The sequence below is a fragment of the Mucilaginibacter sp. OK098 genome (genome assembly GCF_900142915.1).
GTDB lineage: Bacteria > Bacteroidota > Bacteroidia > Sphingobacteriales > Sphingobacteriaceae > Mucilaginibacter.
The window spans coordinates 115,343-173,013 of record NZ_FRCM01000010.1 but is presented as its reverse complement, the minus strand read 5'-3'; the positions used below and the strand labels follow the sequence as shown (position 1 = coordinate 173,013).

General features: G+C 41.5%; 30 protein-coding genes (2 of these 30 running past the window's edge). 12 read left to right on the top strand and 18 right to left on the bottom strand.

What is annotated here, in order from left to right:
• Together BUE31_RS28070 and BUE31_RS31220 are read right to left on the bottom strand one after the other, a co-directional pair.
• Nucleotides 1-4,266 carry the 5' portion of a non-ribosomal peptide synthetase gene (locus tag BUE31_RS28070; protein ID WP_073407194.1) on the bottom strand. It extends 2,175 nt beyond the left edge of the window, so the window shows 4,266 of its 6,441 coding nt (coding positions 1-4,266); it begins with the start codon at nt 4,264-4,266; its stop codon lies beyond the left edge, outside the window.
• A gap of 806 nt (nt 4,267-5,072) precedes the next feature.
• Nucleotides 5,073-5,243 carry a hypothetical protein gene (locus BUE31_RS31220; protein ID WP_159440760.1) on the bottom strand — a complete coding sequence of 57 codons (171 nt, stop codon included), beginning with the start codon at nt 5,241-5,243 and terminating at the stop codon, nt 5,073-5,075.
• Nucleotides 5,244-5,373: 130 nt separating this feature from the next.
• Between BUE31_RS31220 and BUE31_RS28065 the strand changes: the two genes are divergently transcribed.
• The 5 genes from BUE31_RS28065 to BUE31_RS28045 all read left to right on the top strand — a co-directional run bounded on the left by BUE31_RS28065 (nt 5,374) and on the right by BUE31_RS28045 (nt 13,517).
• Nucleotides 5,374-6,471, top strand: coding sequence for a sensor histidine kinase (locus BUE31_RS28065; RefSeq protein WP_073407193.1), 1,098 nt, complete (start codon nt 5,374-5,376; stop codon nt 6,469-6,471).
• A complete protein-coding gene (locus tag BUE31_RS28060; RefSeq protein ID WP_073407192.1) occupies nt 6,449-7,162 on the top strand; it encodes a LytR/AlgR family response regulator transcription factor in 714 nt (237 codons plus the stop codon). The genes BUE31_RS28065 and BUE31_RS28060 overlap by 23 nt, the downstream gene beginning before the upstream one ends.
• Before the next feature lie 47 nt (nt 7,163-7,209).
• On the top strand, nt 7,210-10,290 hold the full coding sequence (locus BUE31_RS28055) for a lantibiotic dehydratase (protein WP_073407191.1): 3,081 nt from the start codon (nt 7,210-7,212) through the stop codon (nt 10,288-10,290).
• Nucleotides 10,291-10,593: 303 nt separating this feature from the next.
• Nucleotides 10,594-11,115 (top strand): transcription termination/antitermination protein NusG, encoded by a 522-nt coding sequence (locus BUE31_RS28050; RefSeq protein WP_159440759.1) that lies wholly within the window; start codon nt 10,594-10,596, stop codon nt 11,113-11,115.
• A 32-nt stretch (nt 11,116-11,147) separates the two neighbouring features.
• The gene (locus BUE31_RS28045; protein ID WP_073407189.1) at nt 11,148-13,517 is read left to right on the top strand and encodes an ABC transporter permease; all 2,370 of its coding nucleotides are present in this window, start codon (nt 11,148-11,150) and stop codon (nt 13,515-13,517) included.
• Between the two features lie 467 nt (nt 13,518-13,984).
• On the opposite strand, the gene BUE31_RS28040 is transcribed toward BUE31_RS28045, so the two are convergent.
• From BUE31_RS28040 to BUE31_RS28020, 5 genes are all read right to left on the bottom strand, one after another.
• Complete coding sequence (locus BUE31_RS28040; protein WP_200801997.1) at nt 13,985-14,740, bottom strand: glycosyltransferase family 2 protein; 756 nt, start codon at nt 14,738-14,740, stop codon at nt 13,985-13,987.
• 298 nt (nt 14,741-15,038) lie between these two features.
• Entirely contained in the window at nt 15,039-18,155 is a 3,117-nt protein-coding gene (locus BUE31_RS28035; RefSeq protein ID WP_083620458.1) for a cyclic peptide export ABC transporter, read from the bottom strand.
• Between the two features lie 33 nt (nt 18,156-18,188).
• On the bottom strand, nt 18,189-19,751 hold the full coding sequence (locus tag BUE31_RS28030) for a thioesterase domain-containing protein (protein ID WP_073407188.1): 1,563 nt from the start codon (nt 19,749-19,751) through the stop codon (nt 18,189-18,191).
• Between the two features lie 32 nt (nt 19,752-19,783).
• On the bottom strand, nt 19,784-20,734 hold the full coding sequence (locus tag BUE31_RS28025; protein ID WP_073407187.1) for a hypothetical protein: 951 nt from the start codon (nt 20,732-20,734) through the stop codon (nt 19,784-19,786).
• A gap of 114 nt (nt 20,735-20,848) precedes the next feature.
• Nucleotides 20,849-26,293: a glucoamylase family protein gene (locus BUE31_RS28020; protein WP_234997926.1), complete on the bottom strand. Its 5,445-nt coding sequence runs from the start codon at nt 26,291-26,293 to the stop codon at nt 20,849-20,851.
• 1,121 nt (nt 26,294-27,414) lie between these two features.
• Between BUE31_RS28020 and BUE31_RS28015 the strand changes: the two genes are divergently transcribed.
• The 6 genes from BUE31_RS28015 to BUE31_RS27995 all read left to right on the top strand — a co-directional run bounded on the left by BUE31_RS28015 (nt 27,415) and on the right by BUE31_RS27995 (nt 33,504).
• Complete coding sequence (locus BUE31_RS28015) at nt 27,415-28,068, top strand: 4'-phosphopantetheinyl transferase family protein (RefSeq protein WP_073407185.1); 654 nt, start codon at nt 27,415-27,417, stop codon at nt 28,066-28,068.
• A 188-nt stretch (nt 28,069-28,256) separates the two neighbouring features.
• Nucleotides 28,257-30,884, top strand: a complete 2,628-nt coding sequence (locus tag BUE31_RS28010) for a sigma 54-interacting transcriptional regulator (protein ID WP_073407184.1) — start codon at nt 28,257-28,259, stop codon at nt 30,882-30,884.
• A 177-nt stretch (nt 30,885-31,061) separates the two neighbouring features.
• Nucleotides 31,062-31,817 (top strand): SDR family oxidoreductase, encoded by a 756-nt coding sequence (locus BUE31_RS28005; RefSeq protein WP_073407183.1) that lies wholly within the window; start codon nt 31,062-31,064, stop codon nt 31,815-31,817.
• Nucleotides 31,818-31,853: 36 nt separating this feature from the next.
• On the top strand, nt 31,854-32,228 hold the full coding sequence (locus BUE31_RS28000; protein ID WP_073407182.1) for a hypothetical protein: 375 nt from the start codon (nt 31,854-31,856) through the stop codon (nt 32,226-32,228).
• 20 nt (nt 32,229-32,248) lie between these two features.
• The gene (locus tag BUE31_RS31215) at nt 32,249-32,413 is read left to right on the top strand and encodes a hypothetical protein (protein WP_159440758.1); all 165 of its coding nucleotides are present in this window, start codon (nt 32,249-32,251) and stop codon (nt 32,411-32,413) included.
• A gap of 95 nt (nt 32,414-32,508) precedes the next feature.
• On the top strand, nt 32,509-33,504 hold the full coding sequence (locus BUE31_RS27995) for a hypothetical protein (RefSeq protein ID WP_073407181.1): 996 nt from the start codon (nt 32,509-32,511) through the stop codon (nt 33,502-33,504).
• A 555-nt stretch (nt 33,505-34,059) separates the two neighbouring features.
• On the opposite strand, the gene BUE31_RS27985 is transcribed toward BUE31_RS27995, so the two are convergent.
• Both BUE31_RS27985 and BUE31_RS27980 read right to left on the bottom strand, forming a co-directional pair.
• A complete protein-coding gene (locus BUE31_RS27985) occupies nt 34,060-34,647 on the bottom strand; it encodes a DUF4986 domain-containing protein (protein WP_073407179.1) in 588 nt (195 codons plus the stop codon).
• The gene (locus BUE31_RS27980; RefSeq protein ID WP_234997925.1) at nt 34,644-35,147 is read right to left on the bottom strand and encodes a class I SAM-dependent methyltransferase; all 504 of its coding nucleotides are present in this window, start codon (nt 35,145-35,147) and stop codon (nt 34,644-34,646) included. Before BUE31_RS27980 ends, BUE31_RS27985 begins: the two co-directional genes overlap by 4 nt.
• Before the next feature lie 152 nt (nt 35,148-35,299).
• Here BUE31_RS27980 and BUE31_RS27975 point away from each other — a divergent pair, with 152 nt between their 5' ends.
• Complete coding sequence (locus BUE31_RS27975) at nt 35,300-36,181, top strand: helix-turn-helix domain-containing protein (RefSeq protein ID WP_073407178.1); 882 nt, start codon at nt 35,300-35,302, stop codon at nt 36,179-36,181.
• Nucleotides 36,182-36,378: 197 nt separating this feature from the next.
• Here BUE31_RS27975 and BUE31_RS27970 read toward each other — a convergent pair whose 3' ends face one another.
• From BUE31_RS27970 to BUE31_RS27925, 9 genes are all read right to left on the bottom strand, one after another.
• Nucleotides 36,379-38,523 carry a tetratricopeptide repeat-containing sensor histidine kinase gene (locus BUE31_RS27970; RefSeq protein ID WP_234997924.1) on the bottom strand — a complete coding sequence of 715 codons (2,145 nt, stop codon included), beginning with the start codon at nt 38,521-38,523 and terminating at the stop codon, nt 36,379-36,381.
• Nucleotides 38,524-38,568: 45 nt separating this feature from the next.
• Entirely contained in the window at nt 38,569-39,282 is a 714-nt protein-coding gene (locus BUE31_RS27965; protein ID WP_073407176.1) for a LytR/AlgR family response regulator transcription factor, read from the bottom strand.
• A gap of 184 nt (nt 39,283-39,466) precedes the next feature.
• Nucleotides 39,467-41,497, bottom strand: a complete 2,031-nt coding sequence (locus BUE31_RS27960) for a fibronectin type III domain-containing protein (protein WP_073407175.1) — start codon at nt 41,495-41,497, stop codon at nt 39,467-39,469.
• Nucleotides 41,498-41,506: 9 nt separating this feature from the next.
• Nucleotides 41,507-48,892, bottom strand: coding sequence for a hypothetical protein (locus BUE31_RS27955; RefSeq protein WP_143167290.1), 7,386 nt, complete (start codon nt 48,890-48,892; stop codon nt 41,507-41,509).
• 4 nt (nt 48,893-48,896) lie between these two features.
• On the bottom strand, nt 48,897-50,579 hold the full coding sequence (locus BUE31_RS27950) for a hypothetical protein (RefSeq protein WP_083620448.1): 1,683 nt from the start codon (nt 50,577-50,579) through the stop codon (nt 48,897-48,899).
• A gap of 68 nt (nt 50,580-50,647) precedes the next feature.
• Nucleotides 50,648-52,717 carry a collagen-like domain-containing protein gene (locus BUE31_RS27945; protein WP_073407173.1) on the bottom strand — a complete coding sequence of 690 codons (2,070 nt, stop codon included), beginning with the start codon at nt 52,715-52,717 and terminating at the stop codon, nt 50,648-50,650.
• 825 nt (nt 52,718-53,542) lie between these two features.
• Nucleotides 53,543-54,937: a S41 family peptidase gene (locus BUE31_RS27935; protein WP_083620442.1), complete on the bottom strand. Its 1,395-nt coding sequence runs from the start codon at nt 54,935-54,937 to the stop codon at nt 53,543-53,545.
• A gap of 81 nt (nt 54,938-55,018) precedes the next feature.
• The gene (locus BUE31_RS27930; RefSeq protein ID WP_073407170.1) at nt 55,019-57,433 is read right to left on the bottom strand and encodes a M1 family aminopeptidase; all 2,415 of its coding nucleotides are present in this window, start codon (nt 57,431-57,433) and stop codon (nt 55,019-55,021) included.
• A 94-nt stretch (nt 57,434-57,527) separates the two neighbouring features.
• On the bottom strand, nt 57,528-57,671 hold the final stretch of the coding sequence (locus BUE31_RS27925) for a hypothetical protein (protein ID WP_073407169.1). The gene runs 291 nt beyond the window's last position; the window shows 144 of its 435 coding nt (coding positions 292-435); the start codon falls outside the window, past its right edge; its stop codon occupies nt 57,528-57,530.

Sequence of the window (57,671 nt, the reverse complement as noted above, 5' to 3'; positions counted from 1 at the left end):
CCTGCCAATCGGCACAGTTATGGTGGCATCTTCCGGTTTGAATTTATAGATCATGCAACCAACCGTAGCTTCAGTAGGGCCATACTCGTTAAAAATTTCAACCCTTCCCTGCATCTGTTCATAAATGTCTGTTGCAAGCTGCGTATCCAATGCCTCTCCTCCTACGATCATCTTTTTAATCCTGGATGATGAAGATAACAGATTATTCTCCCTTATGAGCCGAAGGTGCGATGGCGTTAATTTGATAAAATCAACCAAATTATCACGAATTACACTATTAATGGAAATCGCTGCATCATCATCTCCATATATAACTATTTTATTACCGGTAGTAAGCGGCATGTAAATAGATGTTACCGTAAGATCGAAAGATATTGATGAATAAAAAGCAAATGAGTAACTCTCCCCATTGCTGTATTCATCCGATGCCCATAAAATATAATTTACCAAGCTACCATGTTCAATCATCACTCCCTTGGGTAAACCAGTAGTGCCTGAGGTATATATAACATAGGCTAGATCTGCTGGTTGATTTTTTTGAGTGATGAACCTACTGCCAGGATTATCAAATAATGACCTGAGCGTTAAAACTTCCGGCTGTGGTAAGTTTGCAAAATCAGCGTGTGCCTGCTCTAAATCACTTATCAAAAATGTACAGCCACTATTTTGTACAATAAATTTCACCCGCTCTAAGGGCGTACCCTGCTCAAGTGGTAAATAAGCTGCTCCAGTCTTTAAAATGCCAAGCAGAGTTGCTATCATTTCTGGTGATCTTTTCAGATGCAAGCCAATAATGTCTCCCCTGCCAACGGCTTTATCTTTTAGAGCGCTTGCAACCTGGTTAGCTTTAGCATCTAACTCTCTATAGGAAAGTTGCTGCCCCAGGTATTCTGTTGCAACCGCATCAGGATTATTCTCAACCTGTTTTTCAAACAGGTCTAAAACTGTAACCGATGGTTCTATTTCTTTCCGGGTTGCATTGTAGCTGACATAAAAATCCTGAAATTCTCTTTTTCCCAATGGAGATAGATCTTCAATTAAAACACCCGGATTTTGTAAAACCTGGTCGATAATATTTTCAAAACCTCTGGAGAATTCTATAATTGTTTTGTCCTTAAACAATTGGGTGGAATATTCAAAAGCATAGTTGATTTGATCGCCATCTTCTATTTCCATCGTGATGTCGAATTTTGAAAAGCCGGGATCAAAAGAATATTTTTTGAACTTAATATCAGCAGCCTGCCCGTCAGACATTTCCAAACTTTGATACAAGAACATTGTATCAAAAATAGGCGCTCTACCGGGCCGAGACGGAATGTTCAAGAAATTTATAAGATCGTCAAATGCCAGATCCTGATGGTCAATAGCATTATTAATAAGCTTAGAAGCGTGTTTTAACAGATCTGCGAAATACTGATTTCTTACAACAACACTTCTGATGGAAAGATTATTAGCGAACATGCCCTGTACTTGTTGCAGATCAGGGTGTGTTCTTCCACGTGAAGCTATCCCTATAACAACATCTTCCTGGCCAGAATATTTACCTAAAAAAATGCGGTAAAGTGTAAAAAGCAACGCATGTTTTGTTACCTGGTACGCTGTTGAAAGTTCCTTCAACTTTGCTGAAACAGACTCGGTCAAGCTGAAGGTTTGCCTTTTCCCGATCATGCTTGTAATTACCGGACGAGGGAAATCACGGGCTATTTCAAGAACCGGTAATTCGCCAGATAATTGCTCAGCCCAATATTGCTTTGCAAATTCTTTTGTTCCGGGGTCCTGCGCCTGCTCCCAAGTGGTAAAATCACTGAATGACGCATTAAGCGTTGGTAGCACATTGCCTTGATAAGCTTGCAACAACTCATTAATAAATAAATAGGCAGACTGACCATCAGAAATTATATGGTTAAAATCTAACAGCAACAACTGTTTCCTGTCATCAATATTCTCATTATCAAGCAAAAAGAATTTGAATAAAGGCCCGTTAGCCAGATCAAACGGTGAGATTAAATCCTTTAATTTATCGTCCCATTCACTTTTTTCACATTTGATAATGTTAAGCTGAACATTAATGCTCTCCTTTACCCGGAATCGGGGTTCTTCAGATAGGAAGAAAGTCATCCTCAAAGCATCATGCCGGGCTATTAATTTTGTAAGGCAGTCAGTGAGCTTTTCAGTATCTACTTTGCCTTCCAATTCAATTGCTACAGGCATATTATATGCAATGGAATCCGGATCCATTTTCCAGGCATAATAAATTCTTTTTTGCACTGCAGACACCGGATAAGAGTCCGTTAAGGCAGCTTTGGGTATCGCTTCGTAAGTTTTGTGCTTCAGATTTATAATCTCTGCGGCTAACTTTCTAACGGTTTGAAGTTCAAATAATTTTATTATCGGCAGCTCTACCTGAAACGCCAGTTGAAGTTTATTTATCAGTTCGGCTGCTTTCAGCGAATTGCCCCCCACCTCTATGAATTTTCCTTCGACCCCGATATTATTACTTTGTAAAACATCTTCCCAAATTCTTAATATCTTTTCTTCCACATCGTTAGCCGGGGGTACTGCGGTATTATCATTAAAAGGATTAAACAACAGCGTAAATTCCTGTTCAACCTGCTGAAACTCGCCTTCTTTATACAATTTTTGCAGTTCAAAACGCTGAAGTTTGCCACTCGTGGTTCTCGGTATATTTTTTACAGGAATTATTTTGGTAAGATCAAACCCGAATTTCTCATTGATACACATTTTCAATGACCTTGCAACCGGTACAAGTTTCTCAAGAGATCCGCGATGTAGTAAAAAAGCTATAACTTCTTCTGATTCAGATTCGGGAACGAAAGAACTAATAACAACTATTTTATTTAGTTCTATACCTTCAATAGACTCTGCTGCTTTTTCGATATCGTGTGAATAATAGTTTTGCCCATTGATGAAAATCACATCTTTAGCCCTACCGGTAATATACAGATCGCCGTCTTTGATAAAACCGAGATCTCCGGTGTTAAGCCAGCCGTTCATGTCGATTATCTCATCGTATGCGCTACTATTATTGTAGTACCCATTGGTAACATTTGTACCTTTAATTTTAACCCTTCCTACTCTTCCATCGGCCAGGGTTTGGTTATTTTCATCTGCAATCTGAACTAAACAACCAGGAACAGATTTTCCAACATTTACAAATGTACTGCTTCCTAACAGCGGATCTATTTCCTGTACCTCGTCGCCCGGGTTAAGCTTTTGTGTGTTAAGTACCAGCGCTTGTACTTTATTTTCAATAACAGACATAGATACCGCTACAGAAGCTTCCGCTAAGCCATAAACCGGGCACATCGCTGTGTCTTTTAAACCAAACCCGGCTAACTTTTCATTAAACTCAATGCAAAGTTTCTCAGAAATAGGTTCCGCCCCGTTGTAAATGATCCTTAGACTTGAAAGGTCCCAATTTTCGGCACCCTCATTTAAATATTTTAATAAGTACCGATACCCAAAATTAGGTGAGGATGTAACGGTTATCTTATGCTCACATATTTTATCCAGCCACAACCGGGGGTTCCGAACAAACAGGTTTGTGGGCATTAGGTATTGGTTAACTCCGCTAAACAGCGGGTTGATATGAAAACCGATCATTCCCATATCATGAGTTAGCGGCATCCAGCTTAACAAGCTATCTTTTTCAGTATAGGCCGCCGCCGATGCAATCCCGCTTACATTAGCAATCAGATTGGCATGAGTAAGCATAACACCTTTAGGGTTACCGGTTGATCCGGATGAGAATTGGATAAATGCAATATCATCCTCTTCTACACTGTGAATAACGCCCATTTCATCAGATGAAAAAATGTCCTCAACAAATAAAAGATTACTATTGATCTGCTGTAGCTGGTTGTTTAAACCCTGTTCTTCTAAATATTCTTCTAATTGTTTTACAGCGTTTTGAGAAATTATCAAACTTGGCCTGGATAGTGTTGCCCAAACCTGTGAAAGTTTTTTATTGTGATCGTCTCTTTTAGCAATTGACAATGGTACAGGTATGATGCCCCCAAGGATGCATGCCCAAAAAACGACCAGGAAGTTTTTATTATCATCAATCTGAAGCACCAATTCGCTTTTAGGTTGTATTCCTTTTTTTTGAAGAAAGGACAACACCTTTAATGCGGAATTGTACAAAGAATAGTAAGAAAGAAAATCTTCCTGAGTGCTACTTTCTATGAAAGTAATACCAAGCGACTTCTGTTCACTCCTTTTGGATAAAACATCTACAAGATTCATGTGAATGGTTGGAATTAGGATTTAAGCTAAATATTATCCGGCATTATCTAAACAGATAATACCTCGATACTCGGTAGGTTACAGGATATTTATAATTTAAGGATCACACTCTTTTATAAGAATAATTTCAACGCAGAAACTCCGCCTGTTGTGGTCTTACTTCACGGCTGCAAATATGTTTTAGCCTTAAGGTCCGATCTGGTATTGAAAAAGCAAATGTGATTTGGGTTTACAAAAAGCCGCTAAACATATATTAAGAAAGATGATTAAGATACAGAGCTTCGCTGAGGCCCCTCACATTTCGCGGGATATAAATGAAGTATCAAAATAAGACAACCAGTTTTAACGCGAAACCTATATTGGCCCGCAGTAACAACCAGAAGTTGTTATAAAAGTAACATTGAACTATATATTAAATAAATTAAAAGAACTTATTTAATAAACTATTCATCAGATAATACACAATATAATACTTACAATCAGCAACATACATACAAATATGTTTTATACCGCTTGCAATTTTGCTTTTTAATATTTGCCGGCATAATATACCGGTTTTCTAATTTTCCCCGAACGCATTTCAACCATTAAAGTAATGGCTGCAGGGTTTCATAAATAGCGAATTGCTTTATACAAAACCCCGAAGCCCTGATTGCGAAGGGGCATTATTACACATTTTAAATTAACCGATGGCGATTGTTGAATGCCACAACAGATGTTGCACACAAAGAACGGGAAACCGCAGTTTAATATTTAAAAACAAACCTATTATGTTATTAAACAACGGTTTCCGTAGCCATCACTAATCAATACATTAAGATGCTAGCGCCAGTAACTGTTGGCGGAAACGTAGTAGTTGTAGTAGTTTCAGTAGGATAGGGTAAATTCCTTCCAGACTTGTTGTTTCGCCTTCCGTTAAACTGCATAATAGTTTTCACTTTCAACTTTGGCATGCGGGTAATTTGTACTGGTTCCATACGATGATTATTATTTTTTGAGCACATTTATTTCTGTAATATTTTCAATAACTTGCGATGAAAAAAAAAAAAATACACCAGTGGGCCCTTTTGTTACACAAAAGCCCCTAAACCTTCTACTAACCCAATAATGAACCGAAAGATAAATCACGAATTAAAGGAAGTTTTAATTCATATTTCTATATGGGTTTTATATTTTTTGTATGAAAACGGGGCGGTGTGGCTTATCTATCCGGATAGTGTATTTCTGTTAAGTTCAGGGCTTTATTTCTTATTAAACGCCCTTGTATTTTATGGCAACTTTCATTTCATAAGATCCATCGGGAATAGCAGGTTTAAATATGAGCTGCGTTTGTTAACTGTAACTTGCCTGGGCCTGTTTTATCTCGCCAGCAATTATTATTTAATGAAGCTAATTCACAACATTCACTTGCCTACAACCATGTATACATCATCGGTAAAGCAATTTGTGATACTCAGGATATTCCGCTATTTGTATATTATGTCTGTAAGCTATACGTATTGGTTAATTACCGACAAATTACGGGTAGAACGGAATTTATCGGAAACGCAAAAAAACAGGCTTATCGAACAACAAAAATCTGCTGAGCTTGAAAAAGAAAAGATCAATACCGAATTAAATTATCTGAGGCTGCAAATCAACCCTCATTTTTTATTCAACACGTTGAGTTTTATATATACCGAAGTTATAAAGTATTCAGAAAAAGCCTCCAATGGGGTTATGCTTCTATCACAAATATTGAGGAATATTCTTGCGGAGCCCGATCCGCAAGGGAAGATCTCTCTTAAAGAGGAGATTGGGCATATGGTCAATCTTATTGAGCTTCACCAGCTTAGGTTCAATCAAAAACTTGCCATTGACCTTTCTGTCAACGCACTTGATCAATCTTCTGATAAAAAGATAATTCCATTTATTTTGATAACATCTTTGGAAAACGCATTTAAGCACGGCGATTTGCAAGACAAAAAGAACCCTACCATTATCAATTTAATTGTAGTTAATGATTACTTATATTTCTCTCTCCGTAATAAAAAGAAAAGCAGTCAATCCAAAACCGAAAGCATGGGGATAGGAATTAAGAATATCGAAAAGCGGCTTAACCTTGCTTATCCGGATAATCACACTTTAAAGATAAAAAATGAAAGCTATTTCTATTCTTTTAATTTAAAAATCCCTTTGACCGATGATAAACTGCGTAATAATTGATGACGAACAACATGCCATTGATCTGATAAAGATCCATGTTGAAAAAATTGACTATTTAAGAGTACTGGAAACTTTTAATAATCCGGTAAATGCAATTGAGTTTTTAGAAAACAATGATGTGGATGTTCTTTTTTTAGATATTGAAATGCCCGACATTTCCGGACTCTCATTTATCAAGCTCCTGAAAAAGAAGATCCCGGTTGTTGTAATTTCGGCCTATAAAGAATATGCCTTAGAGGGATTTGAAAACGAAGTACTGGATTATATCGTAAAACCCGTCTCTTTCGAAAGGCTTTTGCAAGCCACTCAACGAGTGCTGGCACTTTCTAACAGTAAAAGTGTTGCTGCTCCGAATGCTTTTATCATTCTGAAAACAGACTCCAAAAACAAGCTATTGAAAATAGATCTTGATGACATCATTTACATAGAAGGACTTAAAAATTACATCTCGGTGTTTACTACGCAGCAAAGGGTGATATCCTTATTAAACATTAAATCGTTGGAGGAAAAGCTTCCGGCCGATAGATTTATACGAACCCATAAATCCTATATTATCTCTATCAATAAGGTAAAAATGGTTAATGGGAATCAAGTGTTTTTGAAGGGGCTGGAGCAGGGGATCCCAATCAGCGATAGTTACAAAAAACAATTCTTTGAGATATTCAGAAAAAATCTAATAGATAACAAGTAGTCGCAGGCAAAACGCCACCCATGTCCTTAAAATTGTAATAATAGCATATGCCCGCTGATTTTTTTTCAGAATTGGTTCTTAGAACCCCTGCGTTTCCGATAAACAAGTACGCGGCAAGCGTGGATAAAATTGATGACCTTTTGCTGGACGAATTATTCATGGATGCCGTAGCCATCGCCTCGCCAGACCTTTTCGAGAGCTGCGAAAAGCTAAAAAATGGGCAGATAACCGATTCAAAGAAAGCGCTGAAGATTAAGGTGACCTTATTGAAATACCTTAACAGGATATGTTACCGGCCAACACCTTTTGGAGCGTTTGCATCATGTAGTACGCTGCATTGGGGCGGATCAAAAGACATTGTGATTGACGAGCTGAATATGTCTTTTCACATCAGCCTGGACACCCTATTTTTATGCCAATTAATTGAAAAACTGGAACTTGAATTTAAACCTTTACTAAGTTACAGACTTAACTCGTCTATTTACAAAGCTGGAAATGAATACCGTTTTTATTACCAGGCACTTGCACAGGGCAGCAAAAAGTATAAGGTAAATGCTATTGACGCCACTAACGAATTAGATAAGGTGTATGAATTGTGTCTGAAAGATCCCATACCATACGAAGTAATTATCGGGCATATATGTGAACAAAGCGACTATGCCAATGCCGATGTGGTAGAATTTGTTAATGATTTAATAGATGCCCAGGTACTGGTGAGTGCGCTGGAACCAAGGCTTAGTGATAGTGACCCGCTACTGCAGCTTATTAATGTGCTGGTACAATGCGATAACACCAATTCGTCAAAAGAATTAAGCCAGACAATTTCCAAGCTTAAAAACTTTAATAGCGGGTTTTCATATTCAAAATCGGAAGGTCCGATAAGCCGGTTCCTTTTCCAAAAAGAAATGGAGCTTCATAATTTGTTTAACTTAGAAAAGCAGGGAATGGTTTTTCAGGTAAGCAGTTATAAACCTTTGTCAAAAGGTGTTTTAGATGAAACGAAACAGCTATCCCTTAATGCCGCCATTCATGCCTGTCATATTTTAAGTAATGCTGTTGACCCCTGGCTTGATGCTGTAAAGGAAAAAATCAGGCAAAAACTTGATAGCAAGCCAATAGCTCTGGCACATTTATTTGATCCTGACCTTGGTATAACAGATCCCACATCAAAAATAACAGTAAACTTTGAAGATGATATATTAGATGAGCTAAACCCTTTTGCTTCGCCGGCAATTAACTACGAGAACAACACTGCCGCCCGCAGGCTCATAGTGCAATTCTTCAATTCCAAGTTTAATTCGAATAAGGATACGAACTTGCTAACCATTCATATTTCTCCTGACGAATTGGCTAAACTTGCAAAAAAAGTTACTCCATATCCTTTGCCTGCAACTTTTCCGGTAATGTTTAAATTAATTAAAGACGAATATGCTCAGCTTCTTATAGAGAGTGCCGGTGGTCACAGCGGGACTACTCTTTTAGGCCGGTTTGGAAATGAAAACGATGTGATATTGCAGTTGTTAAAAGATATCACTCAATTTGAAAAGGCCGCCAATACCGAAGTGCAAATGGCATCGGTAACTCACCTGCCCGAAACAAGGACCGGTAACGTGCTGAAGAATCCAAACCTCAGGGAACTGGAAATCCCTTATCTATCAGGGCCGGCAGCAAACGCCGAAAAGCAATTAAGGATAAATGACCTAATCATATCTTACCGCAATAACAAGCTGGTGCTTTATTCTCAAAAAAGCGGGAAGCAAGTAATACCCAAAATTGATAATGCACATAATTTCATGACAGGGAGCCTTCCTGTTTACAGGCTGCTGGCAGCGCTCCAAAATCAATTTAATGTTGGAGGGTTGAACCCGGTTTTTAAGACATCCTTCAGGGGGCTCACGTTTTTTCCCCGAATACAGTATGATAACGTAATTCTCCAGTCGGCACAATTGCAGTTAAATGAAAACGACCTGGATGAATTTAGACAGGCGGGTACACTGCAGCAGCAAATTGAAGCTTTTGATGACAAATGTAAGTTATTCGGCCTATCCGGAAATCTATTGTGGGTGGAAGGTGATCAAACCATTTTTTTAAAACGTGATGATATATTTTCATTTGAATTATTTTTCAAAGAAATGCTCAAAAAAAAGGAAGTCATTCTTCGCGAATTCTTTGAGCCTGATGAAACTGTTAAGGATTCAAACGGATTAACCTACAACCATCAATTTATTACAGTTGTAAAAAACAATATAGTCCGACCAGGGCAAACAACAAGCAACATTATAACCAGGCCTAACGCCCAACGGAATTTTTATCCCGGTTCGGAATGGTGTTATGTCAAGATTTATTGTTCTGTTTTTTTTAGCAATGATTTCTTAGTAAAGTTACTTTCGCCGCTTTTAAAAACATGGATAGATGAGGGGAAAATAGACACTTGGTTTTTTATAAGATATAAAGATCCTGAAGATCATATCAGGCTCAGGTTTCACCTGGCAGAACCGGATTTCTTTAATACTTTATTCAACAAGCTAAATTCCGTACTTGACACATATCAGCAGCAGGGATTCATATCAAGGATTACAATAGACACTTACGAAAGAGAGTTAGAAAGATATAATTTGCCAGACTACTTTACAGTTGAAAAACTTTTCAGGATAAGCAGTGATCTCTGTATCCAGATACTGGCTTGCGGCGAATTCCAAACGCAGGGAGTTTTACCCTTACTTGGTATTAAAAGCATAGATGATATGTACAATAATTTTTCACTTTCGGCAGAGAAAAAGTACGACCTGGCTTTAAAAAGCAGCCTGAGTTTTCAAAATGAAATAGTGCTGGATGAAGAGGAAAAAAAAATACAACTTGATTACTATCATAGCAATTTGAAACAGATCAGAATGCTTATTGAAAATGCTGAAGAAGTTTCTGCAATTCGTCCGTACCTGCCTTATTTTCTTGAATCTGAAAAAATGTATAAAAAATTAAAGCTTTCGGAAGAAATACATGCATCTGATGAGATTATTTCAAGCCTGGTGCACATGCATTTTAATAGATTATACAATGATAACCAACGAATTTTCGAGATGATCTGCTACTCGGTGATAGCCAAATATTACAAATCAAAACTGCGATGATCATCTTTGATCCAACCCTGATTTAACAGGCAACGTTAGGTTATTTTTAATTATCAAACCGGCTTGATTAAATCATCCCAGGTTAAGCATAACGATCAATTTTAATTTTCTGTTGAAACAGGAAAAAACAATCGCTTTGGAATTGATTGATTTACCTTATTGGCATTCAATATTATAACGTTCCATTTCATTCTTGAACCTTTCGTGTATCAAAACTGCCGTTTAGTGTATTCTTTTTTTCGGCGAGGTTTATTTTTTGCTATTTCATTCATCATTCAAATGAACAAAGTAAAAAATCAAGTTATGAAAGTCGACGAATCAACGCCAAACATTGGCTGGCATGTGCTATGCACCTACCCTAATTACGAGAAAAGAGTATATGAAATTTTGCTAACTAAAAAAATTGAAACCTATCTTCCGTTAGTAAATGTTGAAAAAAAATGGAGTGACCGGATAAAGATTCTGGAAAAACCTTTATTTCCAAACTACATTTTCATAAGGCCGGATAAAAATAGATTCAATTACACTTCCCTTACTATTAAGGGGGCAATTAACTTTATAAAAATTTCCGGCAAACCATGTCTTGTTCACGACAATGAGATTAGAATCATTCAAAAGTTATTATCCATTACGAAGGATATCACAAATGAATGTGTGTATAAATCCGGCGATATGGTTGAGGTTCTGGATGGTCCCTTTGAAGGCTTGCACGGTTCGGTAAGAGAAGTTAGAGGGGCAAATAAGTTATATATTTATCTGCAGTTACTTAACCAGATAATTTCCGTGGAAATTTCTAACGCCCATACAAAAAAACTATCTGCTTAACAGCAACTATTACTTACAAAATCAGCATAATCATGTTCAAAACATATTTTAAACTTGCTTACCGGAATATTATAAATGATAAGCTATACTCTATTATGAATATAGCAGGTTTAGCCATAGGCCTGTCATCCAGTATCCTTATCTTACTTTGGGTTCAAAATGAACTAAGCTATGACGGGTTCCATAAAAGCGCCGAACAGATCTATCGCATAACATGCGATCTTGGCGATTCAAAAAGCGTAGGAACCCCCGCAGGTATGCCTGCGGGCTTAAAGGCAGAAATGCCCGTTATAAAAAATACAGTTCGCATTGCTCCCGTTTTTCCCTCGGTCTTACTTGAGATCGGCAATAAAAAATTTGAAGAGAAACGTGTTTTTTATGCCGATCCGAGTTTTTTGGACATATTTTCCTTCCCCTTGATCAAAGGCGACAGGACTACCGCCCTGACACAGACAGATGCCATTTTGATAACGGAGGAAATGGCAATAAAATACTTTGGGGACGAAAATCCTGTTGGCAAATTCTTAAGAAAAGATAATCATGAGAATGTGGTAGTAACAGGCGTTTTGGCCAATATTCCGCCTAATTCAGACCTGCAATTTGACTTCATTATGCCGATGGCTTCATTAGCCAGAACTAATAAAGAAATACAAAACAATTTATGGGGCGATTTCAGTTTTTATAACTATGTTCAATTAGAAAAGGGAGTTACCACTTCGCCATCTGATTTATCCCGCTTAGAAACACAAATAAACCAAATTTTCAAAAAATACAGTCCGGAAATGAAGGCCGTGTTTCAATTACAGCCTTTAACTAAAATTCACCTTGGCCCCGATAGACTTGGTGATTTCCCGGGGCATGGAAACGCACAATATGTAAGCATCTTCTTTATCATCGCGATTTTGATCCTCATAGTTGCCTGCATAAATTTTATGAATTTGGCTACAGCACGTTCGGCCCGCAGAGCCAAGGAGATTGGCTTACGCAAAGTATCGGGCGCAATACGCGGTCAATTAATTTTCCAGTTTCTGAGCGAGTCGGTTTTTATATCGTTTGTGTCTTTATTTATCGCACTGATTATTGTTTGGTTATTCCTTCCTGTTTTTAATAATCTGGCTAACAGGCAACTCGCCATCCATGTGTTAGATATTAAACTTTGGTTAAGCCTTTTTGGTATTGCCTTATTAACCGGGCTCATCTCCGGCAGCTATCCTGCCCTATTTCTCTCCAGTTTAAACCCCGTTAAGGTGCTTAAGGGTAATGTAAAATCAATGGGCGGCAATTTACTATTCCGCAATGCGTTGGTGGTAACCCAATTTATGGTTTCTATTATTTTATTGGTTGGCACAGCAGTTATCTATAACCAGCTTAAATTTATCAGAGACCGTGACCCCGGTTTTGAGAAAGCCAATCTTTTATATATGCCGATGTCAGGAGATATGTGGGGTAAGCAGCAGGCGTTAAATAATAAATTAAAAGGCAACCCGCTTACCAGCAACTTTACCGTTATCTCTGACCTCCCCACCAATCTTGGGGGATGGACCACTGATGCAACCTGGGATGGAAAGGAACTTCATTCGCAAACAGTTATCCCGGTAATGGCAGTTAATGAGGGCTTTCTTCACGTATTTAAAATTGATTTACTGGCCGGCCGGAGTTTTTCGGAATCATTTTCGACAGATTCAACCAGCTACATGGTTAATGAAAAAATGCTGAAGATTATGGGTTTAGCCCCCAATCAGGCAATTGGTAAATCATTAACGGTTTGGGGCAACAAGGGAAAAATAGTAGGTGTTGTAAAAAATTTTAACTTTAAGCCTGTTCAGCAGGCTATTGAACCATTGGTAATGCCTTTCAATAAGTTGGGTGGTTTTGTGGTGGTTAGAACACCAGCCGGTAGAACCTACGCAACCATACAAGCTTTGTCAACAATAAACCAGGATTTAAACCCAGCCTATCCGTTCAAATTTGACTTTCTTGATCAGGACCTGGCCAATCTTTATAAGGGCGAACAACAAATGGGCAATATATTCAATCTGTTTGCCATTTTGGGTCTTTTTATTTCTTGCCTCGGTTTGTACGGATTATCTGCCTTCATAGCAGAGCGGCGTACCAAAGAGATCGGTGTTCGTAAAGTATTAGGTGCATCTACCTTTGAACTCGTTTATTTATTAGCAGCCGGTATTACCAAACTTATATTGATTGCTATAGTTATAGCGATACCCCTTTCCTGGTATATGGTAAATGAGTGGCTGGCAGGCTTTGCTTACCATATTCATGTAACCTGGTTGTTATTCTTTGCCGCGTCGCTGGCGGCGTTGTGTATAGCCTGGCTAACGGTGAGCTATGAATCAATAAAAGCCGCTGTTGTGAATCCAATAAAAAGCTTAAGAAATGATTGATCTGCCCCGTTGCCGATAAGGTATTATCGGTAGACGTGTCAGATTCAAAAATTCCAAATGTATTACGATCATCTTTCAATTAAAAAATGATCGCAAGCTAATGCTAACGAAGATTATAAAACATACTGAGCTGTAGTTTTTTCTACGGCTTTTTTCATTTAATCAAAATTCAGGAAAACGCTTATTTGGAAAATATTGCTCACTACCTGATAAATAGATATATTGAGCGCTAGGCCGTTTTGTTCTTGCTAAACGGTTTTAAATAAAATAGCGGGGTTATCAGAGAATAATAATTCTCTGATAACCCCGCTATTAAATGATAAAATTTTCTGTAAAAATATAGATATTGAAGTTGCCTGGGTAAAATTTAATGTATTTAAGGAATACTCTACCCGTCCTTCCAATTATTACAGGTAAAATTTTTACCTCAGATTCTTTTTATTGATCATATATATAACGCAAGTTGGCTATTTTACAACATTTAAAAGATAATACGATAACTCGTACATTTCGTTTATATGATTCTGACCCAATTCATACTCAACAGCGTATTTGTTCTGTTTATTTAAATCACTCATTCTATCGGCATAGCGCAGGTGTCTTTTAACTATATATTCTTTGTTTAAATATTTATAGTGTAAAAGTTTGAGTTCACAAAGATTGTCGATATGAGGATGTTTTTGAAAAGAAGGAAAACATTGATGAGATCCGGGTCCATAATTTATTTCTTTGACGCTTTTTGGCGAGAATATAATATTTTTATCAAACATTCGGTCTCTATAACCTACTTTAACTTGCTCGGTAATATCTCTTCTATAATCAGTAGGAAAATTTTCAGAAATCATATTGTAGCCAATGACAACAGGTATAGCTATATTTTGGGTTTTTATATGATGTAATTTTTCAAATAAATTTTCTGCATAAAGAAATTCATCCATGTCACATACGATAACATAATCTGCAGTACTATTTTTCCAGCAGTTATTCCGTATTTCCATCATAATATCTTCCCTATGTTCTCTATTTGTATCAAATGTCTTAATTTCTACATTGGGGAAATTAGCTTCTACTAGATCTAAAGAATTATCAGTACTAAAATTATCATATATTGTGATTTTTTCACAAAACTTAGAATAATAATTTAAAGTATGAATTATCATTCTTTCTTCATTATAGCACAGTAAAAATAAATCAATATTTATTTCATAATCGTTTTGTCGCATATTTTATAACCGTTAGTATATCAAAATTTAATGTTGTTTCGTAAATCTCGTTTCTTGTTTTCTTAATGATATTTATATCAATCATCTTTCCTGTTTCAAGTTGACTGATGTATTCTTTAAAAATTTCAAAAGGTTTTTTATTCTCGTTATCGTATGGAACGTGTTTTCAGACAGCCACCTTTTTGTATCAAAACATTGCATCAATACAGAAGCAAAGCACCAGGTGAGATCCCGGCAGTGACTATAAGATCGTTATTGGCTTTAAGATATGTTTGGTAAGCTGATTCCTATTTTGCTATTACACACTTTCCAGATCAAGCACTTTAAGTTCTCCTGATTCCATTTTTATCATCCGGTCGGCTGCGTGGAAATAGTGATTATCGTGCGATATAACTATCACACATTTTTTCTGCAGTTTTAACTCAGGCAACAGGTGATTATAGAAAAACGATTTAAACTCCGGGTCCTGGTCTGCCGCCCACTCGTCAAACATGCAGATAGGTTTGTTTTCCAGGCTGCTTACTAATAATGCTATTCTTTTCCGCTGCCCTGTAGAAAGTTTTATAGTTGAAAATACGCCATCTTTTACGCTTGTTTTGCCTAACAATTGCAATATCTCCATCTTTTCCTGAATCGCATCGTATTGACCAAGATGGTCTATACCATATAATTTTTCAAATAAGTGATAATCGCTGTATATAGCCGTGCATAGTTCGTTTAACTTGCGTGGGTCTACCCGCTCTCCGTCTAATCTTACTTCGCCGGATGAAGGAAGGTACAAACCGCAGATCAATTTGGCCAGTGTTGATTTTCCGCTGCCATTTCCCCCGGTAATAAATACCACTTCGCCGCTGTTAAATGTATAATCAATTGGGCCAATGGTAAACTCGCTGATATCCGAATCGTATGTATATCCAACGCCTATCAACTCTAATGTTTCCATACTTCCATTTTCTATTATCAGATCCTGGCGCTCATCGGTAATAGCTAAAGCCTCTACTTTTTCTTTAAGCTGATCAATACGACGCCAGGAGATCCTGATCCGGGTAAGCTGTGGGAACGAATTAAGCACCATATTTACCGGCCCGGCCATGTAGAGAAAAATAAAAATAAACGTGCGTATTTTTGTTTCGGTTAAACCAATCAATACCAGCGGGAATACAAACACTACCAGCCCCATCACCAGTGTAAAGATCGACTCTCCAATTATAAACACATTCACAAACATCCGGCCTGCATCTATATTTGAATCACGGTAATCCTTGCTGTTTTTTTGCAGATCGGCCTCAAATTCAAGGTTTCTTTTGTTATTTAGTTTTAGTTCTTTAAATCCAAGTATTAAGCTATTAATAAAGCCTATGTAAACATTTTGCATGGTCCTGGCCTTCTCCCATACTTTACTTGCTTTCTTTGTAATGTAATAATATAAGGATGCTGCAGTAATGATCGTAATAATGGAGATGATCAACCCCCATATATTTTCAACCCCCAGGTAAGCCAAACAACAGACCAGTGTAACCATTCCCGTAATAATGCTAACCAAAACATGAGGAAGGTTACTTACCTCTTCTGTATCATTGGAGAGGATCGCGATCAGATTTTCGTGTTTCAATTGCTCCATTTTACTAAAAGGCGTGTTCAGGAGGTTGTCAATAAGATTTATACGGATGGTATAAACAAAAGAGTTGACAACCTTTAGCAGCTTGGTTCTAAGTTGGCCCTGGCAGTATATATATAATATAAGCCCCAGTAAAAAAAAACAAATGAAACCGCTGCTGAAAATATCATGCCGGCCAATGGCGCCATTTATAGTAAGAATGACTAGTGTATTTCCGAACCCTGCAATAGTACTTAATACAACAACTGTAAACAAAGCACGATCGCCCTCCATTATAAGCAGAGAAGAGCACATATAATATAAAAAGAAGAAACTGACAGCACCAAGCAAGAGCAGTAAACAAAGCAAGAAGCTCGGCGGCCCCCAAACTACCACGAAGCTCCAGGACAGTCCTCCAAACATTGCCTTAGGTGTAATAAATATACAAAACCCAATAAGGCAAAGGGTTAGCAACGATAAAACAAAACTAATGATGCTCCTGGATGTAATTTTCACTTCAGCTTTTCGCTTGCCTTGCTTCCATTCTTTAAGCAATAAGCCCATAAACCAACAAGTGCTTATAAATAAAATCCCGCTGGCAATAAGGATAACTATCATGCCTACGTTGAGCTGTTTATAAACATCACTCTCCTGTTCATTCACTTGCTGGCCATCCATGATATTTAAAATGCCTTTTGCTATTGTCTCGGAGTATGATGTGTTTAAGTTAGCCAGCACAACAACACCTGTTTTTTCGCGTGGCCTGAATGATATAAATGAAGAGTAATTGGGGTTATTACCGCTATGGGCAATAGTTCCTTTTTGATTTTGATATACTATCCAGCCACCGGCATAAGAGCCCCCTTCCGGATCAGGCAGAACGCTTCTGTCGGGTACATGGGATGCCTGGATAAGCTTTTTGTAAGTACTGTCCTGTGCATTGCCCAACTGGCACCAAACCCATTTTTCCATATCGTTGATATTGGAAATGATATATCCTGCGGGCTGGTTTCCGGTATAAAATGGCGCATCAAATTGTTTTAGGCGCAAAAAGTCTAACTTGTAGCCTTTCGCAAGACCCGCTCCGGCTTCCCGGCGCGACAAAAATGTTTGTTGCAGCGCCATCGGTTGCAATATATTTTGTTTAATAAAGGCCGGATATGATTGTCCGGAAACTTTTTCAATCAACAGGCCCAGCACATCATAGTTTAATGATGCATAGTCAAACCTGTCGCCGGGCAACGCTGCCAGCTGCACATTTAAGAGACGCCTCACAGTTGTTTCCAGTGGGTTGCTTCCTGCATCGGTTTTAATCAGGTCGATGGAACTAAAAGGGACACCGCTGGTATGATGCAATAACTCGCCGATTGTGATCACCGGTGTTGTTAAACCCGGGTCCTTACTATCATATTTCATTTTAAACCAGGGCAGGTATTCAGTAACAGGATCAGTCAATTTAATTTTTCCGTGCTGTACCAAATAGAGTATCCCCATAGCCGTAAAGGCTTTGGAGTTGGATCCGATCTCAAAAAAAGTATTATTGGTAACTTGCTTTTTCTGATCGACGTCTGCCCAACCGTAAGACTTTTTAAGTACAACCGTACCATTCCTAATAACAAGCACCGACAATCCGGGTATGTTACCTGCATCCATTTGTTCTTTTACAAACTTTTCGATTTCAGGTGTCTTATTACCCGTTTTTGTTTGGGCTACTGAACTATATCCAACAACAATGAGTAAACAACTTACCGCACAAAAGATAATCGTTGTGAACAAACGGGAATGAACATTAAGCAAAAAAAGCCTGAGCTTTATCATATTTCTATTTGTTTAAGTAGTTGTTAATCAACCTTAATTGTTGTTTGATTTTTTTAGCAGATGTTTTCTGATAACATCTATCCAGTTAACCAGATTATCGGGCTCAAACATCCCTAAATGGCTCACCGAAACTTTATTGATACTCACTTCGCCAAACAAGATATTTTCTTTAACATACTGGGCAAACCCCGGCGGCAGGGTTTTAAACATTGAAGTGCTGTACAACAATAATGACGAACCCACTTTATTGGCGGGGTAACGATATTTAATCAGATCAAAACAATGGTGAACAGCGGGGTAATTATAAAACTTCTGTTCAAATGCAGACTTCAGGTCTTTTACCGTGATAATTTCGGGGAGTGCTTTCTTTTCCATGATAATATTGAGCAACGCTTCCCAGATCCCATCATCAGGTACGTTTTCAACCAGCGTACATATTGATGTCCAATCCATTCCGGGAATATCTTTACCTATATCGTAGGAGACAAACCAGATAATATCATTTCTTGTAAATTGATCCCAATCCTCGCTGGTATCTTCCTCCATTAATGGCGCATCTAACAAAACCATTTTTTCTACCTTCTTTCCTTTTTTTATCAGCAGATCGCTGATCGCCATAGCCATCATACTGCCTGTACAATAGCCGCCTAACCAATAGGGCCCGGTTTGCTGTATATTTAATATATGAGCAACTGATTCCTTAACCAGGTTATTAAATAACCTCTTATTCCAGAAAACATCGTTCCTGTTTACATCTTCGCTGTTTTTTAACCGGGTTAATAGTTCCGGCTGCAATACCGGTGGATGGATGCTATAAACTCCCGACAGATCACTTAATGAGAGCGCCATATTAATAGCGCCATTGATGCTTCTTGTTGGCTGTAATCCTTCTAACGGCGGGCAAAAAAAGAATGGCTGTAAGGTTTTAGACGGCATCAAATGTGCAATTTTGATATTTTTTTGCACTTCCATATTATTTGTTTGAGGATCCAGTACGCCTGCGTGGGTATGAGCTTTATCAATTCTGTTTGCTAATGCCGAAGCAGTAGGCACTTCATAGATCCATCGTAAGGGCATCGATAATCCAAAGCTTGTGTTTATCCTGAAAGTCAAAAATGCGGCAAGTGCATTATTTCCTCCATGCTCAAAAAAATTATCGTTGGGGCCGATATTATCTTTTTGCAATACACTTTGCCATATTTCCAACAGGTGCTGCTGAACTACTAATACAGATGTATTAGTATCCAAACTCTTTACTTTAAATCTCTCCCAACTATCCGGATCATTGTTCTTTTTCACTACTGGCGGAAACTGTTCTACACCCATTATTGAGGTGGGAAACATATAATCAGGAATCATTTCTTTTAAAAAAGCCGATATGGAGCTACGGTTATATCCCCGTTTTTTTTGAAATAAGGCAGCTAACTGTGTCCTTCCATTTTTATCGGTTTGTACCGCTATCATTGCCTGCTCTAACCCATCATCTTTCTTCGCAACTTTATTGCGGGTATTTAAACCATTAATTGTAAGTTCTAAAAAACCTCCATCATAAAAGATTACGTTATAAATAAACCGCCTGCGATTTTTCTTCTTCATATCATTTCACACTGTGGGCACAATAATTATAATCAAGCACGCACGAAATACTTGTCGTTTATAAAATCAATAAGTTTACCGTGCCTGTTATATTGGTGTACAACTGCGGGTATTTGCGCCCAGTGTATTGTAGCGATGGCATCGCTTTTAAAAAAAATGTCGCCATCTGGTTGCAGGGCGGCTGTAAATACACTTTCCCCATTTTTTGACGAATCGAAATAATCTTTTTTCTGGTGGCTAACCATATAATTCAACACTCCCTGATCGAGGCCGCTTGTAGTCAGTGGCTTATTAGGGGCCATAATTTCGAGCATAAAATCCTGTAAAAACGTTGTACAAATTTCTCTGTCTGCCAAAATAGTCCCGGCACAAATAATAGTTGATCCCGACATATCCTTTAATATCTGTTCACCATACCCTTTTTCAACCCAGCCGCTATTATTTCCGTCACTTCCCAGAGAACAGCCATCGTATTCTTCATAAACAACAACTTTATCTTTAACGCGTGATGTAAAAACATCGCCCTGAAAGATCACATCGTTTACATCTGTAAAAAATAAAGTGTCGTAATCTGTTTCTAACAGCCAATTGTAATACATAAAGAACCTTGAAATTGTCAGGAAGAAAAAAGCATGTATAAATGCCAATTGTCGTGGCAAAAGTTTTTCCTTTGCTTTTAACACTTTAGTAATCTTGCTTTTGTTCCACTCGGCCCAGGCTTTATTTAGTCCGACTACACGCATCACCCAGTTGATGGCACGATAAAAGTATAAGTTCGGAGATAACTGTTGGTCAATGTTGATCGCTTTTATAGATAGCTGTTCAAATGCTATTTGCCAGGAAAACTGCGTACTATTATTTACAAAAAGAATTACGTCTCCCTTAAAACCCGTTTTCTCCAGCGAACTCAGAAACGGATAAATTTTTATGTCGCTAATGCCAAAAGCAATGCCTACGATAGCTTCTTTCTTATTTTGTTCCATTTGATTTTTAAATAAAAAGATGTTTTGTAAAAAAGGAATGCATTTTTAAAAACAAATGACATATCCGGCCAATTAAATTTATAGCCCAATATTTATTGGTTATGTCAAATAGTTTTATAGGATCAGGGCTGCAACCTGTTTATCGCTCCTGTCCTGGCGTTGTTCAACTTCTTCCTCTTCAAGCAGCACAGAATACCCAACTGACCTGAGCAGGAGCTGATCTTCGGTGGTAAGATGGTCTGGCATTTTTATGAAGATACCACTACCATGCCTGTTTAAAGATTCTCCACCAACGCTATTTGTAATTGTTTCGATAATTAATTTCTGTAAAAAGTTTTTATAACACCCCTGGTCTTCATTCAAAACCAAAACTTTTACAGTTAATCCATTTAACCGCCAATATTGGTGCAGTTTTATTAGTGTTACAATTGCCTCAACATTTTCCACATTATCTATACGTAATAAAATGCATACATCTTTAGTACCCGTGGTCAACCGCTCAAACTCAATATCGCCGCAGGCAATCCTTGCGTCCTCACCAAACAATAAGCTACCGGTAAGCTGCCTGAACAAACGGGCATCGTCTTTTGAAATGCCGATTTGTTTTAATTGTTCCGTACCTAATATTGCCGACTGTTTAAAGAGTTTCTCAACATAGGTTGAGGTTGCAGACAGATCAATTAATTCAAATGCCTGCTCTCTGCTTTCGGCGACTCCGGCAGTCATAACTGCCGTAATGGTTTCTCCGGGAGATACATGAATGCTGTAGCGAATGGCGCCTGCATCTGTAGAAAATGCTTTGTTCAATTCCACCTCTGAATTAACATGCAGGCTGATAAAATGACAACTATACTGATCATTGAACATTTCATTCGTCTCATAGCACAAGATTGTACCTTTTTCCGGAAGAGCTTCATTATGCCATGATTCCTTACTATCGGGCAAGCGGGCAATAATGTTTATTTTTTTGTACTTATCAGATGTGTTCTTAATTGACAGGCTCCTGATCTGCATATTATCGTCATGCGAAACGATCACCTTAATTTTAGATTCTGTTTCGTTACTAAAGCGTTTAAAAACAGCATACCCCTCATGAAAAAGCGTTTCATAATACCAATATTCTTCCTGCTCCGTATTGAAATGAAAGCAGTTATGGCAATCTTCACTATTGGTAAGCACAATATGGTACCTGCCATTTGATAGTAGCTGAACCTCAGGCACCGAAAAGTCGCTCGGTAATGTAGCGGGTATAACATGTTCACCCGCTTTTATTTGCTCCTTTTTTGCTGATTCGACAAAGGTTTGATGATGAAAAGCAGCATCTTCAGGGAGTTTTTCCTGTAATAAAAAGACCCCCGATTCCATTTCTGCGTCATCTAAAAACCTTTTTTGCATGCGTTTATCCAGCAAAACATGAGCAAAGGCAAGGAAACTCATGCCCTGGTGATGTACCATAAAACTCCGGATAACGTTTTTAGACTCGCCTTTTCCCAGGCGTGAAACTGTGTAATCTACAGCTTCATACAAACCATAACGTCCTTCAGCTCCATTTGACGACAATACTTCCAGGTTGCTGCCTGCTTTCTCCGGATTAACCAAAAGAGAAAGAGCGGTAGCATAAGGACTAATAACCCTATCTCCTACAACGTGATGCCGTTTTAAGCTCAACGATGGAATACCAAATACGCGATATTGATAATTAAGGGCGTCATCAAATGAGCCATAACAAGACTCTGAAATCCCCCATGGAATATCCTGTTCTTTGCCGTATCCAATCTGCTCGTCTACTGCTGAAGTGCAGGCATAATCCAAAATTGTATCCTTAAAAACGGGCATTATAAGGTTAGGCATTAAATATTCGAACATCGTTCCGTTTGCAGATAACAAAACAGATTGGCCATTTTTAACGATCAGCGGCCTTCCCAACAAAAACCAGCTTTTTACCGGCAATTTATTTTGACATACCCCAACATAAGTGGCTAGTCTTGCTTCTGATGCCAGCATATCATAACAATCAGCATCCAGGCAATCTTCTTCTACCTTATATCCGATAGATAGCATGTGAGAAGATGGTTTGTACAAAAATTCGTACTCCTGTTCTGCCAGGTCTGAGCATAATGTTATCAGCAAACTTATTTCCTTTAAGCGATTACCAGCAGCCGATTTGGCTTTTTCCATGCAAGCGATATACAAGTTAAGCCATTTTATTTCTTCGGTAGTTAGTTTCCTGTCTTTATTGGTTATGGCGTCCGGTAATTCCCAGTTTGCCAACTCTCCTAACGTAGGGATCGGTTCTGGTATAAGGCCGTGTAAAGAAGCAGGACAGGGATCTATAAACAACCAGGGTGCTATAGCCTTAAGATCATGATTAATCCCATGCACCTGAGTAACAAATGCGTTTAACCAGTACCTATCGCTGTCGTTTGTTGTGCTGGTAACTAAAATAGTGATAGCTTTCATGTACGCATCCAATTTATCCAGTGGTTGCCTTAAAGCTTCACCAGGGTAAACCGGCGCATTGCTAATTCCAGCCAGGTATTTTTTACATTCTTGCAGTAGAGGCGATTTTTCTTCAGACCAATCGATCATGTTTAGCACGTCGACTAAACTATCAAACTGTTGGTTTGTAAAAACCGGGTTTTTTGACAGATCTGCGAGGCCCTGGCGTAACGTGATCAGGTGCCCGGCAAGGTTTCCGCTGTCTACTGTAGAAACGTATCTTGGCTTACTGGCAGCCAATGTTTTTATATCATACCAATTGTAGAAATGCCCCTTGTATCTTTCCAGGGATTGCATACTATGCAGGGTATGTGCAGTTCGTTCAATTAAATTGCCGGCTGGTATATAACCAAGGTCAAAAGCAGTTAGGTATGACAGCACACATAAACCTATATTGGTTGGCGATGTATAATAAGCCACCTTCAGTTCCGGATATTCTTGTATATGATCTGGTGGAAGCCAGTTTACAGCCTCTGTTACCTGATCGTCAAAATAGGCCCATGTTTTACGCGAAAGCCGTTTAATAAGCTGCTGTTGTTCCGCAGATAACACCGTTTTCTTTTCTGGCCTTTGGCGGTTTGTTAGATACGCAATTGCGGGCGCAAGCAGCCAGAGTATTAATACCGGAAGCGCAAAAAATATCAATCCAAAATTATTAATAATTAAATAAAATGACACAACAGCAGCAACAAACGGATTGAACCACATTTGCTGATAAGTACCTAAAAGGGTTTGAGATCGTTGACTTTTACTTCCTGAAGACGGCTGCCACTCTAATCGTTTATGCCCCGAAATAATCAAACGCCAACAAGCTCTTATAACCGCTACGAAAGTATAGGCGGCTTCGAAAGGTAAACATATAAATACATAAACATCCTGAAGGAAACAGCTGTAAGAGTCGTTCAAAACAGCTATCCAATGGCCCTTTCGCAGCAATTTTTCCGGTTTTTTAAATAGTTTTGTTATAAAAAGACAAAGGCTTGGCGAAAATGCAATCAGCAGAACCACGATGCTTAATTTCAGCGGCTCTTTAAATAACAACCATCCGCAAATGATCAATATTAACTGGCAAACAGGTATAAGACTGTTGCGCAGGTTGTCAAAAATTTTCCACCTTGAAAGCGCAGACAAAGGATTCTTTGTTCTTGTGCCGCCAAATCCGGGAACCAAGGGGAAAATCCAGGAGGCAATTTGCCAATCCCCTCTTATCCACCGTTCCCTTCGCTTTACTGATGTCCAATAATCAACAGTTTGTTCATGCAATTTAACATTGCTTAAAAAGCCTGTTCTAACATAAGAACCTTCTAAAAGGTCATGACTCAATATTCTGTTATCAGGTAAGCGGTTTGCAAGCGCTTTATTAATAATATCCACATCATAAATACCTTTACCCATATAAGAACCTTCGTCAAAAAGGTCCTGGTAAACATCCGGAGAAACTGATGTATAAGGATCAATATCTGGTCCCGATCCATGTATGTGCTCGTAAATAGAGTTATTTAACCCACGCAGGTCCATGCCTATTTTGGGTTGCAGCATCCCGTAACCGGCAATTGTTCTTCTCTTTTCTTCACAATACACCGCACGATTTAGCGGATGCGCCATTGCTGCAACCAATCGCCATGCCGAATCTCTCGGCAGCTGTGTGTCTGCATCCAGGGTGATCACATATTTTATGTCCGACAAAACACTTTTGTCAACAATAAGCTCAGAAAAGCTATCATTATCCGGGTTCCGTAACAGATCATTTAAATCCATCAGCTTACCGCGCTTGCGTTCATGTCCCATCCATATCCCATCGGCTTCATTCCATTTTCTTGGGCGATGAAACAGGAAAAACCTGGGCTTATCTGCCGCACAAAACTCCTTATTAAGATCAGTTATTCTCGATTTAACGAGGCGGATCAACGCGGCATCACCCGGTAACTGTTCTGTGGCTGAATCGGTATAATCAGTAAGTAAACTAAAATACAGGTTGCTCGTTTTGTTACCGATAAAAAATATTTTCAACTGGTGTACAAGCCGGTCTATTTCTTGTTCACTTGTTAAAAGGGAGGGGATAGTAACCAATGTTTTGTATTCAGAAGGGATCCTTTTTGAAAAATCAAGCGTAGGTAAACTCTGAGGGAGACAAGAAGCGGATGCAATAGCATCAATAAATTGTTTGGCGGTATGGCTTAACCCTAGTACCAGCAATAAGCAAGTCGGTAAGAGCAACCCGGTCGACATCTCACCGGCGCTCAGAATATACAAACAGAATAAAGCAGGTAAGATGGTTAACAAACCAATTGAAACGAGATATGATGGCAGGCTGTTTTTCTTGTAAAAATTAATAATTCTTTCCTTGAACGTCAATTGTATGCCCAGGAACTTTTCTAATTGTTTGCGTTCCCTACCGATCAGAAACTCCCCGATATCTATCCTGTCCCGCCTTTTTGATGCATCGGTTGATCGTTTTGATAACAGCAGTACGCTCCGCGCCACATCCAGCTCGGTTAGCCGGGATTGCCCGGCAAGTTTGCTAATCTCGTTGCGGTATCTGTCACGGCTAAAGAAATCCATGTTATCATAAATACCGGTGGTGCATCTGCAAAGTATCTGGTCAACAGAATTATTATTCTCAAGAAAGTTTTGCCAGTCAATGGCATCGATAATTGAAATGCTGCATATGCTATTGCGTATAATAACCTTTGACCGTGTTATATCATCTTTATCAGCACTATTTTCTAATAAAATATTGTACAGGTTATCAAGGATAGAAAATAATAGGAAAACCTTTATCGCCTTTAATTCATTATACTGCAGAACCGATACTGCCTGGTAGGCAGTGAAATATTCGATCAAATTATCCTCGTCAATTTTCGCGTCTGTGTAGGTTACAATCTCATGGCACAGATCGTGTATCCTTAACCTTCTTGGCATGAATGCGTTCAATATCTGCGGAAGTTCAACCTTTATAGCCGATAGCGTACCGGATATTTTGTTAATCAGGGTCTCAAAGATCAAAATATGCTCGTTAATCAACAGCCTGACTTCTGATGTATTGATATCTTTTTCCACTCTATTTTCAGAGGCACGCATGTTCGGTGAAAATTCCTTTTGAATTCGGGATAACTTGCGAACCATATCAACAGGTGAGATTCCACTAGTGACTGCATGTTGCTTTGCCAAATTACGACAGTACAGTATTACCTCGGCTGTGTTACCAGAGTGCTCGTGTTGAGTTAAGTTTTTTTTCACGGTTTAAGTATTATAGGTGGATATTGAAAAATCTACTCAGCTAAAGGGTTTAAATCCGCCTTAGTTAGGTAGCTTTTTAAAAGCAGGTTTTTTTGACGCCCCGCGGAGGTTGGGGTGTTTAGTAGTATTGATCGGGGTTCACTGTTGTTGAGATCTTAAATGAGGGGCTAGTTTTCACAAGCCGCAGAGAAATCAATCCCGATATTTTATCAGTAAAAATGAATCTTATTAAAATTGGCGCTGATAAAGAGCGCTATTATTGCGCTATTAATTTATATAACCAGACACACGAATAATTGCCTCTCGTTATCTTTATTGTCATAAATTAATTTTCAGATTGTTTTTGTTGTGTAGCTTGTGCTACTGAACATTCAGGATTAATAGCGACGCCTCAGCGTTGTCAGTTTTTATCTCAGTAAAAACACCAAATAATTCCCATTGAAATGCAGCATGATTTTTACGAAAATCACTCAACTTAAATAAAAAAAGGAAAAAAGAAGTGTTCTATTTATAGCAAAACTTATACAGCTTCGCTTAAGGGATTCACAAATTCTCTTAGCAGAATCTAAGATTTGAACCCATTGTTATACATTAAGTACAACAAATATAGTAAACTTATCATTCCAAAGAAATATTTATGAAAAAAAATATTTCTTTTTTCATATTTCAATATAAATAATTGATATTCAACTATTTATATTAAAGCATCTAAAAATGTCAATTTATCTACTAACCAAACCTATATGAATTTTTAACTTTGGGTTGCTCCGCGAATTGATGAAAAGGATAAGTTGGCCTAAGGTTACACAGAGAGTTATTGAACAACAGGAGGATCCGAATTGAAACAATTGGGCATTAATGAAATGCTCACCTGCAACAGAATGGACAAGCGTCAATTATACTGTACTTGAAGCCTTTTAATTTAATAGATTTGCCAAGTTATGTCTGCAACCTTTACAGTACCTTTTCCGGAGCTATCATTAATTTCGCAGTACTTTACAGATCACCTTATTGAAGATGAACCGTTATCACCGTCTGAATTACAGATTATCGCACGAAGCGTTCCTAAACGCCGCGCAGCATTTAGCACTGGTCGGAAATGTGCCAGGCAGGCGCTCGTTCGTTTTATAGATGCCCCCCCTGAGTTACTGCAAGGAAAAGGAGGTGAACCTATATGGCCGGAAGGGACTGTTGGATCCATCAGTCATTCCACAAAATTAGCCGGTGCAGTAGTTGCATCAAAAAGCGAAGTAACAGCGATTGGAATAGACATCGAAACTATCGGTGGTGTGAAGCAGGCGATGTTGCCGTTGATTTTACTCGACACTGAAATAGAAATGATCAACGGTAAACATAATGATGCGGCACTGTGGGCTACCCTTTTATTTTCTCTTAAAGAGAGTTTTTACAAACTTCAATACCCGCTTACCGGGCTATGGCTCGATTTTAAAGATATATCTATCTCAGAAAATAACGGAAAATTCTCTTTTATGCAGGTCAAATCCTCTCATGACCTTTCTGCCATCTCCTTTGATCAAATCAAAGTAGATTGGACAGTAGCCTCCGACCAGGTCATTACCCTATGTTATTTCTAGCAATATAGCCCCTCAGCTTATAGCAGCGACAGGCGATGAACAATTTCTTAAAACGGGCTTTATAGGATTTGTTAATATTTCCATAACGGTTATTTTAAAATGCCATTTACTTTTTGGTCAGCCCCTGGCCCGACTCACCTTTATTTTCCCTAAATTGCCGGCTCAAACAAGCTATCTTATAACGCTTCATGAAAAGGGTAAAAGATATAGATCCCGGGCTTTCAGTTCGTTCCCTCGCTGCATTTGAACAGGAAAGAAGAATCTTATCGGACTTGGGCAACGATATTACCGGGGTACGGGATAAAAATGACCTGATCATCCTTTTTTCAAAACGGATCAAGAGCCTGTTCTATTTTACCCATACGATCGTTACCCTCATCGATGCCAAAGATGAAACCTATACACCCTTCCTGCTCGATCATGAATCCTCTCCAATACGGTCGCATGCCCAATATCCGGAATTGATAAAAGCGCATTTTTCGCTGAATGAACCGTTCATCCGGGCGGCATTGCGTGCAGAGGAACCCATCTCTTTTTTGCTGGAGGATATTATGGACCAGCCGCAAAGCCCTTCCTTTCTGCGGGCCAATTATGAAGCCGGCGTAAAGGAAATACTGATGACCAGGCTTATGAAAGAAGGGAAGCCAATGGGTTTTATTCATATTTATTCCGATAAACCTAATAGTTTCAGCATTGAATTCCGAAACGTTATTAAAGGTATTGCACCACAGTTATCGGGTGCTGTATCCAACATCATCAAAAATGAAGAGATCCTTAAAAAGGAGCAGGAGAAATCCTTGCTCCTCGATTTCAGCAATGACATCGCAACCGGAAGAACAAAAGAAGAACTGGCTTTTGCCGTTCGCGCCGTTTTAAAAAAAATAAATCCACCAGGTGGCTTTGTCATTCGCAGGATCAATGAAGATAACACCACCATGAGCCCCTATGCTTATGATCTTACTAAAACGCATGACCCGAAGGTGATAAATGCGCTGGAGCAAGCCAGGTATCCTATTAATGATGGACTGCAGGACCGTGTACTAAATAGCGCTATCCCTTTATTGTTCAACGTAGACAGGGAAATACAGCGCGGCATCACCTCGTCTTATTTACAGCATTGGAAGACGATGGGATTCAAAGAAATTGTGGGCATCCGCTTGCGTAACGGGGAAACGAACCATGGAATTTTGTTCCTGGACATTCAGGAGATCAATGTCCAGTTATTGCAGGGCATTTGTTCGCAAATATCCATCGCCCTGGCCAATATTATGGCCAATGAGCAGATCCATAAAAAGCAGGAGGAGCAGGCTTTTCTGCTCGACTTCAGCAGCGATATTGCACAGGTAAGAACCAAGGCCGACCTGCAGGCTGCTATTTTCAGGGTGTTGGATAAAACCATGCATACTCAATTGTCCATGATCCGGACAATCGATGAGGACGGTTATAATATGTCGCCCTTTATGTATGATGAGACATTGTTTGAAAGAGCAAAAAAGCATTTTGCCGAGTTGCTGGCTCACCGGGTTACGGTCGACGAAATTTATACAGCAGACGTGCTTACCAGTGAGGATGGTCTAGTATTTAATATAGAAGAAGAACTAAAGAGCGGCAATAGCTACGCCAGATTATGGGAAACTACCGGCTTAAAAAATGTATACGGTCTGCCGTTGCGGGTTGGTAACAAAAATATCGGCACCATCTGGCTGCTGGCCGACCGGCTGAGCAAGCTGATGCTGAAAGGTATTTGTGCGCAGATATCCATTGCCATTGCCAATATACAGGCTAATGAAAAACTGCTGGCTTATAAAAAGCAACTGGAAGTAGAAAATGACTACCTGAAAGAGCAGATTAAAACAATTTATAACTTTTCGGAAATTATTGGCAACGGTCAGCAGATGCAGAAGGTATACCGGCTCATGTCGCTGGTAGCAGGATCCAACACCACGGTTTTGATATTGGGCGAAACAGGTACGGGAAAGGAATTGATTGCAAGGGCCATCCATAATGCATCGCTGCGTAAGGATAAACTGATGGTGAAGGTGAACTGCGCTGCCTTACCTGCCAATCTGATAGAAAGTGAATTATTCGGTCATGAGCGCGGCTCGTTTACCGGTGCTATCGACCGCCGCATCGGTAAATTTGAACTGGCTAATAATAGCACCCTGTTCCTGGATGAAGTAGGCGAGCTGCCGCCCGAGGCACAGGCCAAATTGCTGCGCGTGATCCAGGAACGCGAACTGGAACGCTTGGGGGGTAAACAAACCATTAAAGTTGATGTACGTTTGATCGCTGCTACCAACCGCAACCTGGAAGAAGAAGTGAAGGCGGGCCGTTTTCGCGCAGATTTATACTTCCGGTTAAACGTATTTCCCATCAGTCTGCCTTCCTTACGTGAGAGGCCGGAAGATATTGAACCTCTTACACATTTTTTTGTAAAAAAGTACGGCCGGAATACAGGCCGTAAGATCAGGAAGGTCGCACCAAAAGTAATACAGCAATTGCTAAGTTATACCTGGCCGGGCAATGTGCGGGAGTTGGAACATTTAATAGAGCGCAGCATATTACTTACACCCGATGATATTTTGCGTGATGTGTACATCCCGGAAAATACCGCTACGGATAAACAGGACTTGACGCATCTTTTAAATCATTCCCTTGAAGAGGTTGAACGCAGTTATATTATTGAAATACTGAGACGTTGTTCAGGCAAAATTTCAGGTCCCGGCAGCGCCGCCGAAATATTGAAGATCCCCGGCAATACATTGCACTCCAAACTGAAAAAATTAGGCATCACCAAAAAAGATTATTTTGGCTGATTTGCCTCCGCGATGCTGCGCATTCTTCCCTTTATGAAGTGAAGTATGCAGTGCTTTCACGATATACAGTGAAAGCTTGAAACATCATATTTGTTCATCTGTCTGGCTATCAGCAATTTGATTGATTGGCATCCCGTTTGAATTGTTAGTGCAGAAAACAATTCAAAAAATTAAATTATGAAAATCGTAGTTATTGGAGGCTCCGGCCTCATCGGAACCAAAGTAGTTGCCCATCTTCGTCAGGCAGGGCACCAGGTTATTGCCGCCTCTCCGGCCACCGGCATCAATACCATTACAGGAGATGGTTTAGCGGAAGCTATGAGCGATACCGATGTTGTTGTTGACCTTGCCAACTCACCCTCTTGGGAAGACCAGGCTGTCATGGATTTTTTCCAGACATCCGGCCGCAATTTGCTGGCAGCGGAAATCAATGCAGGCGTAAAACATCACGTCGCACTTTCTATTGTTGGCGTCGACATTATGCAAAACATCGGTTACATGCGGGCCAAAAAAGCCCAGGAAGATCTTATCAGGCAATCTGGAGTGCCTTATACGATCATCCGCAGCACCCAATTCCTTGAATTTCTGAAAGGCATCGCCGACCAGGCCACCGATGGGAACGAAGTACATCTTTCAGACGTGCGGTTCCAGCCCATCGCTGCGGACGATGTGGCCGCCTTCGTCGCCAAATATGCCGTGGCGGCGCCCCTCAATGGCAAGGTAGAAATAGCCGGCCCGGAACGTTTTGCCATGTATGAAGTGGTGGCCCAATACCTGCGGCATGCAAATGATCCGCGGAAGGTAGTACCTAACGGCAAGCCCTTATACTATGGCGGGGAAATCAGCCATGCAGCGTTAGTGCCGGTCGGACAGGCAGAGCTGGGAACCATCAACTTTGAAAAATGGTGGAGTAACCAGTTACAAAAAGCCTGAGATCAACAATTACATAACTCCTTCAAAAAATTTAAAATGAACAGTGAACAATTAATTGAATTAACTAAAGAACTTATTTATAACGCGACACATTTTAACGTGCCTTACGTAGAGCAAATTTATTCAGATAAGCTGCTGATCGTTAAAGTAGACGAAAATGGCGCGGTAGATACCATGAATAAGAAACAGCTGATGAGCTTCGTCCAGGGGAATAAAGATGCAAATATGGAGCCCCTTTCTACTAAAACCGAGTACCACTACGCTGTGTCCGACGGAGATATGGGTATGGTGGTGATTACCCGTGAATTGGTATTCGACGGGAAACTGAATAGAAAATTCTTTACCGTGATCTGGGAATATTTATCGGGACGATGGCAGGTTGTCAAAGAGTCTTCCGTGGTACGATTATGAATTATTAAAAATCAAGCAAAATGAAAGATTTTTTATTTGGGTCTTACGCAGATCCTAAAACTAAAGAGAACGGGCAAACCGATGAAGAAATCCTACAAAATTTCGATCCGAATAAGGAAAGCTCAAGCGAAGGCGGCGAATATATGGACGACGCCTTAAGAATGGTAGAGCAGCCTTTAGATTGAAATATTTAAAAGGATTTAAGGTCCAACTGATATTTGGCCCCGCATAAATGATCTGTCGTTAAACTCAAAAAAATATAGTCATGGTAACTTACAATATGGAAATTAAAAATACAGGTCCGATATTAACGGATCTGTTAAGCGCAGTCCAGGGCTTCAATGCTGAAGAGCAGGTGTATGTAAGCAGCAGGATATCCGGAGAACAATTAGATTCATCGGCATCCGCTTCATCGTTAAGCGCATTTGGTATCAGGGAATCAACATTACCTGGTATTTTAAACATTTTGGGAATACGCAGCCTCACTTTAAATTCCATTCATAACCTGGAGACGCTTTTTCGGCTCAATGTCGCTGCGCCCGCAGCAGCGTTGGAAAAACGTACCCGGGAATTTTTTAAGGATGATGAAGTGATCAAAGACCTTCAATCGATCTTCAGCAATTGCCGCACTATTGCTTTTGATGATTGGGCAACAATAAGCGGGGCCTCTGTTTTGTGGGATGGGCTACTGAGAGATGTCATCAGGCCGCTTGGCAAAACCGATCTGGAATTTATTTTCTACTTGGGCGATCCTGTGAAAAAACTTTCTTTTGAGGTGGATGAAGCTCTTGATATCATCAGCGCCTTTTCACTGCATGGAAAAGTGACGTTTGCATTGGATGAAAATGAAGCCATCCGGTTATGGATGATATTAAATGGTGTACAACCAGGTATAGAAATTGCTGAGCAGTCTACTGCCGATCTGAAAAAGAAGTACTTCTCGATTTTCAGAACGATGAATATTACCCGGCTCCTGATTTATTCTGCAAACGACGCCATGTTATATGCTGATGACCAACAATTTGTTCTTTCGCGAAAGAAGGTGGATTATAGTATAGAAATTGCTTTAGACGCCCGACAAAACTTTATGGCCGGCTATAGCATTGGTGTGCTTCTGCAACTCGATATCGGACATTGTATCGCGCTCGGCCTCATTGTGTTCGGCTCCCATGGCGAATTAAAATCGTCCCCGGAACGAAAGGATCTGTGTGCTTATATCCGAAATTGGATTCAAGACCTCGAAAAATCAGCAGAAATACAACTTTATCAGAACTGAATTGAGTTATAAATCGAAGATATCTTAGTTAAGGTTGTTGTATTGAGAAATAAAAATAACAAAAAACCCATTACTAATAGTAATGGGTTTTTTGCCTTTGTCTTATAACTAAATAAATATTATTATGCCTTGTTGTGCTTAACAACAGGGCTTTAATTTCCAGTTATCAATATGACCCGTCAGTTAATTCATCGCCAAATATAAAACTGACACAAGCCGCAAACATGGGATGGCGACTTTACCCCAAAATCAGAACCGCCGGAGATGGCTATATAAGCGGACATTCCCGCCCTGCAAGTCAGGCACACGGCATTCCATTCTTACCCGTTGAGCAACCAACAGCGCGTAGCCGGGTAAAATGTCAAGGCCGGGCAAGCCACTGAAAAACAAAACACAATTGCCCGCTTGTGTAGCCTTGACGTTTTATCCCGGCGTGGGCTATCTTTGCTTTACTGGTGAATGAGGAATGTAAATAGATGATATGGTTAGCCCTTTCTGTTTGGCATTTCAGGCGAATGTAAAGTGGGAGATCGGCATTTCATAATAGTAGTTCGGTCATTTCAAATTCCAATAGAGTACGTAACGCTGTTTATCAATCTGGTAATAAGGAATCAGAGTAATAGGCCTGGCCGCCACGTCTTTCGTTTCGAATGTAAGCTGCTTCCCCGCCAATGGTGTTAGCCACTCAGTCAATTTCCGTTTTTTTACAGTTAGCGAACTGATAACATCTTCAGGGATATTATATTTTACAAATTCCAGCTGGTCCCTGGCAAAAGGTGCAGGCGGGTTTATTCCGCCGGTACCCATATCTCCAGCCAGCAACAATGGGCCGTAAGCGATTGTGGTCACCTTTGCGTTATCGTTTGCTGGGATCAATCGTAATGACATGGGAAAACTAACAGCCACTTCATCACCGGTTTTCCATACTCTTTTTAACTCAATATAACTGCCTGGTTTTTCTGATATTTTAACCACTTTACCATTTATTGTAATCTTCGCACCAGACGTTGCCCAATGCGGATATCGGATATATAACGAAAACGGGATACGCGACGGCGCTTCCTTTACGGTAAGACTAGTTACACTTTCTTCGGGATAGCGGGTTTGTTGAACAATTTTAAAGCCTTTCTCGCCCCAGTTCAATTCCGATGGGATAAACAGGTTAACATAAATGCCATTATCCGTATGGTAATTTGTGCAACCAATGTCGGGTCTCCCGGTATCCAGTTGCCCATAACAATTTTGCCACCTGGGCGTGTAACACGTACCATTTCTTTAGCAACGTCAAACGTTTTTGGGGCAAACATGGCGCCAAAAATGCTGACCACCAAGTCAAAGTAATTATCTTTCAACTCATGAAGGTCGGTTGCATCACCTTCACAGAATTTACATTGGGTTAATCCCTCCGTTTTTGCCCGTGTGTTTCCTGCTTCAACCAGGTTGGCGGCTAGGTCAACGCCTGTAACTTCTGCACCAATCCTTGCTTCCGGTATGGCGGTTGTGCCATCGCCGCAACCGAGGTCAAGTACCTTAAGGCCCTTGGTTATTCCCAATTTGACAACCAGCTTCTCTCCGCTTTCGCGCATCGTTGCTGCAATTTGGGTGAAGTCACCCTTTTCCCATAATGCTTTGTTTAGATTCATGTTTTTTATTGATTTAAACTTTTGATTACCATTTTGTTCCATTCGTTTTATTATTTCAAAATTATGTACGAAAGGCAAGAGAAATTTGTCTAAAAAGTCCAGTATAGTGACTAAAAAGTCCAAAATGATTAACTTTCGTTTTTAGCTGTTTTATGATCAACTTGTACGAAAGTGTGCTACAGCACCCGAATTATCACCGGCAGTTTACCTGCAATGAATCGCTGATCACCGTGTTTAGCTGCCCGGCCGAAGCGCGCCTGATGAAAAACAAATTTTCGACGCTTTGGACCCAATTCAATTATCTTTTTTACGTGGTGGAGGGTAGGAAGATATGGCATACGTCCGAGGGTTCTTATGACATTGGTACTGGCAGTTGTGTATTCGTCAGGAAAGGCGCCTTTGTGCTGGAGCAATTTTCCGATGTAGGTTTTTGCCTGGTTTTGTTCTTTATACCCGACGACTTTATTTGCCAAACCCTTGGAAAAAAATTCAGTGCGCCCGTTAAGCACGCTGGGAACCGGCAAGTGATCACCTTAAACTCCAGCGAAACCCTGGCAGGATTTTTCCTTTCTATGGCGTCATATTTCGGTGAAGCGAAGGAACCAGCACAAACTTTATTAGAATTAAAATTTAAGGAATTGATCTTTACCATAGCCGATAACCCTGGCAATGCTGAATTGCTGTCCTACTTTTGCTCGTTGGTGAATGAGCCAGGCACAGTAGCCCTGGAAAGAATTATGGCGGATAATTACCGCTATAATCTTAAACTGGAACAGTTCGCCCAATTGGGCAACCGCAGTCTTTCCGCATTTAAAAGAGATTTTCAAACTATATTTCACACCACAGCGGGGAAATGGCTATTGGAAAAGCGTTTATTATATGCTAAAAGCCTATTAAACATTCATAGCAAAAAACTGATCAGCGAAGTAGCTTTTGAAAGCGGCTTTGAATCTGTCGCCCACTTCAGCAGGTCATTTAAACAACGGTTTGGTGTAACGCCATCGTCGTTGAGCAATCAGGACACAGCGGTGTAGGTTTGAATGTTGTTTTAAAAAGATTTAACAGGCACTATCTTAAAGCTCATCTAAAACTTCAGATAGCGTTTTCAACTGTATCTTCCCTTCCTTGTGAAGCTTAACTTCCTTAAAAGCCTGTTCTAAATCCTTTTTCATTTTTTTGACTACCTGGGAAAGATTAAGTGTCTTGGGGTCAATCAATTTAAATTTTCCGCCTAATTTTGAGTAATTACAATCTGCCCATTGGGTTGTGCAGGCACCAAAACTATAAACGTAGTCCCTTCATTCAATTCAGATTCCACCGCTATCGATCCCTTAAGACGGTCGATAAATTCTTTTGCAAGCTTTAAACCTAAGCCGGACGAATCGCTGCGGATGCTGTTCCATTCAAATATATTTTCAATTTGTTCATGCGATAACCCCGGTCCATTGTCTGCAATACTAAAATACACCCATTCTTCATGATGCTCAGCCGAAATTTTTATATGTCCGCCGGCTGGCGTAAATTTTATAGCATTACTCAAAATATTCCTCAATACGATCTTTAAAAAATTGACGTCGGTTGTCAAATTTATATCCGGGGCGCAATTAATTTCGACAATAAGTTTTCGTTCTTCCGCAAAATCCTGATACATTGTACTTGTTAAACTGATTAGTTCAAGGGCTGTAATCCTATTTAATTTGAGGGAGAAAGAATCCATCTGGCTTTTGCTCCAAATCAGCAGGTCCTCCATTGATTCCATTAAGTTTTCTGCCGAATTGATAATGCGCTCGTTGTGTTTTTGCCTCTGTATTTCGGTTAATTTACCCGCGTGATTTTTCTGAATATTCAAAAACTGAAACAGGCTGTTTACGGGCGCCCTAAGATCGTGGCTTAATATGCTGAATAGCTTGGTTTTTGAGCTATTGGCTTCGTTCAGTTTTCCATTTAATAAATTAAGTGCCTCATTTTTTTCCTCAAGCAGTTTGTGCGAAATTCTTTTTTGCTCGTAGCTGCGGTATAATAAAAAGGCAATCACCAATAAAAAACCAACAAACGCCAACAAAAACCACCATTTACGTTTTTCATCAGTTAATTCAATATCTTTTAATTTGCTGGCCTGGTTTAGCAGCGCAATTTTTTGCTCCTTTTCGTTACTTTGATATTTTATTTCCAGGTCTGTTATATTTTTTTTTGTATTAGTCTTTTCCAGTGAATCGCGTACAATATTATATTTCACTTCGTATTGGTAAGCCCTTTGATATAAGCCTGCTTTGCCAAAAACATCTGCCAATAAACCCGAAACGTACAACTCACTATCAAAATGGGCGGTTCTTTTTGCTATTTCCAGCGATTTTTCAAAATAAACAATAGCTTTTTGGTAATTGCCCTGGTTCCTGGCCATTTTTCCCCTCATTATCAATACATACATAAAACCGGTTTCGTATTTATTACCAGCATAGTATTCCTGCGCTTTATCTAAATACGCGGCTCCCTGCTTAAATTGTTTCAACTCAATTAAAGGAGAAGCTATTGATACGTAAGTATCTTCCATGTAGGAAATGTTATTAAAGCTTTTGGCTAATGCTATGCATTTTTTAAATGCATTTATCGCTTCGTCATATTTCTTTACATCAATATAAAAACTACCCAGATCGTTGTAGCTGATAGTTTTTGTGTATTGCCGATCATTAAGATAAGCTATCCCCTTTAGTGAATAATCAATCGCTTTATTAAAATCTGAAACCTGCGCATACATACCCGCAATGTTGCATAATTGTATGCCGGTATAAAGGCTATCCTTTTTACCCCGGTAATACTCGAGCAACGGAAAATAAAGTTTTAGTGCTTTTTCGGGCTGGTTGGTAGTCCCATAAATATCAGCCAATTTTTGGGTTAGCTGCATTTTTAACGGAATGTTTTTTATCGTATCTGCCTCACTGGTCATTTTATCTTTGTAAACAGTTACCGAATCGGGCTTACCAGAATCATAGTAAAGTTCGGCTATACGCGTTTGGATAGCAACCATATATCCATTATGTTTTATTTCTATTGCTAGTTTCTCGCCTTTTTTCAAATAATAAACAGCGCTGTCAAGCTGTCGTTTACTGGAAAAAGCGATGCCTAACACATCGTTTGCATAAGCCATTGACGCTTTATCCTTAATCGCCGTTACCAAAATCAAAGCCTTTTTTGCTTCTGTGATCAAACTATCGTACTTGGCCTCGGCAAATAGCCTTTTGCCTTTCGTTTTTAAATTATTCGCAATATTTTGCCCATTGCTTACAGCAGCACCTTTATTAACCTGATTATTACAATTTACAAACAAAAATGCCAAAAGCAGCAAAACTATGCGCTTTATATATTTATGTTCGCTCATTTTAAAATAAGGCATTGGTAACCAGGTCATCATAGATAAGTATAATTAGGTCATATTCAGCAAAATCCTGTTTAGGTCGTTCCTGAATGTTTTACCTACTGGAAGTCTTAAGTTGTCAAGCAATAATTCGTTTTGCTCCAGTTTCCTGATCTGGCTGATAGCCACTGCAAAGCTCCTGTGGATACGCAAGAAGCGATTTTCGGGCAGTTTCTCCAAAAAGTTTTTAAGGTTTGACAGTGTAAGATAAGTTTTTGTGAGGGTAATTACTTTGGTGTAGTCTTTCAAAGCCTCGAGGTAAATTATGTCGCTTACCTTGATTCTTATCAGGTCGTAACTCGCTTTGATGATTAAGAACTCTTCAGCGAAATGAATATCATATAGCTTGGCCTTGTTTTTTATCTGCAGAAATTCTGTAGCGCGCATCATCGATCTTGAAAAGCGTTCGGGCTTTAGGGGTTTCAACAAAAAATCAAGCGCGCGTGTTTCAAAGCCTTCAATAGCATATTCAGGATATGACGTAATAAAAATGCACAACGGCGGATTTTTAAAAGAATTTAAAAATTCGATCCCATTGATATAAGGCATATCAATATCCAGAAAAAGTAAATCAATGTTGTTTGTATGTGTGATTTCGAGGCACTCAACCGGATTTGAAAAGCTTCCAACTAACTTGATAAGGTCGTATTGTTCGAGGTAAGTTTCAACAGTTAATCTGTCAAGTTCATCATCATCGATAATCACACAATTGATCAATTCCATAAGTTTAGATAACGTCACAAAAGCGTTACCTAAAATATGTAAAATCTTCAATCCAAGCAAACTAAATATTCATCGCCCGAATTTTTATTAATTGACGCCCGTTACTGTCCCGCTGCAGTTTAAGGATATTACCGGCGGATATATACTTTATCGCATAGCGTGTTGAAACGGCGAGGGTGAAACATTATCTTAAACGTATGCCTACCGCATCAGTGGGCTGGCTGGTTTTGCCGTTTTTATTTTTTGTGATAAATGTATAATAGTAGGTGTTGCCGGTTGTAACATTTTTATCGGTGTAAGCTTGTGTACCTGCATCCAGTGTGGCTATAAGCTTCGGCTCCTTACCTTCGGGTGCGCGCATCAGCTGGATGCTTAGCAGGTTTTCGCCAATTGGGTTGTTCCAGCTGAGCTGCACACTGCCTGCCGACGGGAACAGATTGATGTTGCTCACCTGGGCCGGACCTGCTTCCTCTTCAATGGTATATCCGCCTTCCGGGCTTGCGCTGCTCATCCGTTTTTTATCCATGCCCACAGTACGTACCGTATAGTGGTAAATACCGGGCGTTTTAATATCATTGTCGATAAAAGTATTTACCATTATGGGTATCAACCGTGTGCTAACCTGCCTGGGTGCACTGGTTTTACCATTGACGGTTATTGTTTTAAAAACAGCATATCCCATAAATACCGACGACACAGTACTCATGTCGGGCCAAAATACCTGCAACTTACTGTTGTCGTCGGTTTTGCGGACCGTTATCTTATTGGGGATTGGCAATGCTGCAAAGTTGTAGCTGCTGGCATAAACCGGCCTCGATTTTGGGCTGATAGCATAAGATGTATTTTCGTCGGCAACGGCATATGTATATGTAATTCCATTTGTAGTCACCGGGAGCACGTCGGTATAGCTCAGGCCTGGCTGGGTGCTTATTAACGGCGTTGCAAGCTGTTTAAATACACCATCGCGGCTATCAGCACGATAGACAATATAAGCCCGGGTATCGGCTTCATTCCTGTCCCAGGTTAGTACCACTTTGTTGCTATCCTGCTTCAGCTGCACATTATCCGGCGGAAACAGGTTGTCGTCCATCGCCTCCAAAATTCCCGGCACGCGTGCCGATGGCGGCGAGGTTTCATACGTACCATTCAGCGTAAGGGAATAGTAATAAGTGGTAATGGGTTTAACCAATCGATCAAAATACGAGGTATCAGTTGGAGCCACGCTGGCTATTTTTACATATTGGCCATCGTAAACTTCACTCCGGTAAATATCAATCGTAGTGATATTCTTATTATTCACTATCTTCCAGCCCAACCGCAACGCCCTGTTTTTTTTATCTGAGTGTGCCCGTAACCCGTAAACAGATGGAGCGATGGATTTTTCAGCAACGTCGAAAGCCTTCATCTCCGGCGAGGCAAACCCTGGATTGCCGGCGGCGTCAATGGGCTGGACTGAATAGGAGTAAGGTACCTTTTGCACTGCGGTATTATCAATAAAGCTTATAAAAACACTGCCTTTACGCCGTATGAATATGGGTTTGGCGTCAATAACTTCAAACCCACTGCGCAAATAATAACTTCTTAGGATCTGACATTTGTACATCTGCCCACTGTCAACAACCTTGAACTCGCCGTAAATCCCCCCCAGGCTGGGAGTAATAACTGCGGGCCGGATATCGGTGACAAACTTTGATATGGGATATTTAATAATGTTGGTATAGTCTTCTGCTTTAAGGTTGGCATTGCCGGCAATCTCAATTTTGTACCGGTAAGCGGTAGCGCTCTCGGCGGCGGCATCATACCATGCCGTACCGGTGGCGGCACGTAATACCAGGTCGTTAAGCATTTCGGGCGGCGAGTTGGTTACAACGTTATTGGTTACCCTTTGCCATACCGACTGCAATGCACCGGCGTCAAGTGGCGCAATATCCATACCCGACACTTTTTCCGTATTCAATATATTAGCCTGCAGATCTTCCTTTGATGCCGGCATCTGCGTGTTTGCTACTTTTACCCAGGGGCCATCGTCACTGCTTTTTTGCCTGGATATGGAATAGCTAAAGTTTTTGGGCAGTACATCGCCGCAAACTACCCATATACCTCTTGGCCCCGCTACCGCCAGCCTCGTTGTTTTTTGGGCCTTGCTAACATTTACTGTACTCAGCAGCAGCATAAAAAGGCCTGGCATAACAATTATTTTATTATACAATTTCATATCATCTGTTTATTGAATATCACCATTTTGGGTACATATAACCGCATTACCGTCATCAGCCATGCTGAAGGTAAGGTGTGAATCATTCTTTTTATATTTAAAATTTATTTTTGCCCCTTTTTGACCATTAATTGATTGCGTACCTAAGAACGGAATGTATTGACTTAATTTGAAATTAATGGTCACACCGGCATCACCGTCAACTTCAAACGCGCTATCTGTGTACTGTGCTTCGGCGGTTAAATGAGCATCCAAACCGCCTTGTATGGTTGTTCCGGTCATTGATGTTAAACCTGCATTTACTGATCCATGGGCGCCAAGCATCAGCATGTAATTTTTACCACCAAAATTAGCGCCCAATGAAGCCTCGACACCCAGGTTTGCGTTAAAAGATACTGCTGCAATACCCAAATTAACGCTCTCATGCTTATCAAGTATTGTCAGGCCGCCTGTAAAAAAGAAACCTTTAAAGCCGCTTCTATTTTGCAATAACCAGCACAGGCTGTTTTTGGCCATGCTGTATTTGGTTACCGTTGCAATGTCGTCATCTTTAAGGTCGGTATTTCCAAACAATATGCCTATATTAATTATACCAAAACCATCTACCGGCAGTATGCCGGTATCCAGCAGGCCGTTACCCACCATTAGCAGCCCTTTTGGGCCCATAGTTACCTGTATGTCTCCTGTAAAGCTATAGGTGCCAATGGCCAGTTTGTCCATATGCAAGGCACCCCGTAATTCGTGCAATGCAAAGTCATAGATCAGGTCGAGGTTGCCTAGCGGCGTGTTGATCTTATTCATTTGTATTGCACCCGAGTTTACCTGTAAATCGCCGAGTACATTAAACGTTAATACCGTGGGGGTGCTTTGCATAGCATCCGCCTGCCCGCCGTTGGGGTCATTTGTTTTCGGGTCGGTTACCGGCCCTGTAAAACTCAGGATGTTCCAGTCTTTGATGCTATGGTCAACAACCATACGGTTGTCAGCATTGCCCGAGTCAGTAATTGTCAAATAAGAATCGGCCGGCCCGGCTACACCGTCGCCGTCCATACGTAGTTTATATCCCTGCTGTAACAATATTTTGCCCCAATTGGTATTTGGGTCGTCAGGGTTGTTTAACTGCTGACCAAAGCTGAAGCTGCAGGGTATCGCGTTAAATTTGCCGGGCTCAACCACTTTACCCTTAATACTGGTCATATTTCCATCAACGGTAAAGGTGGCGCCAGGGTCGGTCGTGAACTGAACATAGCCTTTGCCTTCAAAATTAATGGCATCAAAGCCGCCTGCATTGGCGTCAAATGTCCCATTAGTTTTCGTATACACCAGGCTCATCGCCTGGTCGGCTACGCGCGGTACGTTTATGTTCGCTGTTCCCCGAACCGCAAACTGCCCTATTTCGCTCAGCAGGGAGCTGGGATAAAATGTAAACAAATTGTTATTGTACATCTTTAAGCCTTCCTGGTTAGGCGACAGGCTGATCAGGTTCTCGTTATTATAGCTGAGCAGCTGGAAAAAATCAACATTCACCGTTGAGGCCGAAAACTTACCCGGTACATCCGGCAATGGTACAGTAGCAGCAGGCGTTTTTCCATCAGCGCTTCCAATGGCCGAAAATCGCCAGTGGGCCTTGTGGTCGCTGCCGCAATTCTCATCCCATAAAAATGCAGTGGTTTTAGGGTTGATACCGTTTAGCGCTACGAGACCACCGCCCAATGTGATATTTTTAACATCAAACTCGCCAAGCTCAAACAGGTCGTTGCGAAGGTTAAAATGATTCGCCGGCACATCAACCACCCCGGTTTTTACATAAGCAGACTGCGACAAAATACCCCCTAATTTAGGATCGATCGTCCATTCCTTTACAATCAGCTGCCAGGTTTGCAGGTTAACCACAATCGCATCAGCGCCTTTTGTTGGTTTGATGGAGTAACCGTCTAGCGCCATATCCTTTATATGGATATTGGCATAGCCGAGCTCGCTATGCGGTATATTGGCCTGGAAATTTATATCAAGGTGAATCAGTTTATCAGCAGGATTGATATAAGAGTTTACCGGATCAGCCGTTGTTGGAAAGCCTATGAATTTAAACATCAAAGGCTTGTTGATTGAATCGGCCAGGTGATAAACCTCATTCAGCGGTTTTGCACTGTAAATGGCAGCGATAAGTAGTTTTTCCGCATCTGTTAGGCGGTCGCTGGAATTGACAAGGTGAAATGAAATGGGCAGCCTGCTATGATCGGGCGTAAAGTTCAGATAGCTTGACGGGTAATTGAACGAATTATCTACAATACTCACGTGCGCCTTAACCAGCCCTCCCTGGGTACCCTTCTCAATTGTTAATGGCGTGGTAATACCCTTGGTTTCGTTAGGGCTTTGCACCTTAACATTATACTGGCCCAGGTACTGCATTTTAAGCGTGTTGGTAGCTTCCAGGGGGATTGCCTTATCAGTTGGTTCAAAGCCCCCGCCGCGAGCTGCATCAAAAACAACATCATTTACACGGATCTTATCGCTTCCGCTCAGCATTTTAAAGCCGGAGTTACTTTTTCCAAGATCGACAATGCCGCTTATCTTATAACTTGACGGCGACAACTTTTCAATATTTTCAACTGTTAAGGGGAAACCATACAAGTTTTTAATTTTTGGCCCGCCGTAACTAACCAAATCAAAACTGGCTGTGGCAATATTATTGTCTCCTCCGTACCGAAGATCTGCTGATTTTTCGATGCCGTTAACCATTTTGTCGGTATCAAGTGTAGCGTGTACCTGCACTAACTGGTGGTCATAACTAATGGGTATGCCGCGGATTCTATAGTGGCCCTTCGCGTCCGTGCGTGCTTCCAGTAATGATTTATCGGTTGTGCCGCCATCTTTTCCGTCATAACTTACTTCGGATTGGCCACTGTAGTCGAGGTAAACACGGGCGTTCGACACTTTCTGGCCATTATAAGTTACCCATCCGCCAACTGAGGCGCCATATCTAAGTGTTATCGGATAATATTTATTGTCGCGGCTTTCCGTGTTTTTTAGATTGAATACCTGCGGGATATAGCCTTCTGCACCGGTATTTATAATTTGAATGGAAAAATTATTTACTGAGACATTCTCAAAATCGAAAGATATAGTTTGTGTAGCCTGGTCATATATTGGGTGGTAATTTTTGTATAATGCCAGTTGTTGTTTAGCCTCCAAAATCCCTAAGCCTGATACATCATTGCTGATATGTATATTATTTATAATGATGTTTATATGGTCAACGTTTACAATAGCATTGTACTCATCGCGCAATTGGAACACCATGTGGTGATGCCGCTTATAAAGCTTAATATAAGCTGGGATAGTTGCCCCGGAGCTCACCGGTATCTTCTCCTCAAAATATGCCACGTCAGTAGGGTAAACATGTACCGTATCCACAACAGTGCTGCTCATCGGGACACTATACAATCCGGTAGTGTTAGGGTCGCTATAAAAAATAGTGCTGTCGGTAGTCATTACCGCTCCGGCTACCGGCAGATTGGTTCCTGCATCAACGGTGGTAAAATTTTGTGTTTTATCGGGCGAAAGCGATAACTCATTGTAATAGTTATAACCCACGCCTTTGAGCGTACTGTTTGCAGCATTCAATTGCATCCCATAACCAACTTTAAACAGGCTAATTGTCAATTTATCACCGTCTTTCCAGTAAAATTCGGAAAGTTGAAAATTATCTACCTCGTAAAAGCCGTTGTTATCTGTTTTCAGGTCGATGCTCATTGGTTTACCGTCTGCCTTTTTTAAATCCGTAGCCAGTATAACATCTACCCCAGCCAATGGCTTTTGCGTAGCATGGTTGAGCACCCGCCCCGAAATACGGCTAAAATTGGATATCACTTCTAATTCCAATAAATTGCCTTTTTTAAACGTCAGAAAGTCCGATTTCGGGAAAAAATTACCGGCCACATTGGTATTATCCGGTGCAACCTGTACCCGGTATTGAGTATACTTCCCCAACGTTCCTCTCGGCTCCATCAGGCGCTGGTCGCCGATATTTACAGTATGCCCATGTGCGCCATCTATTGATAACTTAAAAGAGTGGTCTATCACCCATTCCACATTGGGGTTTGCAGGATCTGATTTGATATTGTTAGCAGGCAGCGGCTGCGAAGGATGTTTGAACGAACCTTCACCATCGGGCACAAACTCTTCGTTGTAATTAGCATTACGATAAACCGTAACTATTGCACCTGCCAAAATATTAGTAGAATCAATATCTTTTGTGGTGACGTGTACCGTATAGTTTTTCAGCTCGGGTACGTTAATTACCGTTGTCCCCAGGTTGATGGTTTGAAAAGGCTGAACTTCAAAATTCAGGGGAGCATGATCGTAAGAGGCGAAAGTCCCGGGTTGAAGGCCGTCTAAACCATAATAACGTTCTATGTGGTTTGTAAGGTCAGGATCATCGGTCTCATCAGTTGTATCATCATTATCAGACGGCCCTACGGCTTTGCCACTGGCGGCCCCTTTATCAACCAGCGGCTTTGCGTCCGCACCAAATGTGCCATTTAGTCCCTTATTAACGTTAACCGGTTGTTTTACACCATTTGCCCCCCTCGAGAAATCAAGCGGAGCGCCATTTGCTGCCGGTATCTGCAACAATTTGCTTGCGCCCAACCCAGTTAGTCCGCCATCTGCTCCGCTGCCAGGTGAAATAGCCTGCTGTCCCTGGTTTATCTTCGAATTGATCTTTTCCAGCGGGTCACCATTAATATTTGGTGCCGGCGCGGCTTGGGCTTGTGCTATTTGATAGTCTTTATCCTTGTTAGGCGGCGGGCAGGGATCGCCGCTGGCGAACACCTTTACGCCCGGGATTGGCCCGGCCTTGTTAGGCGTAAAAATTTCGATGTCGTAATTCCCATCGGCGTCGGTCACGCCTTGTCCAACAACAATATTATCGTTTTCATTGCTAATATCGTAATCAGTTATAATGGGTAAGCCACCTCCGGGTTTTGGGGTTATTTTTTTATAAGTAACCGTCTGGCATGGGTCAGGCGTCAAGCCGCCTTGCAAAACAGAATGTATATGCTCGGCAATGCTTACGTTTTTGTTTGCATATGGGTGCAGCACGCCGGGCAGGCTGGGCCACTGATACATCAGCTTGCCTTTTACATGCGCTGTGGGCGGTTTGGACGATATAATATGGTAATCGGTGCTGGTGATGTGCTGCATCATTATAATCCCGTAGTTAGCAGGTTTAAAAACGTACATTTGCTCGGGCGCAACCAGGTCGGCAGGCGCATTTGGCAAAATGGCCTTTATGTAATATTGATCATTAGCATCAAAATTGCAAAGCAGGTTGCTGAATACTACTGTGGATGCACCGATGGCGCCGTTGTGCGTTGTAGCATCGGCAACAAATAAATAAGATGGGTCGATACCTGTTTCGGCCAGTTTTTTTGATGCTTGATAAAATCCATACTTAAGCGGTTTACCGACTACCGTGTCAGCCTCATAATAAGGAATATCATTTGCCTTTGCTTTTCGGTATAAAACAACACGTGTGCCATCGGGAATCCTGCCCATAGTATCAATCGTTGCGTTATCAACACTCAGGTAGGAATAGTTTGGGTCGGTACCAAAAAGCGTCTCGTAATCACTTTTACCTATCGTTTTTGGGAAACCTTTTTTTAGGTGAACAGTGAGCGAATTGGTAAAAGCCACAGTTTTAATGTCGCCTAATTTCAGCGTGTCCTGTTTTGGCGTTACGATGTTTCCTTTTACGACGTATTGTATAGCCGGGACCTCCAGTATAGGTACGTTATTCGCAAGTGCGGAATAGTAAGGGCTATTGATCCGTACGTTCAAATATTTCCCCTTACCTGCGTCGGCCGACGACTGCGTCACCTGTATGGTAAAATATCCGTCATTATCTGTAGTCACAGATGCGTTTGCCCTGAAATTAGAAATAGGTTGCTGCTGCTGACTGTCTGCCAGTTGTACGGTAATGCTGGTGTTGTTGGTACCATGCGGTGCGCCCGTTTTGTCGAGCGTATATACCAGCCTGCCTGTGATGGTTAACTTAGGGATATTGGAATCCACCTCGCCCTTCAGCAGCCAGGGGCATGAGGTGGCCTTGTCAATAACAACGCCGCTCTGATCATAGGATGTAACGGTCACTTTATATTTTTCACCGATAACAAAACCCTGGGCCAGGGCTTGTATGTAGGTTAAGTCAAAATTTTGAAGAGGTGCATTTGATGAATAACTAAAACTTTTCCGGGCGTTGGGATTTGGGCCGCCCGGCACCTTTTCAAAATCCAACACGTATTTACCCAATTTGATGGGGCCCTTGGCACCGGCTATTTCAGTATAATGGTTCAATAATACGCTATCCAGCGTACCGAAGGTTTTGATGGATTCTAACTGGTTCTTCCAGAGCCAGCCCATCTGCAGTTTAACGTGCTGACCTATGGTAACTGAACTGTCACAGGCAGGATTGATTATAAATAAGTTACCCGCCGATGCCAATTGCACCCGTGATTGACCGGAAACAGCTGGCACGTATGTAAAGTATGATGCAGGACTAATACCATTATGCTTAAAAACAGTTTTACCCAGCGGATCAAACGCGGTAACGCGCCATGCATATTTTTTTCCCGGGATAAGTTGTAAGTTGAGTGCCCCGTACAAATAAGAGAATGAACTAACATTTTGCGATAATATAGGGAAGCTGGTCGCATCCAGCACATGGTTAGGATCTGATTGACCATCCGGCATTTCGGCTATCTCGATGTGATACTGGGTGCCAAAAGGGGTTGCAGCAGGGTTAAACCAACTAAAAATGACGGACTGCGGGTTGGTAGCTGTTACTGTTTTACCAGGGCTGGCTAATACGGGAGCATCCGGGTAAACTATGGGCAGGAATGTACAGCCAACGCCGGGCGTTGAAAGTACGGTTTTGTTATCGCTATAATCTATCGCGTTGATACAGAAACTGTAGTCTCCCTCCGGCAATCTTGACGATTGAGCTAATGTAGCGATGTCTATTCCTTTTACGCTCAGGTTATTGGCGTCAAAAATATCTTTAAGATTACTGCCGTTCAGCTGCACCACGGCATGCGGCAGTAAAACTACCGGCTGCAGCGGAATAAAATTTTCGCGGGTATGTATGTCAACGCTTCGGCTCTCCAACTTGCCGCTCAGTTTAATTTTGAGCGTGTTCGATGTTAGGTTTTGTACAATAACCAATACTTTGGAGGCATTTATCCCCGAGTAATCCGAATAGTAGGGAGAATACGGAGGGAATATACTGGTGGAAATATTCACTTTTTGGGCAAATGCGAAGCTTACCACCGTGAGGAGCAACAAGGTAAGCAACCAGCTTTTGGCTTTTGTAACTTTCATCAAATCCGTTTTCATAAAATTAAAAGGCATGTGTGATGTTAAATAGGGTACGTTTTTCATTAAATGACGGCAGGGTTTGGTTTCTTGATTTGCTTTTCAGGTACATCAACGAGAGGTTAAGCGCGTCGCGTTTGGATACGCGGTACGAGCCGTTCAAAATGCCGTTGATAACCGTACCCGCATCCAGGCCGTTGTTTTGCTGCTGCTGAAAACCAATGTTGGCGCTCAGGTTAAGCTTGCCCTTGTCGAGCAGTTTATTGATACCAAAGGTCGGCCCCGTCAAAACCGTATGCATCAGTGGCAGATCGGCAACCGTATAGCTGTAAGCAGCATTAATACTGAAACCGGTTTTCAGGAACCCGAGCTGGTAGGATAAATTAGCGGTTTTACTGTTGGCTTCATTTTGCGACGCAGTGAAATGATTAAGATCGACCAACGATTGTATATTGCCAACCAATATAAATGTATGCGACAGGCTGTCGGCATTTATCGCGTACCGTAATATACCGTTAAAATTATAATTGGTACGTGCTACCCGGAAAGTATCTACCAGTGGGTTAAGGCCCCTATCCTGCGTGATGCCATAATTGGAGTAGTTGATGCTGGCGCCGTATTGCGGCATGTTGTACGAAAGCATTAACGAACTGATACTGCGGTGCGAAGTAAATTCCCTGTCGTGCAATAAGTTATCGTTCTGTAAACCAAAGCTGCCGTTTACCTGTACTTTATTTTGCAACAAGCTGATGCCGCCGTTAACTGTATAATTGGCCACATCGGTTTCAAAATAATAGGCCCCCATTGATTTATAATCAGGGTCGATGCGACGGTATTGCAGCCCGAGATTGTAGTTTTTATTTTGATAGGCAACCTGCGTTTGCGCGGCCGTAAAAAACTGGGTAGATGAATTTATAGCGATCAGTTTCTTTATAAAATTGGCTTTCTCAAGTTCGAGGCTACCTAAAGTATCCGATAATAAATTGCGGGTATAAAGGCTGCCGGCCACATCAAATGTCCAGGTGAAATGGTGCAGGAAGGACCATTTGGAGGATATGCCCAGCACAATATTGGAAGCCGGCGTCATTCTCGCGGCACCAAGGTTTTGAGGTAGCGAATTTACCTCGTCCTTTGCGCTCAGGTAAGTAAAATCAAGGTAGTTTCTTTCAGTGCCATACCCTGCCCTGGCGGCGTAGCCGGTACGTTTATAAGCAGGGGTTTGAAAGAGCGAATGATTAGCGGTATCGGCAGCAATGGCTTTGTTGAACCTGCCATAAACAAACCCCAGTCTTAATTTTCCGGGATGGGCCTCAACACCGCCGCCCAAAAAGTCGTACCCTGCAAGTGTGAATGGCGACCAGGTGATACTTTGCCAGCCAGCATGTATGGTTAACCATTTATAGGCGGGGCTAATGCCATACTGGTTAAAGGGCTGCCGGAACCCGCGCTGCTGATCACTCACTACAATACTGAACGGAAAGCTTACACCGTAAATAGATATAACGGGCGCGCCATTAAACAGGTAGCTGAAGCTGCGTTCCCTGTCATCTATCCCGGTGGCCGAGTAAGTTCCAATGCCAACACCGGCGGTGCCGGTTATTTCAAACGGCTTTTGTTTGGCCAGCTGGCCAATATCCTGCGCCTTAACCACAAGGTTTAATAACAGTAGCTGCATAAAAAACAGGGAACTATAAATTATTTTTTTCATGTAGTTGTTTAATCGTGAGGGCTCAATGGCAGATATAAGCCCCGGCTTTAACCGGGGCCGTGCTGTTGCTATTTTAGTTTCTTAAAGCTGTTGTTGTTGATGGGTAATTGCTGCATATTTATCCGTACCGGGCCGTTTTTCTTTATCGAACCAAGCTGCCCGGTAGTCTTTTCGGGCACCACCACTACACGTACCTTATCCACGTTAAACTGTGGAGATAGCTGCGTGGTGGTGTTTGAGATATTGCAGGCTATGCGAACAAACACGCCGTTGGCATTTACAATTAATTTAAAGGTGTACGACTGGATATTTGATGGCACAATGATATTTGTATAAGAAAGCTGTATCCAATTGCTTGCAGAAGCATCAGATGAAACAACATGCAGGTATACCAGTACGATCCCATGGTTTACAACGTCTGCCAGCGAGTCAGGCAGTTTAAAGACTGTTGAGGTGTCGCCGGTTATTTTTTGCTGCCTCAAAACAAATGATGAAGGCGGCCCGCTTGTTCCAATTGGCCCGGCAGGCGGCGCCCAGGTTAGTGTTGTATTGTCGGCTGTTTCAAATGCAGTTACAGACGCGCCGCCGGATGCTGCTTTTAATGATGTGCCAGTACCCCAGCCACTATTACTTTTAGGGCCGTAAAACAGGAAGGTGCTTGTATCAAGGTAAAAGTCGCCGATATTACCAATTGCTGCTGAAGGTACGCCTGTGCCGCTTAGGATGGTGTTGCCATCTTTTCCGTTTGTCCCGTTACTGCCGTTGCTGCCCTTATTGCCCTGCGGCCCAACCAATGATGTTGGTAACCCCCAGCCGTTGTTTGTTTTAGGACCATATAAAGCGCCATTTGTTTTATCAAAATAATAATCGCCCGCTACGCCGATGCGCGGATCGGGTGTGCCATTCCCGCTATAGATAATACTGCCATCAGCCCCTGCGGGGCCAACAGGGCCTTGCACACCCTCTGCTCCTTTTAATAATACCGGTATTCCCCACCCTGTTGCCGATTTTGGGCCATAGAAGAGGTAAGTATTTTTGTCGAGATAGAAGTCACCGGTATTACCCTGCGTTGCAATAGGCGCGCCTGATCCGCTTAAAATTGTTGATCCATCTGTTCCGTCTGTTCCATTTGAACCATTAGCGCCTTTTAATGAAGTGGGTGAACCCCAGCCTCTCGCGGTTTTTGGGCCATAAAGTCCCCCGGTTGATTTATCAATATAGTAATCGCCGTTTTTACCCAGGCCGACATCCGGTACTCCAGTTCCGCTGTAAATTATGCTGCCATCGGCACCCGCAGGGCCGATGGGCCCCTGTACACCTTGGGCACCTTTTAATAGTACAGGTATTCCCCATCCCCCGGCATTTTTAGGACCGTAGAATAGGTAGGTACTTTTGTCGAGGTAAAAATCTCCTATTGTACCCTGCGACAGCGGGGGCGCGCCAGAACCGTTCAAAATAGTGGAACCATTTGCACCGGCTGCACCTGTTGCGCCCGTTGCACCGGTTAATGCAGTAGCGGTACCCCATCCCCTGGCCGTTTTTGGGCCATAAAGATTACCGGTGCTTTTATCAAAATAATAGTCACCTGCTTTGCCTAAACCTGTATCAGGAGTGCCGTTACCACTGTAAATAATGCTGCCATCGGTTCCTGCGGGACCTGCCGGTCCTTGTGCACCCTGTGCGCCCCTCAACAACACAGGGGTTCCCCACGAGGTAGTTTTGGGGCCGTATAATAAGATGTTGGTTTTATCGAGATAATAATCACCTACGTTTCCCAGGGTTACCAGAGGGCTGCCATTACCGCTGTATACCACGCTGCCGTTTGTCCCATTTGTTCCATTGGCTCCATTTAAGCCAATTGGACTACCCCAGCCGCTGACCGTTTTTGGACCGTAAAGGTCGCCAGTTGCCTTATTGAGGTAATAGTCCCCCGGCGATCCGTTGGTGGCCACCGGCACCCCCGAACCACTATAAATGACAGAGCCGTCTTTTCCTGCCGGGCCGGCAGGCCCTGTTGCCCCGGTCGGGCCGGCAGGCCCGGTTGCCCCATCGGGCCCCTGCAAGCCTTCTTTAGTGCATGAGGTTATGGCAATAACTGCTATAAGCAGCAGGTAAATGAGTTTGTATTTGTTTCCCATTGCGTAGTAAATGATTGTAAAATGTATGCCGGCTTATAATTATTTATAAAGCCGGCCTGAAATTATAGCTACTACAGCGTCCGGGGCAGAAATGATATACGAAGGATACGAAAAAATATACGAAAGGAAATTACAGGAAAAAGATATCGAAAATTTGCATGGCAATGAACGCAAGCGGCGTTTTCGGAGTTATTTAAACCAACCCGATGCACATAGGTGATTTGAAGAAACGGTCACCTGTTATATGCCTGGCAATAACGCCGAATAAGTACCGAATGAAAAGGCATGTACTTTTATCTACATGATTTGCAGGCCTAGCAAAAACTTGTCCTTTTTAGTAAAGTCTTTTTTCAGTTGTTTTTCTCCAGCAAAATAATTCGTGTTGATGTAAGTTATTTTTGGATTGTGAGTCAATCGAAACTTAATATTATAAGTACCATCCTCCTTTTTATGGTGTTTGAGAATCACTTCCTTGATTGTAGCCATACTGACGAAATCCGTTGTAAAACATTTTCGTCAAGTTGGGCAGTTTTTCGTATTAAAGACAACACGTTAGTTTTTACCTGACGAATTATTATTTTTATCGGAAATCTTTGAGGGCATAAAAAAAACCCTTTTACTACTGTAAAAAGACTTTTAAAAAAGGGGGCGGTCGTGGGGCTTATTTCAAATAATTTTATAGCTGATTTAAAAAAGATAGCTCGAATTTGACGACGTTTATGGGTCAACATCGAACCGGTCAATTGTCCAAGTCTAACCTAAGGCAATGGCGGTTATCAACATTTGCTACCAATGTATCTATCATCTTTAAATTACTATTTCTAATTATTTAGCCGCAAGTTGCAGTGCGAAATCCATCTGGATATCATGATGCTGAATGATATCATTCATCGTCGGTACGATCAAATAATCCGGAATAGTGCCCCTATCTTTGTATTTAGCTTTCCTTACTGCCATGACATATTTAAATAAGGGGATATTTACCTTGATTTGGGTGTTTGGCAGAAAGAAAGTTATTTTATTGCCAGAGGTATTTCCGTAATAGCCGCCGCCTGTTTCCTCGCCGACAAAAGCACCCCTGTTGTTGGTTCTGGCAATGGATGAAAATTCAGCTGCGCCGGAAAAGCTTTTACCACTGGTAAGGAAAACGACCTTTCCCTTATAATTACCCTTATGCGGTTGTTGTAATTCCACCAGGTCGGGATGGTCCTTTATTGCTTTCGTAGTTGAACTCAGGGAGGCATAATAGGCAAAGGGGTGATCCGTCAGGTAACTGTAAAGCAAAGCCCCGTTGCTGTCGTTACCGCCGCCATTTTCCCGCAGGTCAATGATCAGCCTGCCAATCTTTTTATTCTCCAGCTCCTTAAATGATGCGGCTAAAAAGTCAGTGAGGTTTTCTTTGGTCTGAACCAGGTATTCATTAGCAAAGGTCCGGATGGTCATCACAGCGATATTACCTGGCTGATAAGCCAGCTCCAGGTAACGATTGGGTATAACCCGCCCAGGAGAAGGGCATTCCATGTTTTTTAAATAATCCCCTGCAATTGTTTTTACCGCCGTGGTACCTCCGACTGTTTTATATTTTACTTCAAAATTTTCCTGAGTCCCATAAACAACGTCATACAGGTAGGCAAAAGGATCGTGGCCGTCATTTACTTTGACGTATTTTTCCGTCTGGATACCGCCATCGGAGGATAGGTGTTCGAATAGCCGCTTCCTGATCGTGCCAATGCTTCGGTGATCAATAGCCAGGAGTTCAGTCCCTGCCGGGAACTCTTTGGTATCGCAGGGCACATAAGCCTTTTCACCAATGAACCTGGGCTGGATCGGGAACAGCTTGACCTGAGTTATGAACTGGTTGATAAAGTCCTTTGGCAGAAAGCATTCGGTATGTCCGTCCTCTATCCCGCTGATCAGCCGGCTGATGATGGCGAAATAGGCAACCTCGGTCATCGGGTGGTCCAGCTTTTTGAAACAACGGTCAAATAGTCTGTCTACCTCCGCTTTGCTTTTATAGCGGTATAATCCGGCGTGTATTTTTTGCAGCGTGTCGTGCAACGAGGTGAAATCCTGTTGTAGCAATTCGGGCGCAATAGGTTTTGATAGATCATTTGCAGATTGCGCAAAAGCTGTTCTAAAAAGGATAAATAATAGAAAAAGTATTAGTATTATTGGTTTTGACAGGAGTTTCATCGCATTCGTATTTAATGTAAATATCATTATTTTGCATCATTGATCTGCTGAATGGCATCTGCGGATGCTTTGGCGCCTGCTGGATCGTTGAGCTCGGTACGCTGGTCTTTAATGCTGTCCAGGAATTTGATCATGTAGGGCGTCGCGCTTGTGCCGGATAGCCACTTGCTTTAATTCATCTATACCTTGTAAAACGGCTTCCTGCCTGGTTAAGCGCCCTATCATACCCGAAAATGCTTTAGCCAGGTGGATCTGGTCCTGTATTTCGGCCGCTTGATAACGCTGGTATACAAAGAGCCATTGACCATCGCCGCCCTGGTCAGCATAGACGCTGATGATGGCCTGACTGAGTTGTCCCTCGTTGTCGTTTTCAAAGCGTTTGGCCAAACTCAATCCCAATGCCGGGTCTAAACGGATAATGCCGTTCAGTGCCGCCCCTGATACCGAATACGATGGACTGTTAAGCCTTTGTCGGAACAGGTCCAGATAGGCCGGGTCTTTCAATATTGAAAGGGTATTGATCGCATCTGCCTGCATCAAATTGTTCGGGTCTGTCTTGGCAAGATTCGCAAGCAATGGCAGCGCTGCATTCCGCAGGCCGGCGTTAATATTACGGATATCTTCCTTGTTCTGGTTAAGTGCCCAGATCGCCTTCCGGCGCAGGCCGGAGAAGGGGTCTTTTAAAGCGGCGATCAGCACGCGCTGTACTTCCGGTTCATCCGTGTTTTTTTCTGCAAAGTCCATGGCTTCATAACGGTCGAGGTAAAGCGGCGCATGAAAATATTGGTAAACCAGCTCTGCCGGAGTCTTATGATCGATCTTCTCTGCAACCAGTATTTTATCTGCATCAACGTTCACCAGGTCGGGTTTTGAGGACGCATTAAAAGTTAACGTATCCGCTTTGCTGCGGAGCCAAACCCTGTGGCGTTCTTTTGCACCATTAACATACACATCCACCGCAACCGGTAAGGTAAAAGCGGTTCCATCCTGTTTTTGCTGTATAAAAACTATTTGCGTTTTTGCCGCCTCGTCCCATTGGTACCGGATATCCAGCACCGGGTGGCCCGCGCCATAATACCACTGGTTAAAGAACCAGTTCAGGTCAAGTCCGCTGGCTTCTTCCAGCGCCATTCTCAATTGCGGCACTTCGGCATTTTTAAAGGCGTAGGTGGTCAGGTAAAAGTGCAAACCTTTATAAAATGCAGTATCGCCCAGGTAGTTCCGCAGCATATTTAAAACGCGCCCCCCTTTGGAATAGGTAATACCAAAGGGGTCCTTGGGATTGTTATAATAAAAAGTGACCAGGTTTTTGGTACGGGCATCCCGACTGTCCAGGTAATTTTGCAAGCCGTACTGGAGATGGGCGTCCGCCGCATCCTTACCGTATTTGTGCTCCAGCCAGATCAGTTCTCCAAAATCGGCAAAGGATTCATTCAGGGTGATGTTACTCCAGCTTTCACAGGTCACATAGTCGCCAAACCATTGGTGGAACAGCTCATGTTCCATACCCGGATTGTAATAACTGTCTGCCAGTTCCCTTGTGGTGGAAACTGGGCCGAATATAGCTGCGGTCGTATTTTCCATCGCCCCGCCTACATAATCACGAACAGATACCTCCGCATATTTATTCCAGGGGAAGTCAACCCCCAAAGTTTTGGAAAAAAAATCAATGGCTTCAGGTATAGCACCGAAATTATCTTTCGCATAAGGGGCGTATTTCGGTTCCAGGTAATAGCTGACTTCCTTTCCGTGCCAGCTGTCCTTAATGATCTTAAAGTCGCCCACTGCCATCATGAACAGGTAGGGCGAATGCGGCAATTCCATTTTCCAGGTATCGGTACGGGTGCCGTCAGGATTGTTTTTCTGCGATGCCAGGCGGCCGTTGGATAAGGTCACATATTTGCCAGGAACGGTCATACTGATCTCCTGCGTAGTTTTTTGATCCGGCTTGTCGATCGTCGGGAACCAGCAAGAATTATTTTCCGGTTCGCCAAGCGTCCAGATCTGCGTTGGTTTATCCTTTTCGGTACCGTCCGGGTTGATAAAATACAAGCCATGTTCGTTGTTACGTCTTCCCTTCAATTTTTCAGGCTTTGCTGTATAGGTAATATAGAGGGTATAGTCTTCGGCTGGCTGGTAAACCTTATCCAGTTTGATGTTTAGGGTGAGGCTATCATAGGCAAAATGCAGTGGCGTGAGTTTTCCTTTTTTGATGGTCGAGACCGCGTAAATATCCATCCCTATGGCATCGAGCCGGAGGGTATCTGTCGGGTAAAAATGAGGATGCAGGGTCAGCCATTCCTTGCCATATAAATAGCGTTTTTTATAGTCAAAACGCACATTAAGTTTGGTATGCACCAAGTCATTGACTTTAGCAGCGGTTTCCCTGTAACCTTTTACCGGGAAGGCAGATTTGAGGTCCTGGGCCGAAACCCGGGAAAACAACGCGGTAAGGAGGATCAGGTAGCACACAAAAAGCAGTATGCAAATGGGTTTGATGGTATATCGTTTAATTGGTTTCATATACATTTAAGGTTAAATTAAGGCAGTATTTTTCCAGGCCCGCTTTCAGGGCAGTGTTTTTCAAAAAGATTGTTTCAATATTTTACCGAACTAGTTATGGTTTTTCCCGGCGGTTGATATAAAAATAATAGCCCAGGAAACTGGCTGCAAGGCTGAAGGACATGATCGCCAGGGAATGGATGCCGAGCGGTTGGAAATAATCTACAAAGGACAACCCCGTCCCCAGGCCCATTAACAG

Bases quoted from the DNA above. Each gene is read 5' to 3' on its own strand.
- BUE31_RS31220 (WP_159440760.1), bottom strand. From the start codon at position 5,243: ATGGAACCAGTACAAATTACCCGCATGCCAAAGTTGAAAGTGAAAACT.
- BUE31_RS28065 (WP_073407193.1), top strand. From the start codon at position 5,374: ATGAACCGAAAGATAAATCACGAATTAAAGGAAGTTTTAATTCATATT.
- BUE31_RS28060 (WP_073407192.1), top strand. From the start codon at position 6,449: ATGATAAACTGCGTAATAATTGATGACGAACAACATGCCATTGATCTG.
- BUE31_RS28055 (WP_073407191.1), top strand. From the start codon at position 7,210: ATGCCCGCTGATTTTTTTTCAGAATTGGTTCTTAGAACCCCTGCGTTT.
- BUE31_RS28050 (WP_159440759.1), top strand. From the start codon at position 10,594: ATGAAAGTCGACGAATCAACGCCAAACATTGGCTGGCATGTGCTATGC.
- BUE31_RS28045 (WP_073407189.1), top strand. From the start codon at position 11,148: ATGTTCAAAACATATTTTAAACTTGCTTACCGGAATATTATAAATGAT.
- BUE31_RS28040 (WP_200801997.1), bottom strand. From the start codon at position 14,740: ATGCGACAAAACGATTATGAAATAAATATTGATTTATTTTTACTGTGC.
- BUE31_RS28035 (WP_083620458.1), bottom strand. From the start codon at position 18,155: ATGATAAAGCTCAGGCTTTTTTTGCTTAATGTTCATTCCCGTTTGTTC.
- BUE31_RS28030 (WP_073407188.1), bottom strand. From the start codon at position 19,751: ATGAAGAAGAAAAATCGCAGGCGGTTTATTTATAACGTAATCTTTTAT.
- BUE31_RS28025 (WP_073407187.1), bottom strand. From the start codon at position 20,734: ATGGAACAAAATAAGAAAGAAGCTATCGTAGGCATTGCTTTTGGCATT.
- BUE31_RS28015 (WP_073407185.1), top strand. From the start codon at position 27,415: ATGTCTGCAACCTTTACAGTACCTTTTCCGGAGCTATCATTAATTTCG.
- BUE31_RS28010 (WP_073407184.1), top strand. From the start codon at position 28,257: ATGAAAAGGGTAAAAGATATAGATCCCGGGCTTTCAGTTCGTTCCCTC.
- BUE31_RS28005 (WP_073407183.1), top strand. From the start codon at position 31,062: ATGAAAATCGTAGTTATTGGAGGCTCCGGCCTCATCGGAACCAAAGTA.
- BUE31_RS28000 (WP_073407182.1), top strand. From the start codon at position 31,854: ATGAACAGTGAACAATTAATTGAATTAACTAAAGAACTTATTTATAAC.
- BUE31_RS31215 (WP_159440758.1), top strand. From the start codon at position 32,249: ATGAAAGATTTTTTATTTGGGTCTTACGCAGATCCTAAAACTAAAGAG.
- BUE31_RS27995 (WP_073407181.1), top strand. From the start codon at position 32,509: ATGGAAATTAAAAATACAGGTCCGATATTAACGGATCTGTTAAGCGCA.
- BUE31_RS27980 (WP_234997925.1), bottom strand. From the start codon at position 35,147: ATGAATCTAAACAAAGCATTATGGGAAAAGGGTGACTTCACCCAAATT.
- BUE31_RS27975 (WP_073407178.1), top strand. From the start codon at position 35,300: ATGATCAACTTGTACGAAAGTGTGCTACAGCACCCGAATTATCACCGG.
- BUE31_RS27970 (WP_234997924.1), bottom strand. From the start codon at position 38,523: ATGAGCGAACATAAATATATAAAGCGCATAGTTTTGCTGCTTTTGGCA.
- BUE31_RS27965 (WP_073407176.1), bottom strand. From the start codon at position 39,282: ATGGAATTGATCAATTGTGTGATTATCGATGATGATGAACTTGACAGA.
- BUE31_RS27960 (WP_073407175.1), bottom strand. From the start codon at position 41,497: ATGAAATTGTATAATAAAATAATTGTTATGCCAGGCCTTTTTATGCTG.
- BUE31_RS27955 (WP_143167290.1), bottom strand. From the start codon at position 48,892: ATGAAAACGGATTTGATGAAAGTTACAAAAGCCAAAAGCTGGTTGCTT.
- BUE31_RS27950 (WP_083620448.1), bottom strand. From the start codon at position 50,579: ATGAAAAAAATAATTTATAGTTCCCTGTTTTTTATGCAGCTACTGTTA.
- BUE31_RS27945 (WP_073407173.1), bottom strand. From the start codon at position 52,717: ATGGGAAACAAATACAAACTCATTTACCTGCTGCTTATAGCAGTTATT.
- BUE31_RS27935 (WP_083620442.1), bottom strand. From the start codon at position 54,937: ATGATATTTACATTAAATACGAATGCGATGAAACTCCTGTCAAAACCA.
- BUE31_RS27930 (WP_073407170.1), bottom strand. From the start codon at position 57,433: ATGAAACCAATTAAACGATATACCATCAAACCCATTTGCATACTGCTT.